This window comes from Cyclobacterium sp. SOCE241 (genome assembly GCF_056867545.1).
This window is the reverse complement of record NZ_CP149779.1, coordinates 4,729,052-4,786,722: the sequence shown is the minus strand read 5'-3', so window position 1 is coordinate 4,786,722 and position 57,671 is coordinate 4,729,052. Positions and strand designations below refer to the sequence as shown.

Annotated in this window: 44 protein-coding genes, 1 tRNA gene and 9 pseudogenes (2 of these 54 running past the window's edge); 3 read left to right on the top strand and 51 right to left on the bottom strand. The window is 37.9% G+C overall.

The genetic code is table 11. The annotated features are described in order from the left end of the window. The 6 genes from WG932_RS24295 to WG932_RS24270 form a co-directional block, all read right to left on the bottom strand. A protein-coding gene (locus WG932_RS24295) for a hypothetical protein (protein WP_483085702.1) crosses the window boundary here: on the bottom strand, positions 1-246 show its 5' portion. 129 nt of this gene lie to the left of the window's left edge; only the first 246 of its 375 coding nucleotides appear in the window; its start codon is at positions 244-246; its stop codon lies beyond the left edge, outside the window. 190 nt (positions 247-436) lie between these two features. Further along, positions 437-952, bottom strand: a complete 516-nt coding sequence (locus tag WG932_RS24290) for a Wzz/FepE/Etk N-terminal domain-containing protein (protein ID WP_483085701.1) — start codon at positions 950-952, stop codon at positions 437-439. Between the two features lie 2 nt (positions 953-954). Further along, positions 955-2,631 (bottom strand): SLBB domain-containing protein, encoded by a 1,677-nt coding sequence (locus tag WG932_RS24285; protein ID WP_483085700.1) that lies wholly within the window; start codon positions 2,629-2,631, stop codon positions 955-957. Between the two features lie 23 nt (positions 2,632-2,654). Next, on the bottom strand, positions 2,655-2,852 hold the full coding sequence (locus WG932_RS24280) for a polysaccharide biosynthesis/export family protein (RefSeq protein ID WP_483085699.1): 198 nt from the start codon (positions 2,850-2,852) through the stop codon (positions 2,655-2,657). Further along, complete coding sequence (locus WG932_RS24275) at positions 2,825-3,571, bottom strand: polysaccharide biosynthesis/export family protein (protein WP_483085698.1); 747 nt, start codon at positions 3,569-3,571, stop codon at positions 2,825-2,827. The genes WG932_RS24280 and WG932_RS24275 overlap by 28 nt, the downstream gene beginning before the upstream one ends. Positions 3,572-3,898: 327 nt before the next feature. Then, positions 3,899-4,741, bottom strand: coding sequence for a fasciclin domain-containing protein (locus tag WG932_RS24270; RefSeq protein ID WP_483085697.1), 843 nt, complete (start codon positions 4,739-4,741; stop codon positions 3,899-3,901). 427 nt (positions 4,742-5,168) lie between these two features. On the opposite strand from WG932_RS24270, the gene gldB reads away from it, so the two are divergent. Further along, positions 5,169-6,176, top strand: coding sequence for a gliding motility lipoprotein GldB (gene gldB / locus WG932_RS24265; RefSeq protein ID WP_483085696.1), 1,008 nt, complete (start codon positions 5,169-5,171; stop codon positions 6,174-6,176). Positions 6,177-6,254: 78 nt separating this feature from the next. On the opposite strand, the gene WG932_RS24260 is transcribed toward gldB, so the two are convergent. The 13 genes and pseudogenes from WG932_RS24260 to rhaM form a co-directional block, all read right to left on the bottom strand. Further along, positions 6,255-7,436, bottom strand: a complete 1,182-nt coding sequence (locus WG932_RS24260) for a glycosyltransferase family 4 protein (protein ID WP_483085695.1) — start codon at positions 7,434-7,436, stop codon at positions 6,255-6,257. Further along, positions 7,426-8,685 (bottom strand): asparagine synthetase B family protein, encoded by a 1,260-nt coding sequence (locus WG932_RS24255; RefSeq protein ID WP_483085694.1) that lies wholly within the window; start codon positions 8,683-8,685, stop codon positions 7,426-7,428. The genes WG932_RS24260 and WG932_RS24255 overlap by 11 nt, the downstream gene beginning before the upstream one ends. Further along, a complete protein-coding gene (locus WG932_RS24250; RefSeq protein ID WP_483085693.1) occupies positions 8,675-9,229 on the bottom strand; it encodes a hypothetical protein in 555 nt (184 codons plus the stop codon). Before WG932_RS24250 ends, WG932_RS24255 begins: the two co-directional genes overlap by 11 nt. Further along, positions 9,229-9,909, bottom strand: a pseudogene (nth, locus tag WG932_RS24245) (endonuclease III); the annotation flags it as partial. The pseudogene nth and the gene WG932_RS24250, both read right to left, overlap by 1 nt. A gap of 476 nt (positions 9,910-10,385) precedes the next feature. Then, positions 10,386-10,619 (bottom strand): hypothetical protein, encoded by a 234-nt coding sequence (locus WG932_RS24240; protein ID WP_014020347.1) that lies wholly within the window; start codon positions 10,617-10,619, stop codon positions 10,386-10,388. Further along, positions 10,594-11,196: an RNA polymerase sigma factor gene (locus WG932_RS24235; protein ID WP_014020346.1), complete on the bottom strand. Its 603-nt coding sequence runs from the start codon at positions 11,194-11,196 to the stop codon at positions 10,594-10,596. The genes WG932_RS24240 and WG932_RS24235 overlap by 26 nt, the downstream gene beginning before the upstream one ends. A 261-nt stretch (positions 11,197-11,457) precedes the next feature. Then, positions 11,458-12,618, bottom strand: a complete 1,161-nt coding sequence (locus tag WG932_RS24230) for a hypothetical protein (RefSeq protein ID WP_483085692.1) — start codon at positions 12,616-12,618, stop codon at positions 11,458-11,460. A gap of 41 nt (positions 12,619-12,659) precedes the next feature. Beyond that, positions 12,660-15,452 carry a hypothetical protein gene (locus WG932_RS24225; RefSeq protein WP_483085691.1) on the bottom strand — a complete coding sequence of 931 codons (2,793 nt, stop codon included), beginning with the start codon at positions 15,450-15,452 and terminating at the stop codon, positions 12,660-12,662. Positions 15,453-15,612: 160 nt separating this feature from the next. Continuing rightward, on the bottom strand, positions 15,613-15,798 hold the full coding sequence (locus tag WG932_RS24220; protein ID WP_014020344.1) for a hypothetical protein: 186 nt from the start codon (positions 15,796-15,798) through the stop codon (positions 15,613-15,615). Then, on the bottom strand, positions 15,795-17,183 hold the full coding sequence (locus tag WG932_RS24215; protein WP_483085690.1) for a purine-cytosine permease family protein: 1,389 nt from the start codon (positions 17,181-17,183) through the stop codon (positions 15,795-15,797). The genes WG932_RS24220 and WG932_RS24215 overlap by 4 nt, the downstream gene beginning before the upstream one ends. A 127-nt stretch (positions 17,184-17,310) precedes the next feature. Then, a complete protein-coding gene (locus tag WG932_RS24210) occupies positions 17,311-18,360 on the bottom strand; it encodes a GntR family transcriptional regulator (RefSeq protein ID WP_339676529.1) in 1,050 nt (349 codons plus the stop codon). Positions 18,361-18,473: 113 nt separating this feature from the next. Continuing rightward, positions 18,474-21,278, bottom strand: coding sequence for a glycosyl hydrolase (locus tag WG932_RS24205; RefSeq protein ID WP_483085689.1), 2,805 nt, complete (start codon positions 21,276-21,278; stop codon positions 18,474-18,476). 24 nt (positions 21,279-21,302) lie between these two features. Further along, on the bottom strand, positions 21,303-21,686 hold the full coding sequence (gene rhaM / locus WG932_RS24200) for an L-rhamnose mutarotase (RefSeq protein WP_014020340.1): 384 nt from the start codon (positions 21,684-21,686) through the stop codon (positions 21,303-21,305). A 137-nt stretch (positions 21,687-21,823) separates the two neighbouring features. Here rhaM and WG932_RS24195 point away from each other — a divergent pair. Further along, a pseudogene (locus WG932_RS24195) lies at positions 21,824-22,320 on the top strand (FKBP-type peptidyl-prolyl cis-trans isomerase). Positions 22,321-22,334: 14 nt separating this feature from the next. Here WG932_RS24195 and WG932_RS24190 read toward each other — a convergent pair. The 27 genes and pseudogenes from WG932_RS24190 to WG932_RS24060 form a co-directional block, all read right to left on the bottom strand. Continuing rightward, entirely contained in the window at positions 22,335-22,553 is a 219-nt protein-coding gene (locus WG932_RS24190; RefSeq protein WP_483085688.1) for a hypothetical protein, read from the bottom strand. 29 nt (positions 22,554-22,582) lie between these two features. Further along, entirely contained in the window at positions 22,583-23,302 is a 720-nt protein-coding gene (locus WG932_RS24185; RefSeq protein ID WP_483085687.1) for an ABC transporter ATP-binding protein, read from the bottom strand. Then, complete coding sequence (locus WG932_RS24180; protein ID WP_014020337.1) at positions 23,299-23,649, bottom strand: MmcQ/YjbR family DNA-binding protein; 351 nt, start codon at positions 23,647-23,649, stop codon at positions 23,299-23,301. The genes WG932_RS24185 and WG932_RS24180 overlap by 4 nt, the downstream gene beginning before the upstream one ends. Further along, the gene (locus tag WG932_RS24175) at positions 23,649-23,837 is read right to left on the bottom strand and encodes a DUF6728 family protein (protein ID WP_014020336.1); all 189 of its coding nucleotides are present in this window, start codon (positions 23,835-23,837) and stop codon (positions 23,649-23,651) included. The genes WG932_RS24180 and WG932_RS24175 overlap by 1 nt, the downstream gene beginning before the upstream one ends. Positions 23,838-23,867: 30 nt before the next feature. Then, positions 23,868-25,859: a (E)-4-hydroxy-3-methylbut-2-enyl-diphosphate synthase gene (gene ispG / locus WG932_RS24170; RefSeq protein ID WP_483085686.1), complete on the bottom strand. Its 1,992-nt coding sequence runs from the start codon at positions 25,857-25,859 to the stop codon at positions 23,868-23,870. A gap of 3 nt (positions 25,860-25,862) precedes the next feature. Then, positions 25,863-26,565 (bottom strand): annotated as a pseudogene (locus WG932_RS24165) (SDR family oxidoreductase). A gap of 77 nt (positions 26,566-26,642) precedes the next feature. Continuing rightward, positions 26,643-28,616: a hypothetical protein gene (locus WG932_RS24160; protein WP_483085685.1), complete on the bottom strand. Its 1,974-nt coding sequence runs from the start codon at positions 28,614-28,616 to the stop codon at positions 26,643-26,645. Beyond that, entirely contained in the window at positions 28,613-30,118 is a 1,506-nt protein-coding gene (locus tag WG932_RS24155; RefSeq protein ID WP_483085684.1) for a hypothetical protein, read from the bottom strand. The genes WG932_RS24160 and WG932_RS24155 overlap by 4 nt, the downstream gene beginning before the upstream one ends. A gap of 48 nt (positions 30,119-30,166) precedes the next feature. Then, entirely contained in the window at positions 30,167-30,967 is an 801-nt protein-coding gene (locus WG932_RS24150; RefSeq protein WP_483085683.1) for a sensor histidine kinase, read from the bottom strand. 23 nt (positions 30,968-30,990) lie between these two features. After that, positions 30,991-32,469 (bottom strand): hypothetical protein, encoded by a 1,479-nt coding sequence (locus tag WG932_RS24145; RefSeq protein WP_483085682.1) that lies wholly within the window; start codon positions 32,467-32,469, stop codon positions 30,991-30,993. Between the two features lie 553 nt (positions 32,470-33,022). Beyond that, positions 33,023-33,874 (bottom strand): hypothetical protein, encoded by an 852-nt coding sequence (locus tag WG932_RS24140; RefSeq protein WP_483085681.1) that lies wholly within the window; start codon positions 33,872-33,874, stop codon positions 33,023-33,025. A gap of 209 nt (positions 33,875-34,083) precedes the next feature. Beyond that, positions 34,084-34,332, bottom strand: coding sequence for a hypothetical protein (locus tag WG932_RS24135; protein WP_483085680.1), 249 nt, complete (start codon positions 34,330-34,332; stop codon positions 34,084-34,086). A gap of 63 nt (positions 34,333-34,395) precedes the next feature. Further along, complete coding sequence (locus WG932_RS24130; RefSeq protein ID WP_014020330.1) at positions 34,396-34,950, bottom strand: DUF420 domain-containing protein; 555 nt, start codon at positions 34,948-34,950, stop codon at positions 34,396-34,398. Next, positions 34,937-35,308, bottom strand: coding sequence for an SCO family protein (locus tag WG932_RS24125; RefSeq protein WP_483085679.1), 372 nt, complete (start codon positions 35,306-35,308; stop codon positions 34,937-34,939). The genes WG932_RS24130 and WG932_RS24125 overlap by 14 nt, the downstream gene beginning before the upstream one ends. Before the next feature lie 365 nt (positions 35,309-35,673). Then, positions 35,674-36,000 (bottom strand): cytochrome C oxidase subunit IV family protein, encoded by a 327-nt coding sequence (locus tag WG932_RS24120; RefSeq protein ID WP_014020328.1) that lies wholly within the window; start codon positions 35,998-36,000, stop codon positions 35,674-35,676. Between the two features lie 19 nt (positions 36,001-36,019). Next, positions 36,020-36,789, bottom strand: a pseudogene (locus WG932_RS24115) (cytochrome c oxidase subunit 3). A 22-nt stretch (positions 36,790-36,811) separates the two neighbouring features. Then, positions 36,812-37,393 carry a cytochrome c oxidase subunit 3 gene (locus tag WG932_RS24110; protein WP_014020326.1) on the bottom strand — a complete coding sequence of 194 codons (582 nt, stop codon included), beginning with the start codon at positions 37,391-37,393 and terminating at the stop codon, positions 36,812-36,814. A gap of 1 nt (position 37,394) precedes the next feature. Beyond that, the gene (cyoE, locus tag WG932_RS24105) at positions 37,395-38,297 is read right to left on the bottom strand and encodes a heme o synthase (protein WP_014020325.1); all 903 of its coding nucleotides are present in this window, start codon (positions 38,295-38,297) and stop codon (positions 37,395-37,397) included. Between the two features lie 2 nt (positions 38,298-38,299). Next, the gene (locus tag WG932_RS24100) at positions 38,300-39,385 is read right to left on the bottom strand and encodes a COX15/CtaA family protein (RefSeq protein ID WP_483085678.1); all 1,086 of its coding nucleotides are present in this window, start codon (positions 39,383-39,385) and stop codon (positions 38,300-38,302) included. Next, entirely contained in the window at positions 39,366-41,258 is a 1,893-nt protein-coding gene (locus WG932_RS24095; protein WP_339676555.1) for a cytochrome c oxidase subunit I, read from the bottom strand. The genes WG932_RS24100 and WG932_RS24095 overlap by 20 nt, the downstream gene beginning before the upstream one ends. A 25-nt stretch (positions 41,259-41,283) precedes the next feature. Then, positions 41,284-42,313, bottom strand: a pseudogene (locus WG932_RS24090) (cytochrome c oxidase subunit II). A gap of 24 nt (positions 42,314-42,337) precedes the next feature. After that, on the bottom strand, positions 42,338-43,621 hold the full coding sequence (locus WG932_RS24085) for a quinol:cytochrome C oxidoreductase (protein ID WP_483085677.1): 1,284 nt from the start codon (positions 43,619-43,621) through the stop codon (positions 42,338-42,340). Beyond that, entirely contained in the window at positions 43,621-44,247 is a 627-nt protein-coding gene (locus WG932_RS24080; protein ID WP_483085676.1) for a c-type cytochrome, read from the bottom strand. The genes WG932_RS24085 and WG932_RS24080 overlap by 1 nt, the downstream gene beginning before the upstream one ends. A gap of 14 nt (positions 44,248-44,261) precedes the next feature. Continuing rightward, on the bottom strand, positions 44,262-44,792 hold the full coding sequence (locus WG932_RS24075; protein WP_014020319.1) for a DUF3341 domain-containing protein: 531 nt from the start codon (positions 44,790-44,792) through the stop codon (positions 44,262-44,264). A gap of 2 nt (positions 44,793-44,794) precedes the next feature. Then, complete coding sequence (gene nrfD / locus WG932_RS24070) at positions 44,795-46,159, bottom strand: NrfD/PsrC family molybdoenzyme membrane anchor subunit (protein WP_014020318.1); 1,365 nt, start codon at positions 46,157-46,159, stop codon at positions 44,795-44,797. 19 nt (positions 46,160-46,178) lie between these two features. Continuing rightward, a pseudogene (locus WG932_RS24065) lies at positions 46,179-49,276 on the bottom strand (TAT-variant-translocated molybdopterin oxidoreductase). A gap of 32 nt (positions 49,277-49,308) precedes the next feature. Then, positions 49,309-50,576 (bottom strand): annotated as a pseudogene (locus WG932_RS24060) (c-type cytochrome). Positions 50,577-50,943: 367 nt separating this feature from the next. Here WG932_RS24060 and WG932_RS24055 point away from each other — a divergent pair. Further along, a tRNA-Cys gene (locus WG932_RS24055) sits at positions 50,944-51,017 on the top strand. 397 nt (positions 51,018-51,414) lie between these two features. Here the strand turns inward: WG932_RS24055 and WG932_RS24050 are convergent. The 5 genes and pseudogenes from WG932_RS24050 to WG932_RS24030 all read right to left on the bottom strand — a co-directional run. Beyond that, positions 51,415-51,894, bottom strand: coding sequence for a thioredoxin family protein (locus WG932_RS24050; protein ID WP_483085675.1), 480 nt, complete (start codon positions 51,892-51,894; stop codon positions 51,415-51,417). Next, a pseudogene (locus WG932_RS24045) lies at positions 51,894-54,190 on the bottom strand (TonB-dependent receptor). Before WG932_RS24045 ends, WG932_RS24050 begins: the two are co-directional and overlap by 1 nt. A gap of 551 nt (positions 54,191-54,741) precedes the next feature. Next, a pseudogene (gene rpsA, locus WG932_RS24040) lies at positions 54,742-56,522 on the bottom strand (30S ribosomal protein S1). A gap of 181 nt (positions 56,523-56,703) precedes the next feature. Continuing rightward, positions 56,704-57,222 carry an HNH endonuclease gene (locus WG932_RS24035; protein ID WP_149394417.1) on the bottom strand — a complete coding sequence of 173 codons (519 nt, stop codon included), beginning with the start codon at positions 57,220-57,222 and terminating at the stop codon, positions 56,704-56,706. Then, positions 57,222-57,671: the 3' portion of an NlpC/P60 family protein gene (locus tag WG932_RS24030; protein WP_483085674.1), read on the bottom strand. Its footprint extends 45 nt past the window's final position; 450 of the gene's 495 nt are visible here — the last part of the coding sequence; its start codon lies off the right edge, out of view — the gene reads right to left on this strand; its stop codon occupies positions 57,222-57,224. Before WG932_RS24030 ends, WG932_RS24035 begins: the two co-directional genes overlap by 1 nt.

The following is a 57,671-nucleotide window of genomic DNA, read 5'->3' as shown; positions in this document are numbered from 1 at the left end:
CGGTTGATCTATTATCTGAATTAAAGGGGTATTATTTCTGTCATTAATTTTTGCAATCTCAAGGTTTTTAACGATTTCTTCATAAACAGCAGCAGATGCTTGAATGTCTACTTGTATACTTTTAGAAGGCACCATACCTTCTTTGAGCAAGGGGTTGGGGTTTGGCACCCTATCTTGAAAATTGGCTAAGGCTTTTATTTTACTATCCAACACCTTTCTAACACTATCAGATTGATGTTGCAACACCCGAACATTTTCTGAAGTTTTTTAGTCTTAGCCTTAAGGTAAAACTCATTGACTGTTGCTACTAGGTTCTCATTGAAGCTTTTGGAAAACGCTTGGTCTTTACTGGCAATTGTTACTTTGATGATGTTAAGTTTTCGATCGGGTTTCTCCACCATTAGATTACTTTTCTTTATCTCTTTCACCACTTCTTTCAACACACTGTCTTGCTGAATAGAGAATTTTTCAGGGGCAAGGAAAAATCAATTTTATTGAAATCAACATCATCATCCCATTTCTCTTCCAATTTGTTGTAATGAATGTAACGGTCTATCAGCAATTCACCCGAGCTTTGATTAGAAATAGAGTCAAAGGGTTTCAGTAATGTTTTACTGAGCATAGACTCTGATTTATAAAGTTCCATTATATTGTCCCCTGTGAAAAGCCCACTTTCTCCACCTATGGATCCAAGGTTAATGCCTAGCATGGAGGCAAGACCGGAAATATTCCCCATCCCTCCCATGCCGGATTGTTCAAGCACAAAGGTAGTATCTGCATGGTAAACCGGCTTTTTAAGCACAGAAACTATAGCTCCTAAGGCAGCACCAACAAGTACAAATGCCATCAATAACCTCCACTTCTTTTTGTACACAACAAGCCAGCTTTGAAAGCGGAATACCAACTCTTTAAGTGTGATTTTGTCAGATAATATGTGTTGATTCTCCCCCATAATTAGTTAATAATCTGAGTTATAAGAAAGGCTATTGTAGCCAAGCCAGTGGTTATACCAACCAAATCACTTGGCCTAATGGGTATTCGCGGTCCTTTAGTAGGCACAATAATTTCTGAGCCGGGTTCTATCTTTGGATAGGCATTAAAAAATAAATAGTTTTTTGTCCTGGCGACTTCTCCATTGGCATAAACCACATAGGTTCTTTTCCTTTTGGCCCTCACATTGAAACCTCCAGCTTTGTTAATATAATAAGGCAATCCCTTGAGACTCTCGTGTCGGATGGTGGTAGGATAAATTACATCTCCCCTAAGCCTAACCGTTTGTAGTTTTCTGGGAACGCTTAAAATATCACCTTCCTCCAAAATCAAATCATATTTAGAACCCGGATTGTCCATGATGGCTACCAAGTCTATGGCAACAGTCTCTGTTTCTCTTAATTGAATAGGATTTACACCGTCTCTGGAAGAAGAGATATCATTAAACAACCGCTCTCTTGCTTCAACCACTGATTGGTCTAGCCTCCCTTCGACTGAATCATTCATCCCAAATAAGTAATTGCCAATTCTATCTATCATTTGCTTTTGAGATTCGGTAGGTTCCAAGTTTTCCCTGTTTAACCTTTGAAGCAGATTGAGCAAATTGTCTTTGTTCCTAGCCTTCTCAGATTGGTTTTTATAAAATTCAGTCCTTCTTATCAAAGTGGCACCTTTAGGGTAGGCAAATTCTGTTAGCCCACCGGACCTGGAAATTAAACTCGAAATCCGTTCTTCTGCCTCACTAATGGCGAAGTTTCCGGGTGATTTTACCTGTCCTTCAATCTTCACCATCCTCTCCAAACTGAAATTCGTTTTTCTACGTACTGTCAAATGATCAAAAGGAAGTAATACCTGTGGGTTACTGCTTAAACCAAGTTCATTATCTAAAGCTACAGGAATAATATCTGCATATTCTCTCCCTGCTTGATCTGATTTTCTCCTTGCAATCTCAATATCCTCTTTCGAAGCTGATTCTTTAAGGCCTCCTGCCATCAGAATCAAATCTGCGGGGGTCATATTTTCAGAATAAACATAGGTACCCGGATTTAAAACTTCTCCAGTCACCTTTACGTAAGATTCCTCCTTTAAATCGTAAATGGATGGAACATGTATGATATCCTCCCTAGAAATGGTCACATCTGGAGCGGTACCTTTCTTTATGGCATCCAAATCCACTTGTATTAATCTGGTGCTTAAATCAGCCTTTGTCCTCAAAATACTTACTCGGTTAGTAAATGCCTCTCCCCTCAAACCTTCTGATTTTTCTATCAATTTAGAAAGTGTTAGCCCTGGCTCAAATGCATAGTTTCCGGGCCTGTAAACAGCTCCTTTCACTTGCACCCTATTCGTATACCTATCCAATATCTTTCCAATCGTATAATGGTCCCCGCCTTTCATAAGGAACATAGAAAACTGATCATTGTAGACATCGGAAACTGCTTTTTCCTTATTGGTCACCCTTGTGACACCTACCTTCTCCTTGAATGCTCTATCTGTAAATCCTCCGGCAAATCTAAGTACATCAGCAAAGGATTCGTTTTCTTTTATTTCAAATACCTTGGGCCGTTTCACTTCTCCTTCCAGACTCACCCTTGCCAAATATGGAGGAACCAATATGATATCTTGATCCTGCAATGTCATATTCACTCCGGGATCTCCATCAATTAAAAAGCATAAAGGTCAATTTCTGCAATTTCTTTTTGGTTCCTAATTAATTTCACTCTTCGCATACTACCGTTGGTATTTGGCCCTCCGGCAGCATACAACGCATTAAAGACATTACTAAAAGCACTAAGGGTGAAAGTTCCTGGCAACCTTACCTCTCCAACTAAATTTACTTTAATAGTTCTAATGTTACCCAAGGTGATTTGCAAAAAGTATTGGGTTTGTTTCCTCTTAGCCCCGTATAATAGGTAGATAGCCTATTCCGAATTACTTTGCTTGCATCCTCTATCGTTAAGCCTGAAACACTGATGGGGCCGATATTTTCTAATATAATTTGGCCCTCCGCAGTTATCGAAGCTTGGTAATAGGTTTCAGATTGTCCATAAATATCGATGTTCACCTCATCTCCTGGGCCTAAAATATAGTTCCTTGGGGTAGCCAAATTTAAATTAGGCTCAAAAGTTAATCTTCTTGTTTTGTTGTAAAAAAGATCCATCCCAAAATAGGGTTGCTCTTCTGAAGACAACTTATCCAAATCAGTTTGGGGAGAAATCATTCCTTGAGTAATTTCATTGAACTCCATTTGTCTTCTAGGACTTCTAGAGGGAGACTCAGAAGAATTCTTTCCATCATAGGACCCCATAAGCACCAAACCTTCCAACCTTTCCTTAAGCTTATCTACCTCTGACGAAGGAAGCCCTCTAAGTTGAGCCATTTGCAACAGCTCGGCCTCAGTGAATCCTGCTTCAGATGCTCTATTAACCAATTGCTCCAATTGTTGGTCTGACAAATCATCTACATTTATTGAGGAAATGTCCTCCAATGACTGAGGCAAAGCCACATGGGACAACATGATCAATAGAAAAAAAATCGCATAGTGGAACCAATGGTGATTCACAAGTCTTTTAGAAATCATATCCAATTTATTTTTGGTGGCTATACAGCTTCGCCACATTACCCACACCTATTTATGACATGAATAATTAAGGTTATTCATAATATTTACCGTAAAGCAACTGTAAAGATAATTATTCCTTGCTTTAAGGGACAATCTTTGCGCATTAAAGGCATAATAAAAAATATAATATATCATGCTCCAAGTTAAAGAACTGAAACATCTGATGTTAAGATTAAAAAAGGCTCATAAAAAACGGAGAGATGGGGAGCTTCGACCGTTGAAAAAATATTTTACAAAAAATGCCGAAACCTTACGGTCTCGGCATAAAATAATCCAAACCCTATATTACGGTAACATTACTTTATCAATAACATGAATCACACCGTTGGTAGCATGAATATTAATCAAATCTGTATTTAGACCGGCTTCCTCTATATTTAATTCTCCTAAATCCACCGTTAAGGTATTGTTCGAAAGCAGCGTAGGAAGTTCAGCTCCATCTCTCAAATCTTGAGAAAACGCTCTGGCTGGAACCACATGATACATTAGCACATTTTCTAAGGTTTCTAAAGGAATTTCCTCAAATCCATCAACATTTAAATCGTCATAAAGTTGTTGAAAAGCTGCATCAGTTGGGGCAAAAACTGTTAAATCATCCGCTATTCCTCCATTTACTGCATCCACTAAATTAGCTCTTGTTAATGCGCCAACGAGCTGAGTAAACTCAGGACTTGCCTCTTGTGTATAACCGGTAGCTATTTCTGCAATGGACATGGTCGGCTTCATGATCACTTGATTAATTACGTGAATGATTCCATTAGACGCCTCTAAATCAGTTTCTGTAACTTCAGCGTGGCCATTGATCCAAACTTTACCATCAGGGTCTATGCTAATGTAAAATGGAGCCCCTTCTAAAGATGTTACCTTACCACTACTTACGGCTGAAGATGGTATTTCCGTAGGTACCACGTGATACATCAATACATTCTTAAGATCATCCACTGCAACACCATCTACGTCAGTTATTCCCGCATCGATAAAGGCTTGATCAGTTGGAGCAAAAACTGTAATTGCACCATCAGCACTTAAAGCATCAGTTAATTCTGCCCTCTGACCAGCATCCACCAAAGTGGAGAATCGGTTATCACTTTGTGCAAGCTCAACAATATTTTTATCATCCGATTCCATTGGCACCTGATCATCCTCTGAACAACTTGAGGATATAAAAACCGTCCCGAAAAAAACAGTCCTAATAATTTTTGATTTCCTTTAATTATTGAATTCATCATTTTAATTGGTTTAGTTATTGTTGGTTTAATTGATTTGAAACCAAACACATAGACTTTAAAAAAGTTTAATTTTTTTAAAAATTATTTTCACAAATCCAGCTGAAGGACATGCTTCCAAGAATTTGCTGTTTTCAGTAAATAGTTGAAAATGATCAAACCTAAACAATTGACAAAAACGAGTGAAAGAAGTAATAATTTGAAAAATTTGGGCCGCAAAACATTCGTTACTAAAAATGAAAATTAAGGTGATTAATTATTAAAACTGCTACTCTTACCTTGTATTTGAAAAGTTACATATATTGATTGTTATGCCTAACTTTGTAAATATGATACGATTCAAATTCTTATTTCCCGGATTACTCTATTTAACCTTCTCTTTTGGTTGCAAGCCATCCAATAAAGAATGTGAAGTTCCTACAGGGTATGAGGAAAACTTAACTTCCATTAACATCCAAAGAATGGAAGGGCTATTTTTTGAAGAACTAAGTAAAGAAAAGATGCTGGAGAACTTGGAAGCTTACCCTCAATTCTCCAAAGCCATGTTCGCTAATATGGGTTTTGAAAACCAAGAGCAACTTGCTGAGGAATTACTATTGATTCATCAAGATAGCGGAATGGTAGAATTGTATCAAGAGGTACAAACGTATTTTGGGGACATTAGCAAGATTAAAGAGGATTTAGAAGTTGCATTTGCAGGTATAAAATACCATTACCCTGATTATACAATTCCTTCAATTTATACATTCGTAAGTGGTTTTGGTAGTGACCTTATTATCACTGAAGAAGTGATTATCATCGGACTGGACTATTTCCTACCCAATGACCATAAATTTCAACCGGTAGATTTACCTAATTATATTCTAAGAAGGTACAATAGCGCCCATCTAGTACCAATGATTATTACGGCTATATCCACCCAGTTTAATAAAACCAAGCTTTCTGACAATAGTTTATTGGCAGAAATGATTTTCTATGGAAAGTCATATCATTTTACCAAAACCATGATGCCTTGTACTGCTGATGAGTTTATTATTGGCTATGAAACTGGTGAAATACTTGGAAGCTATGCCAATGAGGAAATGATATGGGGTCACTTTATTGAGAATGAATTGCTTTTTGAAACCAACCCTTTTATAATAAGGAAATATACAGGTGAAGCTCCATTTACGGACGAGATAAGTCCAGATGCCCCCGGCAGAATAGGAAGATGGATAGGCTGGAATATAGTAGACGATTATCTAGCAAATAATGGCATAACTCTTCCGGAATTAATGGAACAAGATGATGCCAGATTGATTTTTAAAGAATCAGGATATAAACCTAGAAGACCCTAATAAATTACTAAACCGGGGGTGTCAACAATAGTTATTCCCTTGTAAAGGAAAGAAAATAACTTATTCATGTCCGTATTTTTATTTTTTTAAGCCCAAAAAAGCATGAAGCTTTTCTTGAACAAAATTTTTGTCAAATTTAGTCTCAGCAATTCTCCGCGAATTGCGACTCATCTGATAGTATTGGTCTAAATTTTTCCTTAAATGTTCGATATTTTCAACCAACAATTCATGATCCTCTACAGGATGGAAAAGGCCTATTTTTTCTATTTCAATAAGGTCATAAATCCAGCCTTTAAAGTTAACGATCACAGGTAAACCCATTGCCAAAGCATCAAAAAATTTATTCGGACTACTATTTTCCAAGACTTTTAATGGAAGGAAGGAAATATAAGCAAAGTCTGCTTTATCCAACTGCGCTTTAACTGCATTTTTATCTCCAAAAGGCACAAAAATTACATTGGACAGCTTTAAACTTGAAACCTTCATTTTTAATTCACTCAGTGCATTTCCGCTACCCATTAATTCAAACCTCCATTTCTTACCTAAAGATTGGGCTACAAACGCCAACTCCAAAAAGTTGTCCAAGCCATTGACTTTACCAATTGCTCCTGCATACGATATTCGCAAGGGCTGTTTATCAAAATCCCTTCCATTCCATTTTTTTTGATTTGGATTAAAAAATTCATTGTTTGAAAAATTGGGTATAAGGGCTATCTTTTTATCCGGAAACAAATCCTTGATATAATGTTGAATTCCTGGAGATAAGGCCACAATATTATCTGCTTCTCTATAAATGCCTGCCTCCATTTTATACAAAAACTTCCTTATGAAAGGATTATTGATCTTTAAAACCTGGACAGGTGCTTCAGGCCATAGGTCCCTTACCTCAAAAACATAAGGTATTCCATATTTCTTTTTCGCCCAAACCCCAATCCAGCCAGTGGTCAACGGAGTAGAGGAAATATAAAACAAATCAGGTTTAGCTAACTCATTGATTAACCTTTTAGCTTTTTTATAAAAATCGTAAAATGCCATGACCCTTTGTCTGGTAGAGTAGGTTGACAAATAAGGCACGGGAAGGTAATGTACTATCACTTCCCCATCTTTTCTACGTATATATTGATTCTTATTGTGTGCAGTGATCAGCTCCACCTTCACTCCCACTTTCGTCAATCCCTGAGAAAGGTGGTAGGACCTTATTGCCCCCCTTGTTCTGGGGTCAGATAATATTGATGGATATAAATTATTCTCATTGAGCATTTAAATTGATCCAATCTGAAAGTAAAAACACATTGAATAAAAGCAAATAATTGTTGTGAATGTGTTTTTCAGGATGTTTAAACAATGGTTGCCATTCTTGAGCAACAAAATTGCCATATTTTTCCCCAAAAGCGATAACGGATGAATTCAATTTATTTCTAAAAGCCGAATGATTCATATACCATTCAAGAATGGGGAGACCAAACCCTTTTTTCTCCCTATTAGCAATGGTTTCCAAGCCTTCTTTTACCAATGTCTCTTTGATCCATGATTTGGCTGGAATGCTCAATAATAGCTCTTCACTCATGGAATCACTTAATTTTATTAAGCCCCAATCTAGAAATGGAGCTCTTCCCTCAATCCCGTGAGCCATGCATGCGTTGTCATGAATTTTCAACAAATCGTGTACCAAATAAAGGTTTTGGTCATAGGCCAATGCATTTTTAAAATCCCTTCCGGCGAAAGGATAAATTTTCTTTAAACTCATTCCCAACTCTTCAGGAACGGGATTAAGTGCTGCAAAATTTATAAAAGTTCGTGAAGGGTCAGTATGGATGCTTTTTAAGAACTTTTGGTAGCTTCTAGACCACAAGGGTACATGCTTTAGCAAGCTTGAAATATTTTGCCACAATTGAGGGTGCTTTAGATAGGCTTTAAAAGCTTTGTGTCTATTATAGCCTGCAAATAACTCATCAGCCCCTACGCCACTTACCAGTACTTTTACCTGTTTTCTGGCTTCTTTAGCTAAGGCCCAGGTTAAATAGCTCGCACTATCTCCTACGGGATGATCCAATTGAGCAATATATTCCTCCCAAGTATCTAGAAAATAATCCGGCCCAATTTTGATTTCTTGATTCCCACCACCCATGGTTTTGGTCAAGTTAGCTGCGTACTTTGCATCTGATGAACGCTTGCCCTTTGCCATTTCAAACCCGATGGTATAGGATGGCAATGGTACACCTGTTTCCTTGTACCAAATATGATACAAAAGTGAACTATCAGCTCCTCCACTCAAGATCATTCCTACAGGCACTTCAGCAGTGAAATGGGTAAGGACTGCTTCGGTTAGCCGCTGTTTAAATACTGTTTGATCCGGAACTGTTTCCTTTTCCCCTGAACGCTGATGGGTAGGGATTTTTAATTGGCTTATATTTTGACCATCTAAATCAAACTTCAATACTTGCCCCGGTAATAACTCCTTAATTTCCTTAAAAATGAATTGGTTGGTAAAGATGTCCTCAAATACCAAAAAGGCACAATTTGATCTGTATCAAAACCTTTTTTACCCCCCCGGCCTTTAACAGGCAATTTACCTCAGATGAGCACAAAAGCTTATTTTCACCCTGATAAAAATACAACGATTTCATCCCCACAGGGTCTCTGGCCAAAATAATTTCACTGCTTTTTAGATCTACAAAAACAAGGGCGAACATTCCTTCAATCGCTGCAATCCCCTTTGTCCCTTTCTCTTTTAACCAATGAAACAAAACCTCTCCATCTGAGCGAGTTTTAAAAACAACCCCTTCTTCCAACAGTTGATTTTTTAAGTCTTGGTAATTGTATAAAAACCCATTCCACGACAAAAAAGCGTTTTGCTCCTGATTGGATATAGGCTGATTGGCTTCATCTCTCAGGTCCGAAATTTTCAATCTATTGGAGGCTAGAAATATTCCTCTTCTGATCCTAATTACCTCCGCATGGTCCGGTCCTCGATGGGTACAGCTTTCAACCATCTTAGTTATGGCAACATCATCTTTTGCAGATGAATCAACCAGTAAATGAACACCGCACATTATTTGACAGAGGTTTTCTTATTTAGCCCTTCCTCAAATGCTATTTTGTCCCGGTTTTTCTCATAATACCTACAAATAGCGGTAATTGTACATTCATTACATTTTGGTTTTCTGGCCAGACAAACGTACCTACCATGTAGGATTAACCAATGATGTGCCTTATGAATGACCTCTTTTGGAAGATGTTTAACTAAATCTTTTTCTACTTCTAAGGGGGTTTTTACTTTTTGAGCGACCAAACCAAGTCTTTTCGAAACCCTGAAAACATGCGTATCTACTGCCATATTGGGTTGGTTCCATACTACACTGGTAATTACATTGGCTGTCTTCCTTCCTACTCCGGGTAGTTTTATAAGTTCATTTACCGTGTCCGGCACTTCAGAATTAAAGTCCTCTACCAGCATTTTCCCTAAACCTAAGAGATGTTTGGTTTTGTTATTGGGGTAGGAAACTGTTTTAATATAGGGAAATAATTCATCAAAATTACTTGCTGCCAAATGTTCAGGACTTGGGAAATCCCTAAAAAGCGCAGGTGTTACCATGTTAATTCTTTTATCTGTGCACTGCGCACTAAGCACTACAGCAATAAGCAGTTGGAATGTCGACTCAAATTTCAACTCTGTTTCAGCCACAGGCATATTTTCGGAAAAATGTTCGACAAAAGCCTTGTACCGCTTTTTTTAACATGATTGTATTCTTTTAATTCCCGTAATATTCAACTGTCTTCAAGTTTACTATATGGACAGGTATCAGGTCTACAACAAGACCCAAATAGTTAATCGTAAAGATAAATTAAGGTAAAGCCGATCTTGGTTTATAACGCATGCTCAAGCTACTGAGAATTTGCAAAACCAATTCAGGTTACAAAATAGCAACACATCGGGTCAGTCTGCAACTAATCTGATCACTTTGTTGTCACAATTAAGCTTTGGGATTTACAATAGAGGGCTAAACTTTTCAGTGTTTCCATTACCCATTTACAAATCAAGGTCTGTTCCCTCCTGAGATTAACTCTACTTTGGGAAATTAAAAAGTGGGAACTATTGTATGCTAAGAAAATATTTCTGAGGTAGAACATCAAGACCTTCCAGAAGAAATTTTTTAGCAAAAAAATCCTGTCGTTTAAATCAACGACAGGAAAATAAGTTTGTTGGTGTTAAACTTTTTCCAGTCCTTTGGACCGGGCCTTTTTCTTAATGGCGTTAATAATGCTTTCGGAAGGTTCGGTGGAGAGTACGTTTAATTTTTCAATTGTGCTCAGCAAATTTATGTACTCTTGCATTAGCTGTTGGTCACCCTGCAAGATTTGCATCAATTGATCGTTCTCCTCTTCCTCCATTTCCTGATAAATATACCTTATCAGGTCATTTGTCGTAAAAGATTTGGTCATAGGCAATATTTATTTGTTTGAGTTTCTTTCGTAAATTGATAAGGGCATATCGCATCCTTCCTAGGGCAGTATTTATACTGACTCCAGTTTGTTCTGCAATTTCCTGAAAGCTTAAATCCATGTAATGCCTCATGATTAACACTTGCTTTTGGCTTTCAGGTAATTCTTCAATCAACTGCCTAACCAAGGCATAGGTCTCATCTTTTACTTTTACATCCTCTACATTCTGTTCGGCAAAATGTAAAGTATTAAATACGTTTGATCCATCCTCCATTACCACCATGGGATAGCGTTTCATTTTTCTAAAATGATCTATAGCTAAATTATGCGCAATACGCATCAACCATGGTTGAAATTTACCCTCTTCATTATAACGATCAGAATTGAGGGTCTGAACTACTTTTACAAATACATCTTGTAATAAATCTTCAGCAACTCCTTGCTCCTTAACTATCATCAAAATTGTAGTGTAGACTTTGGTTTTGTACTTATCAACCAACCTTTCAAAGGCAATCTCACTACCATTTCTATACTGTGAAATTAATTCACTGTCTTTAGGTCCTACCCTTATACTCATAAAACAGATATTTAAATAACGTAGAGTTTTATCCCATATTGTGGAGTTAATAGTCAAACATCAATTGCCTTCTTTTCAAATGTATAGAATCACTTAGGAATACGCAATTATTTTGTACTTTTTTATATTTAATAGCACAATAAAAATCATAAGACAGAAGAATATATCTTTTGTTAAAAAATAAACCAAACACTCTATTGCACCATTATGTGGTTTCTAAAAAAATAACAATTAAAGTACCAAAAATGATAGGATAGGAAATTATTCACTTTCCTGGCTGGTTTTTTTCCCAAAGCCTTTTGCTAGGAGACTATAGATAGTCCCTACTAAACCTAAAAATCCACTGATATATGCAGAAGTCTCATTCAATATATTGGGGTCATAGAAGCTAATTAATGCAATGCATATTAAAACAAAGCTGAAAACTGCTGCTTGTATCATTTTAGCATTACCGGATCTGCTTTCGTCTTGCTTAAACCTTGCCACTTCTTCTTCACTGATGAACACACAAACAAAATTCCTAAAACTCTCCGAGAATAATACAAGTCGGTCCATTGCCGGATTCATCTTGACTATCCCTTTTTGAATTAAGGTGGTCATGGTCTCCTTGTTGAAAAAATTAATAAACCCTTCTGTGGCATAGTTATAAACCATCTTTCTTTCCTTTAAACTTAACTCTGTCCAAATGTTCATATAATAGGCTTTATTGTGTCGCTGAATAGCCAAAACACATTTTTCATACCTTTCTTGAGAAAGTGGCAATTCTAACTCATCTCTTGAAATCTCCTCAGTGATAAGGGATGCAATGGCTTTGGCATTGGGACCATAGGCTATTTCTCTGGCTAAGTCATGTGTTTTCTCATCATTGAATAAAACACTCCTCATTCGTTGACCATAACTTTCTTTGGATTCCTCATCTATGAATTTAGCCTCTGCGCCAACAAAGGGTAAGGTGATTTTCTGATTATCAAAGTCAATAGGGACATATTGGAAAAGGTAATCCGAAAAAATTTCAGTAATTAGTAGCTTTGACTGTTTAGACATTTCATTTGGTAAAATCTCTTGTAGGGGTCTTCCGGATGTTACGAAAAGCCCCAAGCCTTTTCTTCCATAGTTTTTTTGAAAAGCAATCATTGTACTCAATAAGGTATTGGTATCTTCCAGGCAATGAAAGTTTTCTAAAATCACTCCTTTGTGAATAGGCTTTATTTCAGGCATCTCCATCTCTTCACCTCTTGAGAGACTCACCAATAACACTTCTTCAGATTGCCACCCAAATTGCTGCAATACCCAATCTCTGGATTTAGCAGCGTCTACTCCAATGACAAAGCTATTATCCTGTTTTTCCACTCCCTCGGGAAGCAAGCCGAAAGCATTGGTAAAGTGATAATCGATGAGATATATTTTATTCCCTAAAACCATTATCATTTTAAAGAGCCAAATAAGCACAAGAAACAAAACCATTAAAAAAAGACGTTGGAGCAAATGGCATCCCATAAGTTTGACTTCTCTGAAGAAATATTGGGTTTGGTGTTGAATGCTTTTATCAACGCTTGATTTGGTGCTGCAATAAAATTGGTTATCAATTCATCATCTTGATTAGAAAATCTTCCAAAGTTATTCCTTCTAAACTCTTCATGAATTTTAATCAAATCCATATAAAAAGGTGGTAGACTATCTATGGTTTCTTCAGGCAATTTCATTTGTATTAGTGAATCAGCCATCACCCCATTCTGTTCCGTAATATCCTCCATTTCACTTACATAATTCCAAATAATTTTTTCTTGGTTAAATATTTGCCTGTGAATAAAATAACCGGGTAAAAACCCTACAATCATCAGCCACAGAAGAAGGTTAATGGCAAATACACGCTTGTCTACCGGGGCACCTGTTAACCTTATCCAAAACTGAGTAAAAGCTCGGTGCAGCTTGAATAGGGTTTTGGTCCTGTCCCACTTACTAAAGCGGACTGTAGGAAACTTAGGTGTTTGGTACAGGTAATAGCATAATACCTGCATCGCCGCAATTAGAAATATAAAGAATAGGGTGAGTATAAAATACTGAGTACCCACCTGACTTAAAAACGTAAAATAAGCCAATATTGAAGCCAAAACTACCCAGAGCAAGCATGCCATTACTAAAAAGGCATTGATATTTTTCTTACCATCATCCTTTCCAACTGTCGCCAGAAGAAGAAAATTACAAGTACCAGATTGAATGGCAAACAATGCAGACCATAGGTAAATCTTAAAAATGCTTAATGGAAGAAAAAGATAAATTCCAATAAACAAAATCACGTCTAGCAATAGTATAGTATTGAGCCATAAAAACCGAAGTCTCTTTCTCGGAGATGGACTATACCAAGCAAAGGAGAAATCTTCAAAGGATAGATAGATGCTTGATTTTCGGGTAACAAGCGTGAGCAAACCCAATAAAACTAAAACCAAAAGATAGGGTACAAAAACTGCAATTCCTTCAAGAGAGGCCAAGGAATTAAGCGCATGTTGTAAGTTGGTATCTTCCAAATAAAGTACCCAATTTTCAGTATTAAAGTATTCAGAGGAAATGGGACTCAACAAGGCTTGGTATTCATGTCCATTTACATAAATTGGGGTTTTCCACAATTTATCATCCCCGGCATTTTTATTGTTTTCTATAAGCGTCTTGATCTCCTGCCATTTTTCTTGCCCTATGCCATCTTGAAGATAATTGACAGGTGTATTGACTTTTTTGCTAATCAATAAAACCTTTCCATCGGGCTTGAAAATAAAAAACCTGTGGTTTTTACTAATCTTAGGCACAATAGCATCTAATTGAAAAGTCAAAGCAAATCCAACCCCCTTATCCTTTTTGCTTATCACACCTTCCAGCTCTCCTGTAGATTTGGAAGAATGGGCACTAATAAAATATTTTTCCTCTTTGACAGCCTTCAATTTTTGAACATAATCCCTGTTGGCTATTGAGATAAAGGGGAATATTCCAAAATCAATATTGTTTCTTGAACTATCCATCTTAGGAAGCAACATTCTGAGAATATTGCCCTCCAAATCAAATTTTAGAAACTCATTAATTTCTTTGTCATTATTAATCTCAACTTCAGACTGTTTTGTGTCTTCTATATTGTTACCGATTACTTCCTTGAAAATTTCGAGTTCATTTATCAATTGCTGAACTTCTAAATAAAAAGCAGACTTAACATTGTGAAGATTTCTTTCTGAGGCATATTCATTTTCATAGTTTTGAAAAAGGGAAAAGAAGAAGAACCCCGATATCACCATTACCATGATCAAGGAAAGCCCAAGGCCCATGACTCTCTTCTTCGTCAATACATCTCCGTCTCCTAAATTAAAAATACTAATAACCGGAATTGAGACAAAAATCAAGGTCAAAAGTGTGATGAAAGCACTCAAAATTTTAAAATTGATTTTAAGCGCAACTCGTTCAAATCGAGATTTTTCTTTGGCTCCAAGCAAATAGAAAACCTGGTTTCCAATCATTGCAGGTGAGAGAAAGGCTTTGTATTCGTTCCCTGATATTTTCAACCCCAATTCTCTTTCCCCTACAGTCTGTTTGTGGCTCAATGAATCTACATTTACCACAGGCAAACCTGCCACCCCCTTTGGATAGATGGCCATGCCTGATTGATCCAAAATAAAAAGCCGGTCAAAGAATAAACTCTGTACATTCCCCGCCATTAAATCGTTGATGGACACTGAATGGTCTACTTCAAAAGCTCTACCTGAAAATTTCTCCTGAGAAAGCGTGTTCGGAAGCTTCTCTTCTATATTTCTCTTTAAGGAAATGAAATCCAATGTTGGCAGGTTTCCATCTTTTGTTTTGTCATTTAAAAAAAACCTGAAACCTTTGACTTTTACTCGGTATGATGTGTCTTTATGAATAAGTGCAATTCCATCTTTGGCAAAAAGTTGTGGCTCCGGTCTTTCGTCTGCTTTAAAATTATGAATTTTTTCTACACCAAACTTTGGGGCCTTATCAAACATTTCCACCATAGGAGATGCGGCTTTTTGACCGTCTTTTGCCGCCCAGGCATAAAAGTTCCTTTTAAAATACCCTTCCAATTGCACATGGTAGTTAAAAAAGGAATCCAAAAAATTTTGTTTGACCAAGTAGATGGCTTTTATACCTTGCGACTCTAACTGGTTTTGGTTTGTTTGAGAATGCTGGTATAAATAGGCACCTATTAAAAGCATGATGCCAAAGATGAAAATCCAAACGCGTAAATCCCTGAATTTCACTTGAAGAGGTGTTGGTTAATTGATTATAAAATATTAAACAATTTAATCAATCCCCCTTAAGATCAAAACTTTAATTCTGTAAAAATCAAAATTAATACTACTAAATTTTACACAAACAGCTATTTTTAAACTCAATATTTCAAAATTTCTCTTGAAACCATCAATCTTCTTTGGCGATTCCTCTTTTTATCATCCAAGAGGGAGCTGTTAGAAACCATAATACAGTGCCCAAAAACATCAGTTGCTTACAGGTATCAGGCTGCATACTGCCACTAAACACTAGAATGGCCGGCACGATACTCAAACCTAGGCCTATAAAGGAGATAATTTTCAATAATAGTTTCATTTCTTTTGATTCATTTTACTAGCCACAAAGTATACCAACACTGCTACAAACCATCCCGGAAGTCCTAAAAAGAAGATTTCAATCCCAAACACGAGGTTTAAAAATAGACAGAAAGACAAAGTAATGATCCAAGTTAATGCCACAGCCCAATTGAGCGATATCCCCTTGAATTCTGCATAATTTGCTTTCAATCCTACTTTTTCAAGCATGTAAACATCTATAAATATTACCGCCCCTACCGGCATCAAAATCAAGCCATACAAGGCCACGAATTCTAGCAATCGCATGACCAAAGCAGGAAAACAAGCAGCTATGGTCGTAAACAAACCCACAAAAAGAGTTACTTTCCAAGTCTTCCATTTTGGATTTATAGATTGTATGGCCAAGCCTGCCCTATAAAGTGTTGGGTTAGCAGTTGTCCACCCTGCGATAACAACACATATTGCCCCGGCAACACCAACAGCGCTATAGGCAATAGGCCCTGGTGCAAAGGTTAGGCTTCCTTTGGATTCGATCAAAAATAGAGAGTACAAAATCCCTGAAGCAATCCAAGCAATAAAATGCCCTAAGAAAACTCCGGTTGCAGAAGAAAATCCTTGTTGCCACTTCTTAGCATACCTTAGTAAAGACAAATCAGCCATCCCTATATGCATGGCCATATTACAAAACCAAGCAAAGAATAAAATATGCCAAAAACCAAATTTACTTTGTCCTTCCAAAGGCACTCCTGTCCAAATTGTGCTTTCCGCAACTGACCAAAAAGACCCTATCTCTGTAACGCCTAACCGAGGCAATACCGCCAAGGCGGCAGCAATGAATACCATGATCATCCATGGAGCTGCTACCATTGCAAATTTTGAAACCTGATCAAAGCCAAACATAGCAATCAAGGTAGTGATGGCTCCTACTACAAACACCGTCAAAACCCACCCCAAACTATTGGGCAATACATCAGTTAACTGTGGCATGGCCATGTCAAAGGGAATCCCAACTGCAGTAGCTGCCACAGCAATCATGGACCCGGCTAAAAAGCAAAAAAGTCCGGCATTGACCAAGTTATAAATCAAGGTAAACTTTTTACCGGCAATCTTCTCCAATAAATAGTAAAGGGTTACTCTTGTTTTGACCGCAATCTTGGCCGTTAAAAAAGCCCAACTTAATACTGCTAAAATATTGCCAAACAAAAGTCCGGTCACCAAGTCGATGGCACTTGCACCATGTGCTACAAATAATGGACCTATTACAAATTCAGTTCCTGCTGTATGCTCACCTGCATAAGTGCCTAAAAAGTTTCTCCAGCCTTTCAGCTTATTGGTGGGAATAGGTTGTTGTTCATATTCATTGACCGCATTGAGGCGATCTACCAAACTTTTGTTTTTTTCCATAGAAATAGATAATCATAACACTCCCGGTAAGCTTTGAGCCTTTGGAAGATAAGCCAATCCGATAATATTAAGGGTTAATTAAGACTTGCAAAGTATACTTGTAATTCATTTTCATCATTTGCTACCCTTATATGGATCCTCTGTTGATGAATTTGAAAACATTTTTAACTGATTCTTTTTTATTTTTCTTGATCATATAGGCAGCAGTCTCTCCCATTAGTCTAAAATCAGTGGAGATCACAGTGATACCTAATAGTTCTTTTAATGGTGTGTCGTTGTAGGAAATGATACCAATTTCTTTCCCCGGTTCATAAAGCTGTTCTCTCACCTGCTTAACTAAATTGACCAAATCATTTTCTTCAATGACTATAAAGGCATCTTTAGGACGAAGCTCCATTTCAGGATAAACCTTGTCCAATATTTCATAATCAAATTCAAAATCCTTACAAAATTGTTTGAACCCTTTTAATATTTCTTTCGGGTAGGGGTAGAGGATATCATTGGGGTAAACAAGCATCAACTTTTCATATTGTTGAAGTTGAAAGACTCCTTCAATCAGGGCATTGTAAATGTCATTTTTGAAATCTTGATAAATTGAAGCTACGCTTTCACCCAACTCCGGGATTTGATTATCCATGATAATCAGTTTGTCAGAAGGGATTCCTTTTACACATTTCATTACCTCTTCATCCAAGTTATAATGGCTATTTTGACTATCCTTGAAATGAGGCATCAAAACGTAATAATCATATGCACCTAAATTTTCGGTGAGAATGTTCTTCAGTAGTTTGGGATCACAGTGATAGATATTTAAATCAACTTGTGCATCTGTACCTAAACTATCGATGAAAGAATTGTAGGTTTTAAGTTTGTAATTGCTGAGCTTATTCAAAAGGTATAAAACCCTAATCTTGGAGGTAGATATGTTTTTAGCCACATAATAACCTTTTCCTTTTACCGAAAGGATGATCTTTTTTGTTTTAAGCTGATTGTAAGCTTTCTCTACGGTATCTCTAGACAAATAGTGTTCTTCGCTAATTTCATTGATAGACGGAATTTTATCCCCCACCACTAAGGTACGGCTTTCAATATCCTCAATAATAGAATTAACTATTTGCTGATACTTGGGAATCCTGGAATTTTCATCAAGACGAATCAAGGGCTTCACTTCAATCATGGGTCAGGTTATTTAGGCTTTCAATATAAATCCTCATGTGAGGTGTTCAATAAATTTACTAAATAAAGTTAAATACTCTTATTTCCAATTGATAATTTACACAAAAGATGCTATTAATCATGTATTTCTATTTGAACGGGACCCGATAAGCCGGAAGGCATAACTTTCCAACCTGAGGCATCAAATGGTTGGTAGTCTATATTCACAAAATTTATTTCATGATAATTTCTCCACATAATCTCATTCTTATCGAGATATCTCACATGATTCGCCATCAGATTTGCCACTTCTACTTTCACCTTATTCTCAACCTTCTTTACAAAACCACTAATGTCCAAACGGTAAGGAATACTAAAAGCATAACCAACCTCCTTTTCATTGATCCAGACCTTAGCACTTTCCAACACCTCACCTAAACTTAATATGTATTTTGCATTTCCATTAATCTTATCGAGGGTAAAATCACTTTCATAAACCGCCTGCCCTGAAAAATCACTGTAGGCCTCGCCTTCGATAGCCGTCCAAGGTTTAAGAGTCGCTAATTCCACATCGGCAGGTAAAACCGGACCTCCACTTTTAAAAGTTAAGGACCAATTACTCTCCTTGTCAATTACTTTAGGAGTTGTTGTTTCATACTTCCATAGGGGTAAGTTTTCAGCTTCCTGATTTGTTACATGTACAATAATTGATTGTCCCGGTAATAAGGATATAGCGACTTCTGTTATTCCTTGTTCATATTTTGTTTTAGCGCGTCCAATTGTTCCTTGCTCAGGATCCATTAGTACTGCTGTCTTCCCTTGAGTTTGTAAGCCTACAAAGCTCTTAATTTCCTTAGCTGTATGATTTACCAAGTAATAATATTTGCCTTCTCCAAGTTTCCTTCTGACAAACTTTAAACCGATGTCGGTTAACTTCTCTCGACTGACATCCAAAAAAGCCAGAGCCGAGGATATCTCATCTGTTAAGAGTAGGCGCCCTTTACCATAGTCGGCTACCTCTCCACTTGCAAATGGTTTAAAATTGATCTGCTTCCAAAGGCTGTCTAAGGTTTGCCTTCTAGTTGCATGTTTATAAAACCCTGGCACATCCAAAGGTTTTTCCTGAAAGATAACTTGAGCCCCCTGTTCAGAAAGGTCCATTAACTGTTTTAGGGTGGCCAAGGGCATGAATTTGGTTTTGGGTACAACAATGGCCGAAGATCTAAATTCTTCATTTGGCCCAGTGAGGGAATTGCCCTCCACCTGCAAGGTTTTCAATAGCTCATCGGAAATAAAATCTACACCATAGCCCACATCCATTAAAGACTTGACAGCCTTATAAAAAGGAGTCGGATGCAACCATTCATCAATCCCATGGACAGTAAGTGTTTTTCCTAGCCCCTCAGGATCTGCCCACACATCATATACCGGCCAATACACCAGCAGCTCATTGTCTGGCTTCCCCGCCTGTAATACAGACTGCACCCTTTGTATATAGTCATTAAACCCTTTAAGATGAGGCCATAAACTGTTGTGGGTATTTAAATTTAATGAGGCATAAAATAACCAACCGGGAAAATCCACTTCCTTAGGTGAATAGGTTATGCCATGATAAAACATATGGTTGACACCTGCAAGAAACGCCTGCTCCAGCTCAGGTTTAGCTTGGGAAAAGGAAGATTTAAAATGCTCACCTAACCAAGTAAAAGTCTCTGTAGACACCAAATTATTGCCTTTTATATGAGCAGCTGAAGATGCAAATTTTAACATAATGGGATCGGGGTCCACATTCCGAATATCTGAACTATCTCTTCTGATTCCGGGAATCGGGAAATAGCTAGAGCCAAAGGTTTCCCCTTCGGGAATGGAAACAGCTGCATAAAGATCCAATAGATTTCCGGGGGAACCATGAGCTTGATTTTTTGTCTGTTTGCCATGGCCCTTTGCCCAAATAGACCATTGCTTGGTAAAGTTTTCCAACAGCATTTCACTGATGGTTTCCCTATAATCAGACTTTAGACGATATCCCTCTTCAGTGTTTAATTGATCTAAATGATTTCTGAGGTCATAACCTCTCCTCCTTTCAAAAAAATTAAAAAAATCCTCAGTGAAATCAGCTCCATAAACCTCAAAGCTATCATTGTAAAAGGCCCTGATGTCTGGAAAATCCCCCGATAAAGCATTGTCAAAGTATCCTAAGTATTGCTTCACTGCCTTTTCCGAAAAATGATCTAAAGTGTAACCTTCTCCTCCCGGGGCTGCTCTTTTTACTTTTTGACCGGTCTGGGTTTCAAAAATCGCTATCAGTTTCCATTTACCTTTTTCATCCCAATCTACAGAACCATCTTCTTTAACATATTTTGTAATGTTTTGGGCTTTCACCCCATCTTGAAAGGCCATGAGGCTATGTAAATAATGAACCTCCCCTTTAATTTCATCTTCCTCAATTAAAACAGGTCGATCCACACCATCCCTGGCTGAATAAGCATATTCCTGAACCAACATTTTCTTTGCTGCCATTTCCGGACTCACCATTTTCCCACCAAAGGGCCAACCTGTCCCCTGCGTCAAATCTATCTCCATCCCCAGACTGTCTGCCTTCTTGATGGAATAATGAAGCATTTCAGTCCACTGCGGGGAGAGGTAATCTAAAAATCTGTTTTCAAAGCCTTTGGCCCCATATATTGGGGCAATTTCCAAGCCTCCGATCCCTGCTTTCTTGTATTCACCTAGCAAATAATTTAGGTTTTCTTTATCCACAGCACTTCCCATCCACCACCATCTGGACCAAGGCCTAGAAGTAGCGGTTTCCTCGGGCCAATGGCCTACATTCTGTTCGGAAGGCTGGTTTTCTTTATTGCAGCTTGACATGCACCCTAAGAGTATAAAAGGGAACAACATCAGCCATGCACTTGCATATTTACCCATCCGATCAAACATCAAATTATTATTAAAGGTCTTGTATTAAAGGCTGAAAACTTTTTCAAGTCGATTGACTTTTGGAGATTGATCAGGGTTGGTCTCCATAATATCTCCCATAAATGCCCACCATTTTTTCATTATGGTTTCCTTTGCCAAATGGTTGGTTTGGTTTTCCTCTTCAAGATTTTGGAAAGCGAAAAGTGTCCCTGTTGCTTTGTCAAGAAAAATATGGTACTCGCGTATGCCTGCTTCCCTTAGGAGTTCAGCCAACTCCGGCCATATTTCATTGTGCCGTTTTTCATATTCTTCTTCGTTCCCGGGCAATAATTTCATTGTAAATGCTACAGAAATCATAATTGTTTTATCTATTTTTTTCCTAGACCTTGGAGTCAATCCCATTATACCATTGATATTAATAGCACGCATTGCTGAGGCTAAACTCTGGTTTGATGCTCAAAGTAAAGAAAACTATTGAATAAACTTTCCTGTACTATCAGGGTGGTCCTTTTATATTTTTTAATTCCAATCAATTAAGATTAACTTTGTGAGCTTAAAATAAACGTATGAAAATCGAAGAGAATGTAGTGGTAGGTTTAACCTACGAATTAAAAGTAACCAATGAACAACTCGACTCTCTCCCTTTTAGTGTGGAAGTGAGGGACAAGGACGATCCTTTTTACTTCTTAGTTGGAGATAGTGGACTACCTAAAACTTTTGAGAAAAATCTCGCCGACAAAGTTGAAGGTGACCAGTTTAACTTTACCTTGTCTGTTGAAGAAGCATATGGTAAACCGGATGATGAGCTTATCGTTTCTGTACCTAAATCACAATTCAATCAAGAGAGAGGATTTGAAGAAGAGATGCTTCAAGAAGGGAATTTTTACCCTTGATAGACGAAGATGGCTACCCAATGCAGGCAAAGGTGGTTAAGGATTTGGGTGAAGAAGTGTTATTGGATTTCAACCACCCACTTACAGGCATGAACCTGCATTTTGAAGGTGAGGTATTTGCTATTAGAGAAGCTACGGATAAGGAAAAAGAAGAGGGTTTCAGGGTTTAATTCACCTTGAAATCTTACTTTTCTTCCAAGGCTAATACATCCTCTTCTTCCCAATTCATAAATATTGTCTGGCCTTCCGACAAGTCCCTTTCGTATCGAATCAATTGCCACGCCGGATGCTCCTCAGATACTTTCACGGTTAACAAATCATATTCAGGAAAGTATCTTTTTAATAATATACTCCCTTTTAACATGCCTGCCGAAGTGGAATGTTTTATGGAAGAAGGTCTCAAGTATAGATTAGGCTTTCCGGGAAGTCGATTTAATGGGCCAAAAAGCCCGCCACATATGCAGTTTGAGGATTTTTGTAGATGTCTTTTACCTTTCCTTGACGCAATAATTTCCCTTCAGAAAGGACACATAAATTCTCTGTTAGCAAGAGCGCATCTTGGATATCATGGGTCACCATGATCACCGTTATCTCTAATTCCTTAAAGATTAAATTCAGTTCATCAAGCAAGCCTCTCTTTTGTAAGCTATCCAAGGAACTAAAGGGTTCATCCAATAGCAACACCTGAGGTTCTAAACTTAAGGCCCTAGCGATGGCTACTTTTTGTTGTTGCCCGCCGGACAATTGCCTGGGATAACTGTCTCTTTTCTCCACCAAACCAAATACCTGCAACAAAGCCTCAAGCCTCTCTTTGGCATATGCTTTATCATATTGCAGTAGGGGCCTGCTTATATTTTCAGCGACAGTCGACAAAGGAAACAAACCATTGTCCTGCTTTACAAGTTGGAGCTCATCATACCCTGCTACTAATTTTTGCTCAGGATTAAGTATTTTCTCCCCTTCTAAATACACCTGCCCTTCATTTTGAACTTCCATACCTGCAATGAGCTTGAGCAAGGTACTTTTTCCGCTACCACTAGAACCGATGATTGACCACCGTTCTGCTTTATTAATGGATAAAGACAAGCTATCCAAAGCTTTAAGCTCACCATCAAAAATTTTGGTTAAGCCTTCAATATTAAGATAACTCATCCGTTAATTTCTTCTTTCAATTTTTTAGGCAAACTAGCGAATACCAAGCTGTAAGAATGGTCGACTAATTCCAAGATCAATTCAGAGGTAACCGAACCATCACATGACACTGTATTCCAATGTTTTTTATTCATATGATAACCCGGTAGGATACCTTCGTGAGATTCCCTAAGCATTACGGCTTTTTCAGGGTCACATTTTAGGTTGACACTTTCAAATTTATCAATATCCAATATTGCGAAAATCTTATTCCCAACCCTAAAGCAAAGTGTATTGTTGTCAAAAGGTGTATCCTCAGTAACCCCGGTTTTCTTCAAGCAATACTCCCTAAAGGTTTGAATGTCCATTAAGCCAATCTTTTAATGATCCAATATACCAATGCTGCAAGAAAGACCAAAATCGATATTTTATTGATGCCATGCATCATTCTTAGGTTAAAGTTGGTTTTCTTATTGGGGTCAGGTTTTTTAAAAACGCGAATAAAGTACTCACCTACCTCACCCAACTGAAAGAACTCTTTTAATTTGCTAGCCATAATTTCTTGATTCAAATTTATTACCAGGAGCTATTCGTGATCAGTGGTTTCAGGCTCGATCCACTGCCCGTCTTCTTTAATTATGTCTATTAGTTCGTCTACAGCATTCTCGGAAGGCACGGACCGCTTCATTACTTCTTTACCCTTATAAAGTGTAATTTTCCCTTTACCTGACCCTACATAACCATAGTCGGCATCTGCCATTTCTCCCGGGCCATTTACAATACAGCCCATTATTCCTATCTTAACCCCTTTGAGGTGATCTGTCCTCTTTCTTATCAAAGCTGTGGTCTCCTGAAGGTCAAATAGTGTCCTCCCACATGAAGGACAGGAGATATACTCTGTCTTTGACATCCTAGTCCTTGCTGCCTGTAACACACCAAAGCTAACCGAATTATGAAGTTTGACTTGTGCCAGTTTTTCTTCTTTGTCTCGCAGTTGCAATTGATCTAAACCAATTACCATACCATCCCCAAGGCCATCAATCAACAGACCGCCAACATCTGTTGCAGAAAACAACATGGTTTTTTCTGCATCTTTCTCAGAATAACTTACTTTAGGAACCACCGGCAAATTAATTTCCGCATCGATAAGTGAAACGATGGCTCTCCTTATCGCTTGCATTTGATGTTCACAGTTTGAGAACAAAACAATGATGAGGGGGAGTTCATTATTTAAATAAGGAATTGCTTCGTCGATGTTCTCAGATGAAACCAATAAAAAATTTAGTGTTTCATGCAGCCTGACCTTCTCTTTCAAATGATCTAAATCGATTGCCGGAAGTTTGTTCTTTTGATCCTCTTGATTACCCCAAGTATCATAGGCTAAAATCTCTTTAAGCCCGTTAGGTAGCATAAATGGAACCGGGCTTTTATCTGAAAAAATATAATCACAACCCTGATCGTTCATTTTCCACTTATCCAATTCCGGAAGATAAAAGTGGCCGACACATTTTAGGTCTTTCGGTACAGTTATTCCTACAGTGGAGATATCAGTTATCACCCGCGGCACATTTCCACCTCCAAAATTAGCCACCTCTACAGCGGTTCTTTTATTATAAGCAAAAGGGTCAATGGGATAATTGCTAATGGGTTTAATTCCGGAAGCCTCAGGTCTATTGGCATACCTGTTTATTAAGGTTTTCACCACAGGAGATTCAAACTCAGGATCCTCTGTTAAGGAAACCCTTACGGTATCTCCAAGACCATCTTCAAGCAATGCTCCGATCCCAACAGCAGATTTGACCCTTCCATCTTCTCCATCTCCGGCTTCTGTTACTCCCAGATGTAGCGGATAGGGCTTAAAGCCTCCCTCTTCCAGTTTATTTACCAAGAGCCTGTATGCCTGAACCATCACTTGGGTATTGGATGATTTCATTGAAATCACAATATCATGGTAATTTTCTGCCTCACAAATTCTCAAGAACTCAAGAGCAGATTCAACCATTCCAAGTGGGGTATCTCCATACCTACTCATTATCCGATCAGATAATGAACCGTGGTTGGTGCCAATTCTCATAGCAGTGCCATGAGTTTTACAAATATTGACCAAGGGGAGAAACCTTTCCCTAATCCTTTCTAGTTCTGCCTGATAGGAAGCATCAGTATATTCTAAAACTTCAAATTTCTTTTTGTCTGCGTAGTTTCCCGGATTTACCCTAACCTTTTCGACGATTTTTGCCGCTACTTCCGCTGCATTAGGTGTAAAATGAATATCAGCCACCAAAGGCGTATTGTACCCCCTTTTCCTCAGGCCATCTTTGATCGCTTGCAGGTTTTCTGCTTCCTTGATACTGGGAGCTGTAATTCTCACCAGTTCACAGCCACTATCAATCATGCGGATGCATTGTTCAATAGATCCTTGGGTATCCATGGTGTCTACTGTAGTCATTGATTGCACGACTATGGGATTGTCTCCGCCAATAGTTATGTCTCCGATCCTTACCGGAATGGTTTTCCTTCTGGAATAATTCGTAAGACTATTGCAATACTGCTGATTCTCTGTGAATGTTTTCAATTCCATAATTTATATATCACCTAATTGAGGTCGGATTACTATCTCTTCAACAACAGAACGGGGCGAAAGGTTATAAGCTGACCAAACTGATGCTGCCACATCCACCACATCTATGAATCTGCTCTCCGGTAAATCCACTCCTTCCCAACTCGCAGTGAATGTTGCCCCGGGCAAAACTGAAGTCACCTTAACCCCATGAGGTACCATTTCTTGTCTCAAGCATTTCGTGAAACCCAACATGGCCCATTTAGATACAGCATAACTTCCACCATTGGCATAAGCAGTTAGTCCTGCTATGCTTCCAATAGTAAAAATATGCCCATTTTTTCTTTCCATCAACTCCTTAGTAAAACCTTTGGTCAAATAATATGTGCTGAAAAGATTGGTGTGCATGGTCTTTTCAAAGTTTGCTTCGTCCTCCGAGTGAAGGCTTCCAGGAATAAAAATACCTGTATTATTTACTAAAACATCGGGTATTCCTATTTTTTTACAAATGCTACAAATGCTTTTGTCTCTTCTTTAATAGAAAGATCGGCTTTCTTCGTATATACTTTTACTGCCGAAAAGTTTTTTCCACCTCTTCTTTTAATTCCCTCAACTCATCTTCATTTCTACTACAAGTAAATACGTCAAAACCTTTATTCGCAAATTCAAGGATAATGGCCTTTCCTATACCCTTTGTGCCTCCGGTAACTAAAATACTTTTCGACATTAGTTTGTGTTTTAATAATTAGTACAACAACAAAATTGACTGTTGCAAATCTACAATTTTTCAATGGCTATGCCTAATCAAAACAAGGCCGATACCTGCATACGACCTGTATGTACCAAATGATCCAAGCCCTCGGATTTTCTGCCTTCATACATTAAGTTAAGCTGCAAACCTTCACCTATTTTTTGTAACCAATTTAAGCTCCAACTGGTATTATTTCCTGGACTTAGAGCCTGTAACATCTCATATCCGGTGGGGGAGTTGACCAGTCCATTGTAGGAAATATAAGTGTATTTCAGTTGTGCATTCACCGTGGTTTTGATGGCTTTTGCCACCCTGAAGCTAAGTAATCCTTCATGGATTTGGGCAGCCTCTTCTATCTCAACATTGGCCAAGTTCTCTTTATTTGTCAACCTGTACTGAAGGGTAGACCTGAAAAAGAGGCTAGGCTGTAGACTTATCTCCGGTCCATAAGTAAACTGTTCTATTCTAAAGTTCCTATTGTCTAAGAAGTCTGAGCTTGCATTTCTCTTTCCCCTATTGGCATAAAACATGAGGTTCCATTTCGTTTCGATATTATACCGTGCATTGTAGCGCCAATCATCTTGTGAAACATCCTCAAAGCCTCCTGTTAGCAGCTGCTTTTGATGACTGTTAAAAAAAGAAAAATCCATACCGAATTTAGGTGATGATCGGTTGAAAAAGAAAGAAGAACGAAACGATTGCCTTAATGAAAGCAATGATTCCTCTGCAACACCGCCTTGAAATGGGCTAATCCTTTGAAAAAAATCTCGGGATGTTATCTTTTTCTCAACATTTAAATTCGTATTGTTTGAAAACTTTGCTAACCATTTTTTTACTCCGGTCAAGGTTTTCCATTTGGAGGGAAACTTGCCACTCAACCGATAATTAAACAAAGTGGTATAGGCCTGAAGGTATTCATCTGTAGGTACAAATACCTTTATATAATTCTTTTCTTCAGGATTTATCGCCAGATAAAACTCATTAAGCTGTTGGACCCCATCTTCATCGTCATCTCTCCATGTATGTGTCCCCTCTCCTGTTGGTACCGGCAAATATACAAACTCCCTTCTCAACTCCCTGCCATTGCCCAAGGCATAGGTAAACTCATTGGATAAATTGTTGTCAAAAAGAGAACTGCGATAATTCAGTTTACCCATGACTGTAGTTTCTTCAGGAAGATCCTCTGTTAAAAAGATCAATTTTCTATAAGTAAATGATCCATTAATGGTATGTGCCCCGAAAGTCCCCTCTACTCCATAGCTAGTCATAAATGCTTTAGTGTCCGGCTTTAGTTGCCCCTCCATTACTGCTTTATCTTCCCGAAAACTTGCTGTCCCGAAAAAGGAATAATTCAGAGAATCATTTGAGTTTATAAAAAACTCATGCGCTTCATAGTTCATGGCAGTGGAAACTACTTGATTTTGTTGAGGGTTGGTCACTTTATTTTTATCTAGGATATACCTATAACCGGGCACCAGAATCGGGGTTGGGTATTTAATCTCTCCTTGGTACCGCAGCCAATCGGATTGTAAGGGGTGCACTTCACTTTTTAGCTGGAAGAAGTCATTGGTTACCAATAGCCTATCCCAAAATTTTTGATTGAGTTTTATCTTTTGTTGTAAACCTGACAAAACCCCTGTTCGGTTTCTTAAATCAAGGCTGTAGGAAAACTGATTTTGATTGTTTTTGAGCAACTCCAAACTAACATTAAACAGCTTCTCAGCTGCATTGTCAACATCATCTGCATTGGTTAATCCCCAATCCCTATCAAACTCTACAAATCTTAATCGATCCACAAAGGAAAAATTAGTTGAATTGTACTCAACAGTAGTCTGCCCATTAAAAAGATAATCCTTAAGCATTTTAACAGAGCGACCTTCAGACCTTAGCCCGGCTTTAATGGCATAACCTTTATTGTCAGCATCTCCCAAGTCTGAAAAAAGATTTTCATCTTGATCAGAGAGGGCTACTTCCACAAAGGTAGTCTCATAATCTCCAAGTCTGACTTCAGTACCTGCAGTCATCATTTGCTTTTTATTGGGTGCCGGCAAGGGGAACTAATAGTGAAATTACCCTGAGACACTCCATTTATAGGAGCAATAAATTCATAAACCACCCCATTGGCCAGTTGTTCTTTCCGAATATAATCCCCTAAACCTTGGGTAGTTTCTGTAAAGCTTATTGCATAAAAGGCTTGTGCCGGATCTGTACTGTACGCGTAATAATTTACCGTTTCTCCATTTTCGGAAAAGTCTGAAACCTTTTTATACAAAATTCTATTTGAATCAAAAGCAACGCTGTCCACCCTTGGAATAGCCGCATAGAGAATGTCATCACCCACTGAGCTGAGTAATCTTTTGTCCCCATCGCTTAACTCTGTAAATAAAGGCCTATTTCGGTCATCCTTTTCTCTATAATAATTCAGATAAAAAGTAACGTTTTTATTTTCTTGAATATGGTTTGCAGTAATTATCGATCTGGAAAAATTTCTTTCTGCATACTCAAAATCCACCCTTACTCTAGAGTATTGGGTAATCAATACTGTGGGAGTAAAAGTAATTTCACCTTGATTATAATCGATAGTATAATCATTATTAAAACCTCGCTTCAACTGTTTTCCATCTAAAAAAACCTTTTCAGAATTGGCTAAAACAATAACATACCGTTCATTTCCAGGCCCACTAATACGGTATGGTCCCAGCACTCCTTCGGTCACTTCTAAATTCATGGAAGCAAATTTTCCTTTGGCAATGGCTGCACCTACCCTGCTTGAGGCCTTCCACTTTTCGTTTAAGGTGTAATCTGAAGTAAATTGCAAGCCTTGCACATTTTTGTAATACCTTAAAAACTCAGATTTTCGCTGTTGCAAAACCACATCCCCACCGGCAAGATTAATTTTATCATTGTATAACTCGATCAAAATATTATCGAAATCCTGAATCTGTTGGGTATTTCCTTCTGGCTGGAAGGGTACATTTTGATCGGTAATGCTGGCTCTAATATTTAGATTTTCTGCCAATTCCCCATCCATCTGTAAGTTTAAAGCAGAATTCACAAATACGTTTTGTGTATTACCGAAGGATATTCCACGTGTTAAATTACCTGATTGATTGAGCTTACTTGAAGTAAATACTTCCTCTCTAAAATCATAAATTGCTGTTCGTTCCGGCTCTTTGTCTTTAAAAAATGCTAAAGAATCATAATCTTTTTCTAACGATCTATTTTGAAAAACATGCTTGAGTGAAAATGGCAGAGTTTTATAACAAATGAATAAAGAATCATTCTCCAGTTCAATTGTATCCAGTAGGATAATGTTGCCACTATTAAAATTATACTTATGTGGTCTAATATTACCTAAGGCATCCTTTACCTTAATACTGGCAGGAATCAGGGACAAGGTGTCTGCAAGTACCACCACATTATGAGTATTGGCAGTTTTCCAAAGACACTTTTGGTCTTGGGCCAAGGTGGAATAATTCAATGCCAAAAGCATTGGTAAAAAAGCTAAAAAATACTTCACCAACTGCATATATCAATCACTTACAGGAAGCTAAAGTAAACAATATCTGTCAATAATTTAGGGGATTAGGGGGAACAGGAGATAGAAGGTAGTTCCTGTATCGGAAGATGTCTCAAACCATATTTTACCTCCGGCAGTTTCCACTCCTCTTTTGGCAATGGCTAAACCAAGGCCTGAACCCTCAGATTTGGTACTAAAATTAGGCAGAAAGACTTTTTCCTTTAATTCATCTGAAATACCCTTACCATTGTCCTTGATAGAAAGTTTAATATGCTCCTGCCCGTCAAAGTACAAATTCACAAGAATTTTAGGTTTTTTACCTTCTTCTACCGCTTGAATCCCATTGATTATCAAATTAGATATTACCCTCCCGTACAATTTAGGATCTCCCATGATCTTCGTAGACGTTCCCTCTCCCGTTTGATCAGTAAATTCAATTTCTACATCATCCCTGTAATTGAAAATAGAAACGGCTTTTAAAACCACCTTTCTGAATTCCAACTCCTGATTTTTTGGAAGTGGCATTTTAGCAAAGGTTGAGAACGAACTTGCAATATCACTTAAGGTATCTACCTGATGAATAATTGAATTAATGGGGTTAACCAAAGCCTTACCATTGTCTAGCTTATCAGCTGCTTGTAGGCGCAATAAATGCTGTAAAGTAAGTTTCATCGGAGTTAAAGGATTTTTTATTTCGTGGGCTACCTGTTTTGCCATTTCCCTCCAAGCTGATTCTTTTTCGTTGGAAGCCAAAACCTTTTTACTGGTCTCCAATTTATAAAGCATGTTGTTGTACTCGTTTACAAGCAGGCCTATCTCATCCTTTCCCGGCCAGACCATGTACTCATTGTTTTCCAAGTCTGTATCCTTTAGCTTCTGGGTTAATAATTTAAACGGATGGGTAAGGTTTTTGAAACAAAATAAGAGATAACCAAAAAGAAGAGAAAGATCAGCACGAAAATGATCAGAATATTGCTAAACACTTCAGTGATCATCAAATTAAGTTCTTCTTCGGATTCGAAAAAAGGTATGGCGATAATGGCCTGCAGCTCTTGATTTTCTCCATTTTTAAGTGCCAAGTATACGGTTTTAAACTGCAAATCGCCTACTTGTTCTATCTGTAAAAATCTATTTTCCTTAGATTCGATAATAGAGGCATAAGCTACCGGATGCAAATAATTCGTTAAGATTTTTTTGTCAAAAATGGCAGGTTGGTTGGTAGCTAATAGCTTCCCATCCGGAAGATAAAGATTTATATCTGCATCCGTTGCTGTAGCCAAAGTATACAATTCAGTGTTTATATCATCCTTATTTAAATTATTAAACTGCTCACCTCCTAAATCTCTCCCTAGGTTATCACTTATTATTCCTGCTTTTTGAAAATATTGCCTATGAAGATCTTCTGTGTAAGAATGACTTAAAAATCCAACAGCGATCACACTGATGATCAACATTGGAAAGAAAAATGCAAAGTTAAGGTATAATTGAAGTTTGGTTGCATAATTAAATCGCAGCTGGTTTAGTCCACTGAATAAAATAAAAACTGCGATGGACAATAAGGTGAAAATCAGGTACACAACAAAAAGAAAGGCTATGTCAGCTAAAATATAATTGTTGGGATACTTACGAGAGGAAACAACAATAATTTTATCATTATAGCTTACTGCCAAGTGGTGATATCCATTGAATAATATCCCTGTCGTAAAAACATTCTCATTCTTAAGGAAATTCTCCACGGTCAATCCTTGATAACTAAAAATCCCTGAACTATAACTTAACTCCTGCTCTTCAAATATTGCAAAATCAAAATCACGTTCTATATAATTAGTGACGTACTTATTGTCCATAAGCAATTTTGGAAATGCCTTACCGGACTCAATCCTTTGTTGATTCAGCTCGATGACTATTGTTCCGAGAAAGTCATTGTCCCGTTGAATTTTAACAAAAGCTACAAATCGATTGCCTGTATTCGTATCAGTGGATTTAATAAAATACAAATTATGAACCTGAGTAGCATAATCGCTATTCATGTATCGGTTTTTGTACTCTGAGAGGGATAAGGAGTTGTTACTTCCCAAAACAAGTCGACCTGAGGGACTAAAAATGCTTACATCTTGTCGGTATTGATCAAAGTAACCTGCAAGGTAAATTTTCTTGATTTTCCTTTCGATAGGATCTTTGGAAAGAAGGGGATCAGAAAGTCGACTTTTGATAAAGGCATCTTCTACAACTCTAGCAATGATATCTTCAAGAAGAAATTCTCCCATTACATCTCTGTCAAGCATTACATTATTGGCGAATTTGATCTTGGCCCTTACTTCATCATACCTAAGGTCTTGATAAGCTGCTGCTCCTGTCACAACAGCCCCTATAAGACATGCAAAAAGAAGGTTAAGAAGGTGTTAAAGTCAAGTTTAAACAGGCTTTGGTAAAGCTTGAAACTAATAATGGCCACCAATAAAATAATGTGGGCTAAAAAAGCTATAAATAAAACAAAATTATAGAAAAGAAGAAAAATTAAGAATGGAGAAACGAAGACCACAAGAACCTTTAAAGGGTAAAAATAGTTGTCCTCGTTTTTAAATAATACCATATTGATACCAATAATCGTAAACAACAGATAGGCAGCACCTCCAAGAAAAATAATAAAAAGACTAACTATTTTAAGATAATCAAAATTAGGTATTGCTTCAATATTTAAATTCCACTGTGAGTTTTCTACAATATTTAGATAAAGGTAAAAAACCAAAAACATTAGTGTTGTTGACAGAATATATGCCGCCGTAAGGGAGAGCCAATAAGGATAATTGTTTCTAAATTTGATAAAAGCTAAGGCTACCCGCCTCCTACTAAGGATTGCAATAACCATACTTAGCACCACGATATAACATATTACATTCAAAAGCAGGTCGCCTAAACTCGGATTGAAAATAGATGAGGCATAAAGGCTTGAATCAAATATTCCGGTTTGAAAAAGTCGTTAGGAAAGTGAAAGGCCAACATAATTAACCTGACAAAAAATAAAATAAGAAAGGTGTAAATTGTAGCTAAAAATTTCTGTCCTTTGGACCATAAAGTATGAACGAACCCACCACCAATCAACAAGACCAATCCCAGTAAAGAAAAGAAGAATACTAATAAGGTAAGATTTATTGATTTTCCTTGAACATCATACCCAACCCTAAAAAAAACAGAAAACAAATAATGGTCTTCAAAATATAAATTTTGGTAATTTTCTTTAGGATTTCCGGACAACAAAAACCTATCATTCCCGAATATCTCCGGGTTAAACCCACTTTTTAAATATTCATTTCCAATTTCAACTTTGTCATAAAAAGGGTAAACATGAAGCAACCAATAATCTTTATGATTATGGACAATCTTTCGAAGTTTGGTAAAATAAATCCCCCGATTATTTTCGAGTAATTGATAAGATTTCGCTGTAGAAAAATTATTGAAATCCGGAATCATGTCGATAGCTGACCAGTAAATCAGCTCCCCATCATTGGAAAACAGGTAAAAAGGCAACTCATTATCAATATTAAGATGCTTAAATGAAAATTGAATTTCGGAGGCTTTACTAGCTAAAACCTTATCAAAGTCATCATCAAAATCCCTGATAACCTTACCTAATCGTTGCTCAAGGTGTGCTTTATTTGCACCCTGGTCTTCTCGGTATTTCCCATCCATAAAAAAGTTTATAGATAAAACAATCCCCAAAAGAACTATAGACAAAACGAGTATAAGCCTTCTTCTCCTTATCATTGTAACAAAACTTGCCTGGTTAGCCTGTACCTATAAACATAACTAATATTGGCTTAATGAAAGATGATTAATCTATTAATAAAGATTCGGCCTTCTAATGGGTATGGGTTTGCAATGTTTAAAGCCTTTAACAATCCAAACCTTGTGTTTTTTTCTAAATATTCCTCCTCAAAAATTTATTTAGTAGAAATAACAAATTAGGAATTGGATCAGAAAGAAATACCTTTTTTCCTTTTAGCATTCTTGTACCAGAAGTACCCCAGAACCATTAGCAAAACGTAAGGCGCTACAAATAAATAAAGGATTCCTATATTCAATGCAGCACCTACGGTGGTATCTCCATTACTTACATTGTTTTCAACTGTTGCCCTACACATAGCACATTGCGCTAAGGATGACTGGACCGAACCTATCAACAGAAGCAAAACAGCCACCAAACTTTTGAAATATTTATTCATTGTAATAATAAACGGTTTGGTTTAACCTTTGTTTAAATATAATCATTCTATTAAACATTATACCTAATGAAGATAATAAGGACTGATCATCAGATAAACTATCACCCCTGAAATAGTTACATATAGCCATATTGGAAAGGCATATCTTACAATTTTACGGTGCTTTTCGAATTTACCGGTGATCCCAAAATAATAGGCCAATAAAATCGGGAATAGGGCTATAGCTGCAAGAATGATATGACTAATAAGAAGTGAATAATATACCCACCTAATCCAACCTTCACCACCAAAAGTTGTACTTTCTGCTGCTGCATGATATATCACATAGCCTACTAAAAAAATGGCTCCTAGCCCAAATGCAACAGACATGGCCATCTTATGTAATGTGATGTTACCACTTTTGATGAAGAAAAAGCCTAAAATCAACATTACAGAGGCAAAACTGTTTACAACTGCATTGAGATGGGGTAAAAAATAAACCCACTCCTCACCTATATCAATTTTTGTAGGCATAAATAATAGGACAGCAACTACAACCGGCACTAAAATGGAAACAATGGTTATCCAATTGTAGATAGATTTGTCCTTAGGCTCAATTTCTAAACTATTTTTTATCATGAAGCAAAATTTTTGTTTCTAAAATTAATTGATCAACACCTTCTCTTTTGGTGCCACTATAATATCCTCGAATACGACCTAGTTCATCTACCAAAACAAACTTATCACTATGTACAAAATTTTCAGGTATTGCTCCACCACTCACAGACGGAATGATAAAACCACACCTGGCCAAATCATAGGTTTCGTCTTCTGGGCCACTTAAGAAAAACCATTTGTCCTTTTTTGCTCCATGCTTATCAGCATAGTCAGCCAAAATCTCAGGGGTATCATATTCAGGATCGATACTAATGGAGTAGATCTGTACCCTATCCTCGTCACGAAAAACGTCTTGAACCCTTTCCATCTCTGTGGACATAATTGGACAGATACTTGGGCAACTGGTAAAGAAAAATCAACGATTGTTATTTTTCCTTCCATCATTGTTTTGCCTACATTTCTTTCATATTGATCTGTAAAAATAAAGTCAGGAATATAATGCTGACTACTGTCATTATTTTCGCACTGTTCAAAAGGATCCTCAACTCCATTTTGATATAATATAGGAATATCATATTGGTTGGAAGAAAACCCTCTTAGAAATAGGATGATCAATACAGGTATCATTAAAACACATACCAATACCAAAACCTGAATAAATCGCAACATTTTCATACACTACTACAAAAAAAAAATGGTTGAAGATTCCCCCTCAACCATTCAATTTTATATTTTTTACTCGGTTTACCAGCGCATTACAAAAATTTCAGCACCTTCCTTCATTAGGGCAATTATCAGCCAAACCAAGAAAATAAGCGGTACGATAATGGAATAAAACAGAGGCTTAACTTCATCACCCAAATGCATAAATTCCATCATGATATACTTGGCTTTAACAATGGTCAAAGCAATAAAAAGAAAGTATAAGAGCAACCCTCTTTCCATGGTAAAGGCCAATACAAATTCCACAGCCGTGATTACCAACAAAATCAAGGCAGTAAACCAGATTTTTTTAATTTTGGCAGGATCTCTTGGAATTACTTCCAGCCTATTTTTATTAACGTGTTCCATAATAGTATATGTTTATATTTTAGATCAAATAGAAGAAGGTAAATACAAATACCCATACCAAATCAACAAAGTGCCAGTACAAGCCTATTTTCTCGACCATTTCATAGTGACCTCGCTCTTCATAAACTCCAACAGCAGCCTGGTAAAAAGCCAGAAATAATAGGACAACACCTATGGTAACGTGAAAGCCATGAAATCCTGTAATAAAGAAAAACAATTGAGCAAAAGGTGCAGGTCCGTATTCATTTACAAGGAGGTTGGCTCCATACACGGTTTCGGTCACAATATTACTTAAAGAATTGACATAGGTCATGACAACCCCTTCGTCTGTTCCATGGATAAAGTGTGTCCATTCCCAGGCTTGACAACCTAGGAAAGTCATCCCACCAAGTAATGTCCATAGCATCCATTTAACCACATCCTTCCGGTCATTTCTATGACCAGCTTCAACTGCCAATACCATGGTAACCGAACTCATAATCAAAATAAAGGTCATCAAACCAACAAAAACAAGCGGAAAATGACCTCCATGAACAAATGGAATGGCATCAAAAATCATTTCAGGTATAGGCCAATGTTCATTTGAACTTACAAAATCAGACACATCGCCAGAATATGCAGGATAACTTACCCGAATGGCACCATAGGTTATAAGAAAGGCAGTAAAGGTAAAAATATCTGAGAGGAGAAAAACCACATCATGAGCTTACCATAGCTCGCTTTTAGTGGTTGGTTACCTCCACCCCAAACGCCTCTTTTTGATTGAATTTCAATTGCAGTCGAAGACATAATTAGTAAATTAACTTATATTTTAATGATTTAGAAGCAAAAACATAAACAAGTAAAGCCAAAGGCCTCCCAGAAAATGCCAATAAGTAACACACATTTCAAGTTGTGCCAGATTTTGGGAGTGAATTTTATTCCTTAAAGCCGAAATTAATACAATTATTAGAAATATCACACCACTAATTAGATGTATTCCATGCAGTCCTGTAAAAACATACATAAACGATCCCGAAGGATTACCTACAAAATACACATCTTCAGCAACTAGTGCTTCCCAGCTGAACCATTGCCCAACAAGAAAGGCAATTCCTAGAATTACAGTTACCAATAACCCTAGTTTAATATTATTTAAGTTGTCTTTTTTAGCTGCAAGGTAAGCCAAATGCAAACTAATACTTGACAATATTATAATCCCTGAAGTGTACCAAAACACATTAGGTAAATCAAATTCCAACCAATTTCCTTCCCCCTGCCTAACAATATAAGCACTGGTCATACCGGCGAAAACCATGACCACACTTACAATAAATAACCAAAGTGCAAATTTCTTTGGATGCATGGCCAAGGGCTGTTCTGCTCCTTCAATAAATGACAGTTTTTCTTCCATATTACACTTTATCTAATAAGTAAGCAATTTGCGTTATTGGAAGGTACAAGAATGATCCAAACATAATTTTAAGCGCTGATTTTCTGGAGCAATCTTTCATTAGTGAGAAAGTTTGGGCCAAAAATAACACTCCGCAAATGGTTGCTACGATACCTGAATTTAATCCGGTCAAACCAAAATAAGTCGGCAAGAGACCAAGCGGCAATAAAAACAAGGTATAAATCATAATTTGAATCGCAGTATTAAGGTCTTTTTGTCCTCCTGATGGAAGCAATTTAAAACCGGCTTTTTTATAATCCTCATCACTAACCCAAGCAATAGCCCAGAAATGAGGAAACTGCCAAATAAATTGGATGCCAAAAATTATTAATGCTTCATAGGTTATACTTCCGGTAACAGCAGTCCAGCCAAGCAAAGGAGGCATCGCTCCTGGGATAGCTCCTACCAATACCGCAATAGGGCCTACGCGTTTCAATGGAGTATAGACAAATACGTAAAGAATCATACTCAAAATCCCCAACCCGGTAGTCAACATATTGGTGAAGTAGGCCAATAAAAGCACACCGCTAATTGCAGCTAATACTGCAAACCAATAAGCTTCCTTAACAGAAATGATTTCCATCGGAAGAGGGCGTGTTTTCGTTCTCTTCATCAATTTGTCAAACTCCCTCTCCTTAATTTCATTGGCAGCACCTGAAGCACCACTAATTAAAAATCCACCAACCACAAGACCAATTAAACCACTCCAAGAGAAGTTTTGACCATGATGTCCTAAAACAAATCCAAAAACAGCTGAGAAGGTAACCAAAGCAGACAAGCGGAATTTCAATAAATCCATGTAGGCTTTAAACCTCATCGTAACACTGTCCCACAAAACCTTTTCGGATAAACCTAGTGTACTCATAATTAAGCAATATTTATAGAGGCCGTTTTACCTTGCCCCAATTCAAGCCAAATATAATATTGGAAGCCTATAATCAGAGAACCTAAGAACAAATGCAAAGGTTGAATGAATGCCGGAATTCCAAAATAAGCCATGATCGCACCGGAAATAATAACGGTGATAAACAAAGCCATTAAAACCACATAGTGGCTTGTAACTTTAACATTTTGTTCCCTGTAAGGGAATAATTGATAACCAATAAATAAATGTAGGCCTAAAATTATCAAGGAATAGGTTCTATGAATATAATAAATAAGCCCCAATTCATCTATCCAGGATGAACGATGCAAATAGGCTGCATTACTTGCAATAAGATCTATTTGCTCTCTCACCTGGGTACCAAGAATAATTTGAACTACCATTAATAAAATACCAACACCTAATAGCAAACGGTATTTTTTAGAAATATTCAAGGGCAGGTCAAACTGATGATTTTTTGCTATTAATTTACCGGATCGATAATAAATGTAAAGCAATAGACAAACCATAAATAAAGCCACTATCATGTGTACACTTATCATCCAGTGCAAAAGATTGGTGGAAACAACTATTGAACCCAACCAGCCTTGGAACAACACCAGTACCAAAGAAAGAACGGAAAGCCACATAATTTTTGAATCAATAGACCTTAACTTAATAGAAAAGACCAATGTCAGTATAATTAATAGCCCTATAACTGCTCCGGCTAGCCTATTGATGTATTCAATCCATGTTTTGGTAGCGTTAAAAGGCTCTTGTTCATGAATACTCTCGTCATTCCTAATCTCTTCTGCCAAATGCGCAAATCCCATATTGGTTAAGAGAGAGGCAAAGCGTTCATTTTTTTCAACCCGTTTGGCTACATAGATTTCAGGATAATTGGCCGGCAATTGATCCACTGAGGTAGGAGGAACCCAACTTCCGAAACACTTCGGCCAATCAGGGCAACCCATTCCAGCACCAGTACTTCTTACGATACCGCCTATTAATATCAATAGAAAAACAGCAACCGTAGTGGTTAGACAAACCCTACGGAAGCTATTTATATTTTTAAGATTCTTTTGATTCATTTCCTACCAACATCGCTTCATCCTCTTCCATTATTTCTTTTTCTAATTGTACAAGTTTAGCTTCATGAGGAAGATTTGATTCAGGAGTTGCTGACAATGGAACAGTTTGCGGAATAAAATCAGCTTCTGCGCCAGGTTTGCTATAATCATATGGCCACCTGTAAACAGTAGGGATTTCTCCAGGCCAGTTACCATGTCCCGGTTCAATTGGAGTCGTCCACTCTAAGGTATTGGACTGCCAAGGATTGGCACTTGCTTTTCTACCTTTGTACATACTGTAAAAGAAATTGAACACAAAGATAAACTGGGCAAAGAAAGTAACGATTGCCGCCACAGACACAAATAAATTCAAGTCTGTATACATATCAGAAAATGAGAAGTTTGTCCAGCTATAGTACCTTCTAGGGAAACCGGCGATACCAATATAGTGCATTGGGAAAAACACCAAATAAACACCAACGAAAGTCAACCAAAAGTGAACATATCCTAATTTATCATCCATCATCCTACCAAACATCTTAGGGAACCAGTGATAAACACCTGCCAACATTCCAAAAAAGGAAGCTGCCCCCATTACAAGGTGAAAGTGAGCGACAACAAAATAAGTATCGTGTAATTGAATATCAATCGCAGAGTTACCAAGGAATATACCTGTTAATCCACCAGAAATAAAGAAAGATACCAATCCTATAGAGAACAACATGCCAGGAGTAAACCTTAAGTTACCCCTCCAAAGGGTGGTTAGGTAGTTGAATACTTTAACAGCAGAAGGAACGGCAATAATCAACGTAAGGAACATGAATATCGATCCTAAGAATGGGTTCATTCCGGATACGAACATGTGATGAGCCCATACCACAAATGAAAGGATGGTGATACCAAGCATGGAAATAATCATGGCTTTATAACCAAAGATAGGTTTCCTTGAATTGGTGGCAATAACTTCTGAGGTAATTCCAAGAGCAGGTAGAAGTACAATGTATACTTCTGGGTGACCTAAGAACCAGAATAAATGCTGGTAAAGAACCGCACTACCGCCGGTATTTGGCAAGGCTTCACCACCGATATAAATATCGGATAAGTAAAAACTCGTTCCAAAACTTCTATCAAAAACCAATAACAAAGCAGCAGAAAGCAATACCGGAAAGGATAGTAATCCAATAACTGCAGTAAGGAAGAATGCCCAAATGGTTAGAGGCAATCTAGAAAAAGACATTCCTTTTGTACGAAGGTTAATAACAGTAGAGATATAATTAATCCCACCCATTAATTGAGAGGCGATGAAAAAAGTCATGGCAACCAACCAAAGCGTCATACCCAATCCGGATCCAGGTATAGCCTGCTCAAGTGCAGACAATGGCGGGTAAACTACCCAACCACCACCGGCAGGACCTTTTTCTAAAAATAAAGAAGCAAACATGAACAGACCGGAAATAAAGAATAACCAGTAGGATAACATGTTCATAAAACCGGAAGCCATATCACGGGCACCAATTTGCAAAGGGATAAGGTAATTGGAGAAGGTACCACTAAGACCCGCTGTCAATACAAAGAAAACCATTATCGTACCGTGCATGGTAACCAACGCAAGGTAAAACGTAGGGTCTAATTTTCCAGTTTCACTAATCCAACCTCCCAAAATTGGTTTAAGGAAGGACATGTCCATCTCAGGAAATCCCAGTTGCAGACGGAATAATACGGAAAGAAAACCACCGATAAAAGCCCAGAATATACCAGACACAAGATATTGCTTCGCAATCATCTTATGGTCAGTGGAAAATATATACTTCGTTATGAAGTTATCGTGGTGCTCATGGTCATGCTCATCATGTGTAGATGCTGCATCATGAGCTGAAACGTTTGCTACTGCCATGGTATTTATAATTTATGCTATAAATTTATTCTTCATTGATATAAATCTCGGCCAATTCCTTCAACTCTACAGGAAGATCAGCTACAAGATCCGGATTACTTTTGATAAAAAGAGTCTGCTCTGCAAACCACTTTCTATACTCTTCAGGTTCTACAACCTTTATCACTTTTCTCATAGAAATGACCGGCTCCGCAAATTTCTGTACAAGCGATTTCAAATTCGAATTCCTCATCACCCAATTCTGCGCGCATTTCTTCAGTAGTTTTATTAGGAGTAAACCAAAACCTAGTTGGCATACCGGGCACAGCATCCATTTTTAAACGCATATGTGGAGCAAATACAGAATGCAATACATCCCTTGCCCTAATATTGAATAGAACTGGTTCTCCTTTAGGAATTACCACATTTTGAGAAGGGAAATCATCAAAGGAATTTTTATCTGTAAAATCAATACCTCTAGAGTTGGTCGCAGTGGTAAGTCTGTAATCATAGTCTCCCAGCTGTTGATCTGCTCCTGGATATCTTACATCCCAAGCAAATTGATAGCCCATAATCTCAACAACATGTGCATTGTCAGGAGCAGGACTTGTAATATCTGACCAAGCCTTCCATCCGGAAATAACCAAGACTGTCAGAACTACAGCCGGTACAAGCGTCCAAATAATCTCCAACTTGTTATTGTCTGGATAAAAAGCAGCTCTTTTATTTTCTTTGTATTGATAATGGTAACTAAACCAGAACAAAAGAATATGCGTAAGGATAAAAATAAAGCCTGTTACAGCCATTGTAATCCAAAACAATCGATCTGTTACTACACCATGCTCAGAAGCAATTGGTAATTGGTAATTGTCAAATTCAACCACCGAATAATAGACCATCCAAGCTCCACAGCCGATTAGAAACACCATGAAAAGAATGGCATTCACTTTATTACTGGTTGTAGCTATTTTTTTATCAGAACCTTTAGCGACCGAAATCAAGGTTTGAATTCTGTATACCATCCCAATCACCATGATCAGGAGTACTACACCTATTGAAATAAGAAATCCGTACATAATTATAACTGTTTCGGAATTAGATTAAATGTGATGATGATAACTTTCCTCCAACATTGGGTGGTTTTTAGCAACCAGATTGTGTTTGGAAAGATTGGTCAATGCTACAAAAGCAAAAGCTGAAGCATACACTAACAACATTCCAATTTCCATCAAACCAACGCCACCATTATGTCCTAAAGTACCCGGCTGAACCATCAAGAAGAAATCTACCCAATGACCAACAATAATCAGTGTACATACAAGTTTAAGGAAGATATTATGCCTTTTTGCATCCCTTGTCATTAGAACCAAAAATGGTAAAGCAAAGTTTAGAATAAGGTTAACAAAAATGTAAGAACCATATACATCACTTGAAAGCCTTTCTACAAAATAAACAGACTCTTCAGGGATATTGGCATAATAAATCAACAAAAACTGAGAGAACCATATATAAGTCCAGAAAATAGAAAAGGCAAAAACAAATTTACCAAGATCATGAATATGATTTTGATTGATCATTTCAAGGTACCCCTGGTCTTTCAAAAAGATAGTGACCAAAGTAAGAGCAGATAAACCTGCAACAAACCAAGAAGCAAATACATACCATCCGAATAAAGTTGAAAACCAGTGTGTATCTATAGACATTACCCAGTCCCAAGCGCTAATAGAGGAAGAAACAGCAAAGAAAACCAAGAAAATAGCGGACCATTTTCTAATGGTGTACCAGTAAGATGTTCCTCCATTGATATCTTCTTCATTGGAAAGGGTTCTAAGTTTGTTGAAAAAGAAAACCCAAAATCCAAAGAACAATACCATTCTTACGATATAAAAGATAGGGAAAGAACCCTTTTCCATAGGCCAGTAAAAGAAATTTCCTTTACCATCAATGATCCTATCATAATGATCACCGGCTTTGTCAAACACATAGCTATGTGTCCAGTGAAATAAGTCATGGTTGGCTATAAAAAAGGTCACCAACATTAATACTGCAGCAATAGGCAACCAATAGCCAAAAGACAACATGATCCTAAGCAAAGCTGTAGACCATCCTGCTTGAGCAGCATATTGTATAGCAAAGAAGAATACACCTATTATGGCAATACCTGTGAAATAGACATTATTTATCCAAAGATTGGCATAAAGTCTTTGTGTCCAGTGAAATCCATGTCCACCCTCATCGCCATGACCATGTCCACCTGTGGCAGCCATGATTATACCGAATACCAATAAAAGTGCACCGATACCTCCAAGTATGAAAATCACTTTTTTTACCGCAGCGGTAAAATCAAATTTTTGATCCAAATTGTAGTTAGTTACCTGTGCCATTATTGCTTCTGAATTTCTTGTTTAACATAGTGTACAATTTTCCACCTTCTGTCAGCAGTAATCTGCGAACCGTGAGCTCCCATTCTACCTTTACCATGTGTGATTACATGGAAAATATGGCCTTCAGGTAAATTTATATAGGCTCCACCTTTTAGGTTGGCTACCCCTCCGATAACCATACCTGGTTTACCATCTCCTTCCCCACCACTACCGTGACATGGGGAACAATATTGGGTGAATAATCGCTTTCCATCAGCCAATACCTCATCAGTAAGAGGAATTGGATTCTGTACAGCTGCAGCTCCTTCAAGATCTGCAACCCTCAACCTATAAGGTAAAATGCCTTCTTTATTTCTAGGAACAGTATTAGGAACAGGTTCTCTCATGTTCATACCATGAGGGTTGTTAATATTACTGTTAAAGAATTCTCCTTTTCCATCCTCTCTAGTGGAAATCCAATCTCCTTCTTCTTTACTAGTAATTTGGCTTAAGCCTTCATAAGGAACCGAATGGTACATCTGAGGCGCATATTCCGTTCCCGGATAATCACCCTCAGCTTTGCAGGAAGCAAATCCTAAGGATATCCCCACTACAGCTATTGAATATATTGATGATAAAATTTTCATTTGCTACAGATTACTTATTCAAAACTTTTACTGTTCACCTCCGTTGCTCCTGAATTCTTAAGAGCCCCTTTAATTATTTCCAAATCAACCGCAGCATTATTGGCGATATCTATGGCCATAACGTGCTTGTCATCAGTACTTCTCAAGTCAAAGATTCTTGGTTGTCCCCATGGTTTAAGATTACTGCTAACCATAAATACGGTGACCATACCAAAAGCTGCAACAAGAACGGTTAACTCAAAAGATACAGGAATGAAATCAGGGAAAGCGGCATGATCCTTGCCACCTATGATCATTGGCCAGTCAAATTTCATCATGTAAAACTGCATGGTCAATGCTAAAGTAGTACCTAATAATCCGAATAAAAATGCTGCAATAGGCAAGCGGCTTCTCTTATAGCCAAGTTCCTCTTCTAATCCATGAACCGGATATGGAGAAAATACCTCGTGTATTTTGATTCCTGCAGCTCTTATCTCTCTGACAGCATTCTTAAGAATGTCCTCATCATCAAAGATCCCCAGGATAAAGTTTTTGTCTCTTTCCATGATTATTTAATTATTTTTTCAGATGAAGATTTCAATACAGATTTGATTTCGGCCATGTTTATTACCGGGAAGAATTTAGCGAATAATAAGAAGGCTGTAAAGAAGAAACCAAAGGTAAACATATAAACTCCAACATCAGTTATGGTCGGGTAGAACATAACCCAAGAAGAAGGAAGGAAATCTCTGTGAAGGGAGGTAACGATAATAACAAACCTTTCAAACCACATTCCGATGTTTACAATAAGGGAAAGGATAAAAGTAGCAACAATGGAAGTCCTAATTTTCTTGAACCAGAACAACTGTGGAGAAATAACATTGCAGGTCATCATGGACCAGTAAGCCCACCAATAAGGGCCAAACATTCTATTCACAAAAGCATATTGTTCTGCAGCGACTCCTGAATACCAAGCGATAAAGAACTCTGTGATATAGGCAATCCCAACAATAGAACCTGTAATGATGATTACAATATTCATCAATTCAATATGTCCCATTGTGATATAATCTTCAAGTTTAAAGACTTTTCGGGTGACAATCATCAAGGTCAATACCATGGCAAAACCTGAGAAAATCGCACCTGCCACGAAATAAGGAGGGAAGATTGTAGTATGCCAGCCCGGAATTACTGAGGTAGCAAAGTCAAAGGATACAATCGTATGTACAGAAAGTACAAGGGGTGTAGCCAAACCTGCCAAAATCAATGAAACACTTTCATACCTCATCCAAGCTTTAGCACCGCCGTCCCATCCGAAACTCAAGGCTCCGTATATGGTGTTTCGAATACCGGTTGCCCTGTCTCTAATGGTAGCGAAATCCGGAATCAAACCGATGTACCAGAATACTAAAGAAACAGAAAAGTAAGTGGAGATCGCAAAAACATCCCATAGTAATGGGGAGTTAAAGTTTACCCACAAAGAACCGAATGTATTGGGAAGTGGTAGGGCCCAAATTGCACCAATCCAAGGTCTTCCCATGTGTATCAGAGGGAAAACTGCGGCACAAATTACAGCAAAAATTGTCATCGCTTCCGCCGCTCGGTTAATGGATGTTCTCCATTTTTGTCTGAAAAGCAATAATACTGCGGATATAAGTGTACCTGCGTGACCAATACCTACCCACCAAACGAAGTTGGTAATATCCCAGGCCCAGCCTACAGTTTTATTAAGTCCCCACATTCCTATTCCTTCCCACAGTGTAGCTACCAGAGCTAAACTGCCGAGCAAAAGTACAGTCAAGGATACTGCCAGTCCTAGGAGCCAACCTTTGGTTGGTTTACCTTCTACATGCCTGGCAATATCATTGGTGACGTCCTTGTAAGTCTTACCGCCGGTAATAAGCGGATCGCGTACGGGTGAAGTAACCTGCATATCTTATCGTTTTATTTTTTTAAGCTTCGTTTTTGTCCTTATTTCTGATCTTGGTAAAATACCAAACATTAGGGCTGACATTGATTTCCTCTAACACGTGGTATGCTCTCTCCTCATTTACTTCTTTCAAAGCACTTGTGGAATTTTCTTCGACTTTTAACATCTTAGAAACTTTAGATTGGGAATCATTCATGTCACCAAAAACAAGGGCTTCAGTAGGACAAGCTACTGCGCAGGCAACATTCACATCACCGTCTTTAATTTTCCTACCTTCGCGTTTAGCAGTTAATTTACCTGCTTGAATACGTTGTACACACATGGAGCATTTCTCCATTACCCCTCTTGCTCTTACTGTCACATCAGGGTTGAGTACCATTTTACCCAAATCGTCATTTTGAGCAGTATTTACTCCTGCAAAATCTTTATTGTCATGGTATTTAAACCAATTGAATCTTCTTACTTTATAAGGACAGTTGTTGGCACAATATCTGGTACCAATACAACGGTTGTAAGTCATTTGGTTAAGTCCTTCAGAACTGTGGGTGGTGGCTACCACCGGACAAACAGTTTCACAAGGTGCATTGTTACAATGCTGACACATCATTGGTTGGAAAGTAACTTCCGGATTGTCTGCTGCTTGCTCAAGTTCAGCATTTGAAGTAGCACCCTCAGGAGAACTATAGTACCTGTCAATTCTTATCCAGGCCATTTCTCTTCTGTTCAATACTTCTTCTTTACCAACAACAGCCACATTGTTCTCAACCTGACAAGCCACGGTACAAGCCGCACAACCTATACAGGAGTTCATGTCAATTGCCAAGCCCCAGTGGTGCTGACTGTATTTGTGTCCTGACCATAATGAGATTTTGCTTGGCTTAACAAATTCTCCGTCTTTATAAATTTCCGGGTGATACCTTCCGGCGCTGGCATCTTCTTTATATTCTCCTAAAGTAGCTTCCTGCACAACGAAATTTCTACCCATATAGGTTTGATGCGTTTGTGTTTGTGCTATTCTGTAACTCTCACTGGTAAGACTTACACTTACTCCTTCAGTTACGTGGTATTCAACAAATCCTTTGTTGGCATTAATAAGTGCATAGGCATTGACACCAATGCCGTCTGCTACTCTGCCTGCAGCAGTCCTTCCATAACCTAAAGCCAATCCAAATGTTCCATTTGCCTGTCCTGGTTGCACCAAAACAGGAACAGTAAAGGTCTGTCCATTTGCAGAAACAGTGGCCAACTTAGTGGCTCCTTCAGTCATTTTAAGCCCGTTTTCATTGGCCCACTTTTGGGATACGGTTAAGTAATTGTCCCAAGTAGCTTTTGAAATTGGATCAGGCATCTCCTGCAACCATGGATTGTTGGCAAATGCTCCAGAGCCAATACCTACTTTGGTATAAACCACCAATTCACTACCAGAACCCTGTGCCTGGTAAGCTTTGCTAATGGCAGCTGCTGCAGAGGCAACATTTCCTATTACCTCTAATGCTGTAGTTTCACCTTCTTCTGAAGAATCAGCAATGTAAACACCATCATATAAACATTTATCCCAAAAGGATTGAAAGTCTCCTTCCATTCCGCTTTCAGCAAATGTAGCCTGCCATTCTTCTTTTATGAAATCATAGTAAGAAGTAGTATTGCCGGCCCATTTTAAAAAGCTTTCAGGCGCTTGGCGAGTGCTGAACAGAGGAGAAATAACCGGCTGGGCCAAGCTATACACTCCTTTTTTAGGATTGAAGTCATTCCAAGATTCCAAATAATGATGATCCGGAGCTAGATACTGTACTAGAGAAGCTGTCTCATCTTTAACTTCAGCTGTAGAAACAGAAACCTTAGCCTTGGCTATTCCCGCAGCAATGGCTTGTCCACCTCCAAAGTCGTAAACCGGGTTACAGTTGTAAAAGATCACTCCTCCAACTTTTCCGGCATTTAATTCTTTTACAAACTGATTCATTCTACTGTCATCTCCTTTTCGGAAATAAGCAGGATTTTCGAAATCCACAGTTTTATTGTTATTCTCTAAAAGCTCATTGATTGCATGCACAACCACTTGCACATTCGGATCATTAGATCCGGAAACAACAAGTGATTTACCTTTGTTGGCCCACAATTCGTTGGCGGCTTTTGAAAGATTGTTTAATTCTAAACTGCTTCCACCGGCAGTGCTTGCACCGGCCTTTTTGGCGATAAGATTGTACAAGGCCAATACTGCAAGACCACTTTGAGAAGCGGTAATTGGTGTACGGTAATCCGCATTAGAACCGGTAAGTGAAAGGGTAGACTCAAACTGATAATGCCTGGACATGTTAGGATTTTCTTTCGAAATTTTCCTTCCTTGTGCATATTGTCTGGCAAATTCAATTGGAGAAATCCATGAACTAAAAAATCAGCCCCAAAGCTGACAATTACATTGGCCTTATCGAAATTATATGAAGGAAGCACACTGCTTCCATAATAGGTTTCACTTGCTTTGGTGATACCGTAATTGGAAATAGGGTCATACGTAATGACTTCAACATCTCCCATTTGGTCAGCAAAAACTTTTATCGCCCTGTTTGTACTGGGAGATAAAATGGTATTGCTAATTATTTTTATGGATCCTGCACTTTTTAATTTGCCGGATAATTCACCATCTAAAGCAGACCATCCAGCAGTTTTCCCTCCTATTTGAGGAGCCCTTAACCTGGCCTCATCATATAAAGATAAAACAGAGCCTTCGACAATGGCATTGGTTCCTCCTTTAGTAATTGGTGACAATTCATTGCCATCAATTTTTATCGGTCTACCTTCTCTGGTTTTAACTACCACCGAAGCGTAGTCTCCACCTTTGCTGAAAGTAGATGCATAATAATTAGGAACAGAAGGATTGATATCAACAGGTTTGTTTACATATGGAATGGCTTTCCTAACCGGAGCTTCACAAGCTGCCAAGGAGGCTGCCGCCACACTAAAACCCATCATTTTTAGAAAGTCCCTTCTTGTGGAACTTCCGTTTTCTTTTTGATTGCTTTTTGAAGTAAAGCCGGGAAATTCCTGATCAGCATTTTTTACAAACTCGGGATCGTTTGTCAGCTGTTCTAACCCTTTCCAATATGTCTTTTTATTTTCTTTCATTTTATATTAAAGAAAAGAATGTTCGTAAAGATTTAATAGTGACACTTTGCACATTCCAAACCACCAATGTCTTTGACTTTCAAAGCATCTTTGGATTCAGAATGCAATTGCACGAGTTTATCGTAATATTCATTGCCCTGAGTAGTAATTTCCGTATTTCTATGGCAGTCAATACACCAACCCATGGTCAATGCACTGTGCTGAGAAACAACTTCCATTTCCTCTATAGGACCATGACATGTTTGACATTCGATCCCTCCAACAGCAACGTGCTGAGAGTGATTGAAATAAGCCAAATCAGGAAGGTTATGCACCCTTACCCATTCAATAGGTTGATTGTTATCTACCGCATCGTATATTTTTGCAATTTCCGGAGAAACACCCTCTTTGCCTTCCACATTTTGAATGTGCATGTGACAGTTCATACAGATGTTTGCAGAAGGAATATTTGCAGATTTTCCAATTTCTACGCCTGTATGACAATATTGACAAGGGATTTCATACTGTCCGGCATGTAGTTCGTGTGAGTAAGCTATCGGCTGACTAGGTGCATAGCCTTGCTGCACACCCACCGTATATAATCCGTTTATGGCTGTCTTTACAACAAAGGCAAGTACTATGGCCGTAACGATGATGATCATACCGTCACTTTTGAAGATGCCTTTATAATCTGTCTTTTGGTTGATAAATTCCTTATCCTCCTCATCCAGATTTTCGCTTTTGTTCATGTATTTGGTCAATACTGAAACAATAAGTCCCAAAACAACCAATACCAATACTAGAACAATTACCAAGACTACCAAAATGATGGTTAGGTATTCATTTGGAATTCCTCCAGCTGAACCTGTTGCTTCTCCACCCTCGGCTGTAGCTCCGGCTGCGGCGGCGGCAGGATCTGCTTTGTCACCATACTCAATGTAAGAAAGTAAATTCGTTAGGTCATCGTCACTCAAAAATCATGAGAAGGCATAACCGTGTTATTGAATTCTTTGAAAAGCGCTACTGCATCAGCATCTCCTCCTTGAATCAATACCTGAGAGTTGGTGATAAATTGTTTTGCCCAGTCCAACTCCCTCCTATCGGTAACTCCTCTAAGCGCCGGACCGACCAATTTCTGATCCAGTCTATGGCAGGTTTTACAGTTGGCATTAAAAATGGACTGACCCGCGGATATAGCTTCTTCGCTATCCGGAATTTCAGGGTCCACCGCATATGCCTGAATTCCTGAAAATAGGAATATCAGGACCAACAGATGGCATACGCGAATTGAAACCCCTAATATTGAGCGTTTGATCGACATAGTTATGTATACTTTTTTCAGATTTTCTCAGTGCAATTCAAATTCCCCACAAATGTACTACCCAACTTCTATTTTTCAAACTTGATCTTTACAGGGCAATAATCCATATCAAAAACTAAATATACTATTTAAAATATTAGCTATCAGTTATTTACACTCCCCCACCTGAAGCAAAATTTAATTTAGAACCGTTATAAATAGACTCATTTTTCATTATTTGAAAAATAATTGTTGAACACATCTATAGACATTTCGTTACAAACGGGTTTTTAACCCAAAATTTGCGGAACAACTGTAAATATTTTTTTACTAATAGATTTGAAAAGCCAATTATAAATGCCTAAATTTGCGCTTCGCTATTGAAAATGGTCGAGTGGCCGAGTGGCTAGGCAGAGGTCTGCAAAACCTTGTACAGCGGTTCGAATCCGCTCTCGACCTCCAAAGGCATCCTTACTAAAGGATGCCTTTTTTTGTTGACTTACCATGAAAATCCGCTCTCTCTTAACTGCCGAATTCCATCCTATATTGCTACAAATTTCTTAAAAAAATGATTCTTCCCGCGGGTAGAAAGAATCATAAAATTGTACGGCTGACTTAAGCAATTCTTTACTGAATCTTTATAAAATAGCCCAACATTGAATCACCTTATACTGATGCTTCTACAACCTACCTAAGGTTCGTATTTAATTGATAACCTACAAGTTAAAACATATTTAATTTGTCCAAAGCAAACCTTTTCCTACATTAAATAAAGCTTTAATATAAGGCATCAAAAGAATCTAGATGACATTTGTCATTTCCCATAATTACACCAAAAAACCTGTTGGTATTTTTTATTTTATTCGTCAAATTCCATTCCATGCTCTGTAAAAAAACGCTCCAAAACCTTAGCCGTTTGCAAACCTTGAAGCCGTTCAAAAGTTTGAGAAAGGGGAGCATAAAATACCGTAGTGGGAAACAATAATTTCCCATTGTTGGTACCCAGCATTTTTGCCAAAGAATGGTAATCTCCGGACTTACCGGGCTTGTATTTTCTTCCGAGAAAAACCAATTCCTCTTCCGATTCGGCATTTATTTTTATACAATAGAAATTCTTGGAAAGCAAGCCTGCTACTTTAGGCTTTTGAAAGGTAATGTTTTCCTGCATCTTACAGTACTTGCACCAATCAGTATGAATAAAAACCATGATGGGCTTGGGATTTGACCGTAAGCTATCCTTTAGACTTTCAATCGCAGTCCAAGAAATTACCTGCCCATTTGCTATTCCAATACTGAAAAACAAGCAAACAATGAAGCCTATGGTTAGTATTTTATTCATTAATCCAGTGTAAATCTAAGTCCTAAAAAGCCTCGGCGTCCTTGGTTGGGTGCGTACACATAGGATGGATCAAAGGTCAAAGCATAGGGGTTTTCCGTAGTTGGAACCACTTGTCCGTCCGATCCAAAAACCACATTCCTGTCAAAAGGGTCAAAAGATCTTGCAATACTATTTGCGGCAGGAGTAAAATCAAGAATATTTTTAACCCCACCATAGACTTCCCATTTACTACCTATCTTTTTGCTAAGTTGAAAGTTTTGCAAACTGAACCAAGGGGAGTAAGCAGCCCGATTATCTAGCTCTCCCAATAAAGGTAAACGCATTGGCCCATATAAATTCCCGGTGTAATCCAATGTCAAACCTATAGAAGGAAAAGTATATCCCACACTCCATACTCCACTAAATCTTTCAGTCAATAATTGCCGATAGGTCTCTCCATTTTCCGTAACGGATACATCCATTAAGGTACCTCCAGCCACAATATTCAAGCCATTGACCAATGACATTTCCATATTAAGTGAAATCCCCTTTGAAACTGCAGAGCCATCTAAGTTACCATAGATAATCTTGTTGGGATCAGTTTCGTAATCCGGAAAAATGGCATTATCAAAATAGGTGTAAAATGCAGAGGCATCAAGTCCAATGAAAACCTGGCTTGCTGTATAAATTTTCTTCACGAAGTTCAAATTAGCATTCCAGGAAGTTTCCGGAGCAAGCTCACCTTCAAAAACCACCTCTCTGGCTCCCGTGAGTGCAGCATGATCTTCAGTAAAGACATTGGCCACACGGTAGCCATTGCCGATACTCATACGAATCACATCATTTTTATTTTTTGAGGTCCACTTATAGTTTAATCTGGGAGTAGCAATACTCCCATGCAAGCTATTGTAATCATACCTCATTCCCAATAAAATCTTATGAGATGCATTAATGGTTATTTCATCTTGAAGAAAAATTCCCGGAAGATGGGTAATGGATGGTTCATTCACCCCATTTTCTGTGGCCGTTGCAGGTGTATTATCGTCATAATAGGTGTACCTGTAGGCCAATCCCAATAAAAAATCATGTTGTTTTACGGGTTTATTCCAAGTAAATTGACCAAAACCTATGTATTGGTCTGCTAAATAAGGCATGTCTCCATACACTGAATTCTGATGATGACCATTGGCACTGAACTGAAAATTTATCAATTCTTCAATCGGCAATTCATACACACCAAACATCTCCCAACGGTTGGTATAAATGCTTTCACCGTAAATTTCATCTCCTCCACGGTATTCCGAAGACCAATCCATCTCCCCACCCCAGCGATCTTCATAAACATAACGACCGGCAACCGAGAAATTCTTACCTGACCCCCTATTGAAATTAAACTTATTAAAGATTGAAAGTCTATTTTGTAAAGTTACGTCTGTAAAACCATCTTCGTTTTTATCCAGGGGTTTTGATAATTAAAATAATTCAGCCCAAATAGACCTTGAATATTTTCTGAAAGATTGTATTTCAATCCCAAATCTGTATTAACATCTCCCCAATCGGAACTAAAAATGTCAGCTGAAAATAAAGGTGCTGAAGATGTTTTTTTAGTAATAACGTTTATCAGACCACCCACAGCCTCAGAACCATAGAGGGTAGATGCGGGGCCTTTGACCACCTCCACCCGCTCTATCAAGGCTTGGGGGATACCAGTTAATCCATACACAGTAGACAAACCACTCACAATGGGCATCCCATCAATCAATACCATGGTATACGGACCTTCAAGTCCATTGATGTGAATATCGCCTGTATTACAAACATTACAATTGATCTGAGGCCTGACCCCATTCACATTTTGAAGGGATTCAAAAACAGAAGGGGTAGGATTTGCCCGGAAAAAATTGGCAGAGTACACTTCAACTGGCACCGGACTTTCAAGTTTAGACACTTCTTTCATTGTCCCTGAAACAACCACCTCTCCTAGCGCAGCAGCAGTTTCTACTAAAGTAAAATTATATGGGCTTTCAGACTTGCCCCCTCCGACTTCAATCCTAATTTGCTGGGTTTCAAAACCTATCAAGGAAGCAGTTAACAAATGCTTGCCGGGAGGCACATCGCTAATGGTGAAGGATCCGCTTTCATCAGTCACTCCACCCAAAGAAATCTTCCTGATTCCTACATTGGCAAACTCCAATGGAATGCCGGATTCATCCATCACTTTCCCTGAAATCACTCCACCCTCTTGTCCCTTTACCGGGGAACAGAAAAGTGATACTGAAAAAATTATTAATAAGGCGGTATATTTTATTAGATTCATGTTATTTCTATTTATACACCCGTAAAATTAATAAGTTAGATTTGTCTAACAAATATTTTTACCCATTATTTACATTTATTTTATCTAACTAAAACATTGGTGCCAAAGTTTATATAGCCAAGGACCAAAGATTATCAGAATAGAAAAATATAGCGCAAGTAGGAAATAGGATAACCGAACAAAATTTACCGGTAGCGTAAAGTCATTTAAAAAACCTAAGGATCAAAATTGCGAAAGAACTAGTAGTGCAATCCATTTAATCTGACAACAAACATATTAACTACTATAAAAAGAAAACTAAGGCTACTCAAAGCAATTCTCATTACCCAATTAAAATTAACCCTGGACAATTAAACTATTGATTATCGGAAACGGACATTTATACCTGGGTACGGTAGTGGACAAATATTATCATCAATTGGTTTAAAGCTAAAAATATAAACAGGATGAAGATTAAGGGCATATACCGGCTAAGAATCCTATTGAAATAAATACAAAAAAAGCACTAACTCTTTCAAGTTAGTGCCTTAGTTGTATTAAATAAGGGTTAATTATTTTTTACCCTGATCCATTTTTTCTTTCAATGCAGACAATGCATCCAAATCACCAAGTGTAGATTTCTCTGCTCCGGCTCCACTGTCAGCGGTACCTGCAGCTTTCTTCTTAGGACTGCTAGCTTTCTTAGCACTTGCTTTAGGCATCGCTTCTTCTTTGAAAGTAGCTGTATGAGAAAGCACAATGCGCTTGTCATCTTTAGAGAACTCAATCACAGTGAAATCAAGGCTTTCACCAGCTTCAGCTTGGCTTCCATCTTCTTTTTCAAGGTTTTTGGCTGTAGCAAAACCTTCAAGACCATAAGGTAATTCTAGAACTGCACCTTTATCATTTTTAGAGATGATAGAACATTTATGTTTAGATCCGATTGGGAACACGTTTTCGAAAGTATCCCAAGGATTTTCTTCCAATTGCTTGTGTCCAAGTGCCAATCTTCTGCTATCAAGGTCTAGTTCCAAAACGATAACATCTAACTCATCACTTACTTTCACAAATTCTGATGGATGCTTGATCTTTTTAGTCCAAGACAAATCAGATACGTGAACCAAACCATCAATACCTTCTTCAAGTTCTAAGAATAAACCAAAGTTGGTAAGGTTTCTAACAATACCTTTATGTTTGGTACCGATAGCATATTTGGTAGACATTTCTTGTTTGGTCCATGGATCTTCGGTCAATTGTTTGATACCCAAAGACATCTTGCGCTCATCCTTATCTAAAGTAAGAACTACAGCTTCGATCTCATCACCAACTTTCACAAAGTCAGCAGGATTTCTTAAGTGCTGCGACCAAGACATTTCAGAAACGTGGATCAAACCTTCAACGCCAGGAGCCAATTCAAGGAATGCACCATAATCAGCAACGTTTACGATTTTACCTTTAACTTTAGATCCAACTTCAAGAGTAGCAGAAAGAGAATCCCAAGGATGCGCAGTCAATTGCTTCATACCCAAGGAAATTCTTTTCTTATCATCGTCAAAGTCAAGTACAACAACCTGAACTTTGTCGTCAAGGTTTAGTACTTCTTCAGGATGATTGATACGACCCCAAGAAATATCAGTAATGTGAAGCAATCCATCTACACCACCCAAATCGATGAATACACCGAAATTGGTCATGTTTTTGATAATACCTTCCAATACTTGACCTTTTTCAAGGTTGTTAAGGATTTCAGCTTTTTGTTTCTCAAGATCTTTCTCGATCAATACTTTATGAGAAACGACTACGTTATCATTGGCGTGGTTGATTTTAACCACTTTCACTTCCATTTTCTTACCTACATAGATATCAAAATCTCTGATAGGTTTAACATCGATTTGAGATCCTGGTAAGAAAGCCTCTACACCATAAATATCTACGATCAATCCACCTTTGGTTCTTCTTTTACCAAACCTTCGATTACATTGTCTTGCTCCAATGCTTCTTCGATGGTTTGCCAAGCTTTTACCATCTTGGCTTTCTTACGGGAAAGTACCAACTGTCCCAATGCATTCTCCTGCTCTTCGATGAATAATTCTACTTCATCACCGATTTTCAAGCCCTCAATGTCACGGAATTCATTCAGAGGAACAAGTCCGTCTGATTTAAAACCAATATTGATGATTACATCCTTATCATTGATACCAACAACAGTTCCTGTGATAACTTCTTTTTCTGTAATCTCAGTAAGAGTATTGTCATAAAGGTTTTCCATCTCAGCTCTCTCAGCTGCGGTATATCCTTCTCCAAAACCCTTGGTTTCAAATTTTTCCCAGTTAAAATCTTCTTGATTTGACATAATAATATATAACCTTGATTTTCAACAGCCTTAAGGTCATCTGGCTGAGGTTTTTATTAATGATTCCCCCACATTAGAAGGCCCATTCACCCGAATGGATTGCAAATTTACGAATTATTTTAGGATTAGAAACTGTATGCCAACAAAATATCAGATCTAGATCTCTTACTTTAGTGCTTATTTAAACCTCCTTTATGGCTAGAAAAGGTATCCATTCCGTGGCATGTCGCTCTGCATATTCAGCAAGAAAATAGGAAAGATTTGGTTTAAAAGGAAAGCTCACAAGCGGCATACCTGCTTCTTCAGGAGTTTTATTGCCCTTAATGGTATTGCAGCGGTGGCAAGCAGTAATAAGGTTTTTCCAAGAAGTTTTACCTCCCTTGCTCTTGGGTATCACATGATCCAATGTCAGGTCTTTCTCAGACCCACAATACTGACAAGTATATTTATCCCGCTTAAAAAGATTGTTTCTGTTCAGCAAAACCCCTTTGTAAGGGATGTTTTTGTAATGATTGAGCCGAATAACTGCAGGATAATCAAAAACATGGTCAATTGACCTTATTTGAAGGTAATCGTACTTTACCAGTAAAGTGGCTTTATCTAGATAAGTCAACACAAAACCTTTGTGTACATTGACTACCCCTACAGGTGAATGATCTAAGTTCAGGACAAGCACTTTCTTTTCTGATATCTCCTTCATCAATCTACTAGTTTTTTTACGGTTAGCAATTGAACACTGTTTTTCAAGCGATTATTGGTTATGCTCCATTTTTCCGGATCAAAAGCCCCGAACTTTACTTTTTCTTTGACCCAAAGCAATGTGCCCTCACCAATAAATAAACCCACCTGAAATGGCATGCCACTTTGGGTGCCAAAAATAATTACATCTCCTACATCAATTTCAGAAACATCCTGCCTTCCTTCTATATGCCCTAGTGAACCAAGTTCATTCGGGAAGACTATCCCACCTATTTTAAAAAGCAAGTTAATCCAGGAAGATCCATTTAAACCAAAAATGCTTCTGCCCCCGGATAGATAAGGGGCATGAAGAAAACTTAAGCCTATTTTTTTAATTTCCTGCCTATTGGCCTTCTTTTCAAAAGGCCTACTATTTCCCTTAAATTTTATTGAATCTTCCCACTCAAAGAT

Excerpts from the sequence above, each read along its gene's own strand:
- WG932_RS24290 (WP_483085701.1), bottom strand. The coding sequence starts at position 952 with ATGGGGGAGAATCAACACATATTATCTGACAAAATCACACTTAAAGAG.
- WG932_RS24285 (WP_483085700.1), bottom strand. The coding sequence starts at position 2,631 with ATGACATTGCAGGATCAAGATATCATATTGGTTCCTCCATATTTGGCA.
- WG932_RS24275 (WP_483085698.1), bottom strand. The coding sequence starts at position 3,571 with ATGATTTCTAAAAGACTTGTGAATCACCATTGGTTCCACTATGCGATT.
- WG932_RS24270 (WP_483085697.1), bottom strand. The coding sequence starts at position 4,741 with ATGGAATCGGATGATAAAAATATTGTTGAGCTTGCACAAAGTGATAAC.
- gldB (WP_483085696.1), top strand. The coding sequence starts at position 5,169 with ATGATACGATTCAAATTCTTATTTCCCGGATTACTCTATTTAACCTTC.
- WG932_RS24260 (WP_483085695.1), bottom strand. The coding sequence starts at position 7,436 with ATGCTCAATGAGAATAATTTATATCCATCAATATTATCTGACCCCAGA.
- WG932_RS24250 (WP_483085693.1), bottom strand. The coding sequence starts at position 9,229 with ATGTGCGGTGTTCATTTACTGGTTGATTCATCTGCAAAAGATGATGTT.
- WG932_RS24240 (WP_014020347.1), bottom strand. The coding sequence starts at position 10,619 with ATGACCAAATCTTTTACGACAAATGACCTGATAAGGTATATTTATCAG.
- WG932_RS24235 (WP_014020346.1), bottom strand. The coding sequence starts at position 11,196 with ATGAGTATAAGGGTAGGACCTAAAGACAGTGAATTAATTTCACAGTAT.
- WG932_RS24230 (WP_483085692.1), bottom strand. The coding sequence starts at position 12,618 with ATGGTTTTAGGGAATAAAATATATCTCATCGATTATCACTTTACCAAT.
- WG932_RS24220 (WP_014020344.1), bottom strand. The coding sequence starts at position 15,798 with ATGAAACTATTATTGAAAATTATCTCCTTTATAGGCCTAGGTTTGAGT.
- WG932_RS24215 (WP_483085690.1), bottom strand. The coding sequence starts at position 17,183 with ATGGAAAAAAACAAAAGTTTGGTAGATCGCCTCAATGCGGTCAATGAA.
- WG932_RS24210 (WP_339676529.1), bottom strand. The coding sequence starts at position 18,360 with ATGATTGAAGTGAAGCCCTTGATTCGTCTTGATGAAAATTCCAGGATT.
- WG932_RS24205 (WP_483085689.1), bottom strand. The coding sequence starts at position 21,278 with ATGTTTGATCGGATGGGTAAATATGCAAGTGCATGGCTGATGTTGTTC.
- rhaM (WP_014020340.1), bottom strand. The coding sequence starts at position 21,686 with ATGCGTGCTATTAATATCAATGGTATAATGGGATTGACTCCAAGGTCT.
- WG932_RS24185 (WP_483085687.1), bottom strand. The coding sequence starts at position 23,302 with ATGAGTTATCTTAATATTGAAGGCTTAACCAAAATTTTTGATGGTGAG.
- WG932_RS24180 (WP_014020337.1), bottom strand. The coding sequence starts at position 23,649 with ATGGACATTCAAACCTTTAGGGAGTATTGCTTGAAGAAAACCGGGGTT.
- WG932_RS24175 (WP_014020336.1), bottom strand. The coding sequence starts at position 23,837 with ATGGCTAGCAAATTAAAAGAGTTCTTTCAGTTGGGTGAGGTAGGTGAG.
- ispG (WP_483085686.1), bottom strand. The coding sequence starts at position 25,859 with ATGGAATTGAAAACATTCACAGAGAATCAGCAGTATTGCAATAGTCTT.
- WG932_RS24160 (WP_483085685.1), bottom strand. The coding sequence starts at position 28,616 with ATGATGACTGCAGGTACTGAAGTCAGACTTGGAGATTATGAGACTACC.
- WG932_RS24155 (WP_483085684.1), bottom strand. The coding sequence starts at position 30,118 with ATGCAGTTGGTGAAGTATTTTTTAGCTTTTTTACCAATGCTTTTGGCA.
- WG932_RS24140 (WP_483085681.1), bottom strand. The coding sequence starts at position 33,874 with ATGATAAGGAGAAGAAGGCTTATACTCGTTTTGTCTATAGTTCTTTTG.
- WG932_RS24135 (WP_483085680.1), bottom strand. The coding sequence starts at position 34,332 with ATGAATAAATATTTCAAAAGTTTGGTGGCTGTTTTGCTTCTGTTGATA.
- WG932_RS24130 (WP_014020330.1), bottom strand. The coding sequence starts at position 34,950 with ATGATAAAAAATAGTTTAGAAATTGAGCCTAAGGACAAATCTATCTAC.
- WG932_RS24125 (WP_483085679.1), bottom strand. The coding sequence starts at position 35,308 with ATGTCCACAGAGATGGAAAGGGTTCAAGACGTTTTTCGTGACGAGGAT.
- WG932_RS24120 (WP_014020328.1), bottom strand. The coding sequence starts at position 36,000 with ATGGAACACGTTAATAAAAATAGGCTGGAAGTAATTCCAAGAGATCCT.
- WG932_RS24110 (WP_014020326.1), bottom strand. The coding sequence starts at position 37,393 with ATGGAAGAAAAACTGTCATTTATTGAAGGAGCAGAACAGCCCTTGGCC.
- cyoE (WP_014020325.1), bottom strand. The coding sequence starts at position 38,297 with ATGAGTACACTAGGTTTATCCGAAAAGGTTTTGTGGGACAGTGTTACG.
- WG932_RS24100 (WP_483085678.1), bottom strand. The coding sequence starts at position 39,385 with ATGAATCAAAAGAATCTTAAAAATATAAATAGCTTCCGTAGGGTTTGT.
- WG932_RS24095 (WP_339676555.1), bottom strand. The coding sequence starts at position 41,258 with ATGGCAGTAGCAAACGTTTCAGCTCATGATGCAGCATCTACACATGAT.
- WG932_RS24085 (WP_483085677.1), bottom strand. The coding sequence starts at position 43,621 with ATGGCACAGGTAACTAACTACAATTTGGATCAAAAATTTGATTTTACC.
- WG932_RS24080 (WP_483085676.1), bottom strand. The coding sequence starts at position 44,247 with ATGAAAATTTTATCATCAATATATTCAATAGCTGTAGTGGGGATATCC.
- WG932_RS24075 (WP_014020319.1), bottom strand. The coding sequence starts at position 44,792 with ATGGAAAGAGACAAAAACTTTATCCTGGGGATCTTTGATGATGAGGAC.
- nrfD (WP_014020318.1), bottom strand. The coding sequence starts at position 46,159 with ATGCAGGTTACTTCACCCGTACGCGATCCGCTTATTACCGGCGGTAAG.
- WG932_RS24050 (WP_483085675.1), bottom strand. The coding sequence starts at position 51,894 with ATGAATAAAATACTAACCATAGGCTTCATTGTTTGCTTGTTTTTCAGT.
- WG932_RS24035 (WP_149394417.1), bottom strand. The coding sequence starts at position 57,222 with ATGAAGGAGATATCAGAAAAGAAAGTGCTTGTCCTGAACTTAGATCAT.